Raw genomic sequence first — 57,671 nt, forward strand, 5'->3', positions numbered from 1 at the left:
ACGCCGCGAAACGTCTGAAACCAAGTAGAATCAATGCCATGCACCCTGTCTACAAAATTAGACCGGACAGTAGTGGGCTTGACCCGGCAATCCATAGGGCATTTGATTTCAAACGGTTAGGTCAGTTTGTGTTCGAAGTGCAGGCGGACCGCGACAGGACGTGCTGGACCATCCCCTGCCGCACCGCCGGACTGGATTGCTTCGCTGCGCTCGCAATGACGCGTTACATTTTCGTCGTCATTGCGAGGGTCCGAAGGACGGGGAGCGGCGCGTGACGCGAGCCTGGGGAGGCCGACGCGGCAATCCAGCCTTTCGGCAGCCCTGCGAAAGAAGGCCGAGAGACGGGCGCGAAAAAAAATGGAATGGAGCGACGAGGGAACGGTCATCGGCGTGCGCCGCCACGGCGAGACCAGCGTCATTCTGGAAATGATGACCGTAGCCCATGGCCGGCATCTGGGCCTCGTCCGCGGCGGCCGCTCGCGCCGGCACCAGGCCACCCTGCAACCCGGCAACGACCTTTCAATCACCTGGCGCGCGCGGCTCGACAGCCATCTCGGCCTCTATGCCGTCGAACCCCTGAAGCTGCGTGCCGCAAACGTCATGGAGACCGCGTTCGGTGTCCATGTGGTGCAGACCGTCTCGTCCCTCTTACGCCTGCTGCCCGAACGCGACCCGCACCAGCGCCTGCACCTGATGGCCGTCGCCATCCTCGATCACCTTTCCGACGCCCCGCTCACCGGCGAACTGCTGGTCCGCTTCGAGACCCGGCTCCTGGAAGAACTCGGCTTCGGCCTCGACCTCACCTCCTGCGCGGCGACGGGCACGCGCGAGGACCTCGCCTACGTTTCGCCGAAATCGGCCCGCGCCGTCTCGCGACAGGCCGGGCAGCCCTATAAGGACAAGCTCCTGCCCCTGCCGCCCTTCCTCCTCGCCGATCCCGGCGAGCGCCCGCCCGCCGAGGATATCTCAGCCGGCCTCGCACTCACCGGCTTCTTCCTCACCCGCCACATCTTCGAGCCCCGCGGCCTGCCCCCCTTGCGCGAGCGCGACCGGATCGTGGAGGAACTGAAGGGGTAAGGCCATGCGCGCTCGTGTCCCGCGCTCTAACCCGGTTCATCTGCTAACCCTTGGCGGCGATCGTCCCAAGCCGGAGTTCTTTTCGATGCTGAGACGTCTGTGGCAGTCGGCAATGATCGGCCTTGCGCGTTCCGCCTCGCTAAAGGGCTTGATGCAGAACAACCGCACGGCCGCCGCCATGATGCAGCGCTATGTGGCCGGGGGAACGGCCGGGGAGGCGGTCGCCACCGCCCGCGACCTCGCCGCCAAGGGCATCTCCGTCTCCCTGTTCTATCTCGGCGAATATGTCGAGACCCGCGAGGGCATCGACGAGGCGGTCCGGGAGAAGTTGGCCGCGATCAAGGCGCTGTCGGACGCCGGCCTCGACATCCACGTCTCCGTCGACCCGACCCAGATCGGCCTCGGCGTCTCCTCCGACCTGATGGCGGAGAACGCGCGCACGATCGGCCACGCACTGGCGGATGCCGCCCGCGGCCCCGGCCGCCATTGCCTGATGCTCGACATGGAAGACCACACGACCATCGATGCAACGCTCGCGCTGCACGATGACCTCGCCGCGGGCGGCATCCCCGTGGCGGTCACCCTGCAGGCCTACCTGAAGCGCACCGAAGCCGATCTTCAAGCCCGCATCCAGCCGGGCGGCATGGTCCGCCTCGTCAAGGGCGCCTTCGTCGCCGGCCCCGAGATCGCCCATGTCGGCAACGCGGCCATCAAGGAGAATTCGCGAAAACTCATCGACCTGATGCTCTCGCAAAAGGCCCGCGACTGCGGCTTCTATCCCGTTATCGCGACCCATGACGACCGCCTGCAGGACTACGCCATCGAGCGCGCCAAAGCGATCGGCTGGGCGCCCGACGCTTACGAGTTCGAAATGCTCTTCGGCGTCCGCACGAAGCTCGCGGAAACCCTGGCTGCAAGCGGCCACCGTATCCGCCTCTACACCCCCTTCGGCCGCGACTGGTGGCCCTACGGCATCCGCCGCATCGGCGAGAACCCGGCAAGCCTGCCACTGCTGGTGAGGTCGCTTGTGAGCAGGTAGGTGTTCGCTACGCGCCCAACTCCCTTGCCAGCCGCCGCCCCCGCCGGTACTGAAATCCCATGGGAAACGAGGTGATTCCCCCGTCCGGCGGGGTCGAGAGCGTCAATCTGCGCGAGGCGCTGGAAGAGCGGTATCTTGCCTATGCGCTCTCCACGATCATGCACCGCGCCCTGCCGGATGTGCGCGACGGGCTGAAGCCCGTCCACCGGCGGCTGCTCTATGCCATGCGGCTGTTGAAGCTCGACCCCGGCCAGGGCTTCAAGAAATGCGCCCGCGTCGTCGGCGACGTCATGGGTAAGTTCCACCCCCATGGCGACCAGGCGATCTACGACGCCATGGTGCGGCTGGCGCAGGACTTCTCCGTCCGCTATCCGCTGGTCGAGGGCCAGGGCAATTTCGGCAATATCGACGGCGATAACGCCGCCGCCATGCGCTACACAGAGGCGCGGCTGACCGACATCGCAAAGCGCCTGCTCGACGGCATCGACGAGGACGCGGTCGACTTCCGCGAAACCTATGACGGCGAGGACGAGGAGCCGATTGTCCTGCCGGGCGGCTTTCCGAACTTGCTTGCCAACGGCTCGTCGGGCATCGCCGTCGGCATGGCGACCTCCATCCCGCCGCACAATGCGGCCGAGCTGTGCATCGCCGCGCGTCACCTCATCAAGCATCCGAACGCCACCATCGACAAGCTGGTTGACTATGTGCCGGGCCCGGATTTCCCGACCGGCGGCATCATCGTCGACAGCCGCGACAGCATCGTCGAGGCCTACACCACCGGCCGCGGCGGGTTCCGCGTGCGCTCCCGCTGGCACCAGGAGGACCACAAGCGCGGCACCTGGGTCATCGTCGTCACCGAGATCCCCTATCAGGTGCAAAAGGCGCGGCTGATCGAAAAGATCGCCGAACTCCTGCAGGCCCGCCGCCTGCCGCTCCTCGCCGATATCCGCGACGAGTCGGCCGAGGACGTGCGCATCGTGCTGGAGCCGCGCGCGCGCACGGTCGATCCCGCGCTGATGATGGAATCCCTCTTCAAGCTGACGGACCTTGAGAGCCGCATTCCGCTCAACATGAACGTGCTGTCGCGCGGCCAGGTGCCGAACGTGCTCGGCCTGCGCGATGTGTTGCTGCAATGGCTGGAGCATCGCCGGGAGGTGCTGGTCCGCCGCGCCCGGCACCGGCTCGGCAAGATCGAGCACCGGCTGGAGGTCCTCGGCGGCTACCTCATCGCCTATCTCAACCTCGACGAGGTGATCCGCATCATCCGCGAGGAGGACGAGCCGAAGAAGGAGCTGATGCGGGTCTTCGAGCTGACGGACGTCCAGGCCGAGGCGATTCTCAACATGCGCCTGCGCGCGCTGAGGAAGCTCGAAGAGCTGGAAATCCGGAAAGAGCATGAGGCGCTGACGGCGGAAAAGGCCGAGATCGAGGCGCTGCTCGGCTCCGAAGAGGCCCAGTGGAAGAAGATTTCCGACGAACTGACCGAGATCGCCAAGGCCTATGGCCCGACGACGGAGCTGGGCAAGCGCCGCACGGATTTCGGCGAGGCGCCGGAGCACCAGGACGCCGACATCAAGGAGGCGATGATCGAGCGCGAGCCGATCACCGTCGTCGTCTCCGAAAAGGGCTGGATCCGCGCCCTGAAGGGCCACGGCCAGGACCTCACCAGCCTTGCCTTCAAGCAGGGCGACAAGCTGGGACATGCCTTTCCGGCCGAGACCACCGACAAGATCCTCGTTTTTTCGACGGGCGGGCGCTTCTACACCCTGTCGGCGGACAGGCTGCCCGGCGGGCGCGGCCATGGCGAGCCGGTCCGCATCATGGTCGACATGGACCAGGATCAGGATGTGGTCGCCGTCTTCGTCCACAGGCCCGGCCGCAAGCTCTTGGTCGCGGCGACCGACGGGCGCGGCTTCGTCGTCGCCGAGGACGAGGTGATCGCGAGCACCCGAAAGGGCAAGCAGGTGCTGACCGTCACAGGGACCGACGAAGCAAAAATCTGCCGCCCGGTCGTGCGCGACGGCGTTTCAGGCGACACGGTCGCCGTCGTCGGCCAGAACCGGAAGCTGTTGATTTTCCCGCTGGAACAGGTGCCGGAAATGGGCCGCGGCCGCGGCGTCCGCCTGCAGCGCTACAAGGACGGCGGCATATCGGATGTGCGCGTGTTCTCCGGCGAGGCGGGCCTCACCTGGTCGGATTCGGCCGGCCGCACCCACACAAGAAGCCTCGACGAACTGACCGAATGGCGCGGCGAACGCGCCCAGGCCGGCCGCATCGCCCCGACAGGCTTCCCCCGTGGCAACCGGTTTGGGGACGAGGGGCTCTGAGCCTGTATCAGGTCCCGCAGAAAGTCTGACGGATTTCCTCGCCCGGCTCGGGCGGCAGGGCGTAGCGGCCAAGACCCGCCCGTTCGGTGAAGGGATCGGCGAGCACGTCCAGCAACGTCTCGAACGGCCCGGTGTCGTCATTCTCGACGGCGGCCTGAAGTGCTTCCTCGACCATGTGGTTGCGCGGGATGTAGATCGGGTTGGCGGCGTTGAGCCGCGCGGCGATCTCGGAAAGGGAAACGCCTTCTTCGCCGAGCCGCGCCCGCCATTTCGCCGCCCAGCGGTCGAATTCCGTCGGGTCGACGAAGAGCGACCTCGATCCGCGATCCGTATCCTCTTCAAGGCTTTCCGCAAGCCGGCGGAAGGTGAGGGTGAAGTCGGCCTCGCTGCGTGACATCGCCTCGAGCAGCTCCTGCAGAAGCTCCCCATCGCCCTCGCGCGGCTCTGACAGGCCGAGCTTTGCGGAAAAGAGCGCCAGCTTTTCCCGCTCGAACAGCGCCGGGAAAGCATCGATGGCCGCCTGCGCGGGCGCAACGGCCGCCTCCATGTCCTCATCGATCAGCGGTAAGAGGCACTGGGCGAACTGCGCCAGGTTCCATTGCGCCATGGCCGGCTGGTTGCCGAAGGCGTAGCGCCCGTAATGGTCGATAGAACTGTAGACCCGGCCCGGATGATAGAAATCCATGAAGGCGCAGGGGCCGAAATCGATGGTCTCGCCGGAGACCGCCATGTTGTCGGTGTTCATGACGCCGTGGATGAAGCCGACCGACATCCACTGGGCCACCAGCCGCGCTTGGCGTTCGACGACGGTTTCCAAGAGAGCAAGGGCCGGGCGGTCCGCTTGGCCAAGCTCCGGATAGAGACGGTCGATGACGTGCCGGCCGAGCCGGGCGATGGCGTCGACGTCCTCGCGTGCGGCGAAATACTGGAAGGTGCCGACACGCACATGGCTGCGGGCAACGCGGGCAAGCACCGCACCGGGCAGCCGCGCCTCGCGATAGACCGGCTCGCCGGTTTTCACCGCGGCAAGCGCCCGCGTCGTCGGGATGCCGAGGGCATGCATCGCTTCGGCAACAATATATTCCCTGAGAACCGGGCCGACGGCGGCCCGCCCGTCGCCGCCGCGCGAGAACGGCGTGCGCCCCGAGCCCTTCAGGTGCAGATCGAAGCGAACGCCGTGAGGGTCCACCACCTCGCCGACGAGCACGGCCCGCCCGTCGCCGAGCTGCGGCACGAAATTGCCGAACTGGTGGCCGGCATAGGCCATGGCGATGGGCTCGGCCGTCTCCGGAAAGCGGTTGCCGGACAGCATGTCGAGGCCCTCGGGCGAGGAAAGAAAGTCTGCATTGAGCCCGAGCGCCTCCGCCAGTCCGACGTTCACCTTGATGAGCTCAGGCGCCCGGACGGGTGAGGGCTCCATCCGCGCAAAGAAGCGGTCGGGAAGTTCGGAATAGGTGTTCTGGAAGGAAAGCAAGGCAAAGACCCCGGAAGAAAACGCAATACGCGACCGACGCGCGCGGCTCCCGGGGTTTTAGGGTTTTGTCACGGGAATGACAGGTGCGATTGGAGCGGGCGACGAGAAGAATTTCAGCACGCCGGGTCTCACGCCACGCGCTTGAGCCTCACCGCCGCTTCCTTCCAGACCCGGCGCTTCAGCCGCCGGGCGGTGCGCCGGAGGCGCCATTTGAGGGCAGTGTCCTTGGCCGTCCGCCGCATGCGCATGGTGAGCGCGGCCGTTTCCGCATCGACCTTCCGTTTGCGTTCGTCGCCATAGAATTGGGCGATGTCTTCCGCCGAGATCGCGCCGGCCTCCAGCCATTTCGCCGCATATGTTCCGGCCAGAATCTCCACGTCGTTGAGCACCTTGGTAAGGCCGGTGCCGGTGGTCGGGCAGACGGCGGAGTAGGCGTCGCCGGTCAGCACGATCCCGGGCAGCGCCGGCCCTTCCGTGCGATAGAGGTTGAGGGCGAAGCGGTCGATCCGGCCGGTAACGCGGAAATCGCCGGTGACCTGTTTGAGGCCGGGCATCAGGCGGAAGAGGGCCTCCGCCGGGGCGTCCGCAATCTCCGCGATGCGCGGGTCGTCGCCGGTCCAGTAGGCAAAGACGTTGAGGCGCATGCCTTCGGCGACCGGAAAGAAGGTGGCAAGGGCGATGTCGGAATCCTCCCGGTCGCCCCAATAGGTCATGTCCTGGAACGAAAAGCCGGCGGCCTCCGTCGCCTCGATGGTCATGCCGAGCGAGACGCTATGCGACGGGCTGACGATGTTGCGGGTGAGCCCTAGGCGGGTGAGGAGTTTTGGCGCATGGCCGGTGGTCAGGACCACGAGCTTTGGCCGAAGTGTCTCGCCCTGATCCAGTTCGACCGTGGGTCCGTCATCACCGGTCGAGATCGACGTCACCCGTGCGGTGCGGAAATCGATCGCCTCGGGCAGGGCGCCGCGCAGGAGGTTGACGAGGTCGTGGTAGAGGATGCCGTAGTGCTCGGTCGGGCCGGTGCTGACGGCCGTGCCCATCCAGGCGTCGGTGACGCGCGTGATCGGCGTTGAATGTGCGGCAACGAGGTCGAGGAACCCCATCCGGCGCAGGCGCTCGGCCTGGTCCTTGCCGACGAACTCGCATTTGAAGGTCGGCGGGCAGGGGTGCCGCGCATCGATCAGGGTGACGTCCAGGCCCTGGCGGTGCAGCAGCGCCGCCGTCAGCGTGCCGCCAACCCCGGCACCGACAATGACAACGTCAGCCATCGTTTCGCGCATCCTTTTGAAACGGTTTTCTTTTCAAGGATGCGGGTCAGCAAGTTCCGTGCCGGCGAGGCAGGGATACGGCCGCTGTCTATTCCCAGCCGTGCGGCCCGAGCTTTTCCTGGGGCTGGAAGCGGGTCTTGTAGTCCATCTTCGGCGAGCCATCGACCCAGTAGCCGAGATAGACGTAAGGCAGGCCGCGCGCCCGCGCCCGGGCGATATGATCGAGGATCATGAGCGTGCCGAGGCTGCGGTCCGGCATCTCCGTGTCGAAGAAGGAATAGACCATGGACAGGCCATCGGAGAGGATGTCGGTCAGCGCGGTCGCCACCAGCGCGCCGTCGCCGGCCTCCGTGATGCCGCTGTCGGGGCCGCGCAGGCGATACTCGATGACCATGGTGTCGACATGGGTGTCCTCGACCATCATGGCGTAGTCGAGCACGGTCATGTCGGCCATGCCGCCGTCGGCGTGGCGCGCATCCAGATAGCTGCGGAACAGGGAATACTGCTCGGAAGACGGCTTTGCCGCGCCCTCGCGGCCGATCAGGTCGGCGTTGCGGTTGCGGATGCGCCGGAACGAGCGGCTGTCCTCGAAATGCTCGGTATCGACGCGGACCGAGACGCAGGCCCGGCAGCCCTCGCAGGCCGGCCGGTAGGCGATGTTCTGGGAGCGCCGGAACCCGCCCTGGGTCAGGATGTCGTTGAGCGTCGAGGCCCGGGCGCCGACCAGATGCGTGAACACCTTGCGCTCCTGGCGCCCGCGCAGGTACGGGCAGGGAGACGGCGCCGTCAGGTAGAATTGCGGATTATCGATATATTGCCGTGTCATTCGCCGTCGTCCGGGCGCCCCCCGAGCGCCCCTTCACGCTGGCCACAAACCATCCCCGTGTCCAGCCCGATCCAATACGGATCACAGACCATAAACCATTGGCGCGACCACTGTGAAGACAATCCACATCAACAGCACGAGCGGAATGCCGGCGCGCAGGAAATCGGCGAAGCGGTAGTGCCCCGGTCCCATGACGAGAAGGTTGGTCTGGTAGCCGATCGGCGTCGCGAAGGAGCAGTTGGCGCCGAGGATGACGGCAACGACGAAGGGCTCGGCGGGAAGGCCGGCGCGGGCAGCGATGCCGATGGCGATCGGCGTGAAGAGCACGGCCGTCGCGTTGTTGGAAAGGACGTTGGTGAGAAGGGCGATCATCAGGAACAGGCCGGAGAGCAGCACGGTCGCCGACTGGCCCTCCATCGCCGCGACCATCGCCGAAGCGACGGCCGACGCCCCGCCGGTCGCCTCCAGGGCGGTGGCGTTGGCAAGTGCCGCGCCGACCAGCATGACGATGCGCCCGTCGATGGCGCGCACCGCCTGGCGCACATTGAGGCAGCGGAACGCCAGCATGGCGAGCGCGCCGGACAGCGCCGAGGTGACGATCGGCACGACGCCGGTGGCGGCAAGGAGGACGACAGCGGCGAAGATGATCAGCGCCCGCCCGGCGAACTGGCGCTGCGGCACCTCGCTTGCCGACCATTCCATCAGGATGACGTCGTGGTTGGCGCGAAGGCCTTCCACATCGTCGCGCCGGCCGGCGAACAAAAGCACGTCGCCGGCCTCCAGCCGGATGTCGCGCATCGGCATGCGCGGCATGCGCGAGCGCCGCTGGATGCCGAGGACGACGCAGTCGGTGTCGGAGGAAAGGCCGGAATTGGTGATGGTCCGGCCGGTGAGGCGCGAGCCGGGGGCGACGATCGCCTCGGCGAGCGTCAGTTCGTCCGGCTGGCCCTTGCGCTCGCCCGGGTCCATCGGCGGATGCCGGCCGGAGATCAGCGTTGCTTTGCCGGTGAGGGCGGACGACAGGGTCGAGCGGGTGGCGGCGACGATGACGGTGTCGCCGATGGCCAGCGTGACGTTCTCGAAGGGCGGCAGGATCGGGTTGTCGCCGCGCTGGACGAGCCGCACCGTCATATCCTTCAGCGCCGGAAAGAAGCCGGCAACGGCACTCTGGCCGACCAGCGGGTGACCGGGGCGGATCTCGATCTGGGCGATGAACTGCTTGCCGGAGGCCGAGCGCAGCTCCTCGGCCATGTTCTGGCGCGGCTTCAACAGCCGCGGCATGACGGCGAGCACATAGACCGCACCGGCAATGGCCATGATCGAGGCGATCGGCGTGAAGGAGAAGAAGGAAAGGGTGACAGCGCCGGAATGGGCGGCGACGTCGGCGACCAAGAGGTTGGTCGACGAGCCGATCAGCGTCGTCATGCCGCCGAGGATGGTGATGAAGGACAGCGGCATCAGGATGCGCGACGCCGACACGTTCTGGATCGCGGCAATCGCCGTCATCACCGGCAGCAGCATGACGACGACGGGGGTGTTGTTGAGGAAGGCGCTGATCAGTCCCGCAACGCCGAGCGCGACCAGCGTCGCCAGCATCTTCCGGCTGCGCGCGAATCGCGCCATCGCCCGGACCGGCTGCTCCAGGGCATCAGTATGGAACAGCGCCTGGCCGACGATCAGCAGCGACATCACGGTGATCAGGGCCGGATTGGCGAAGCCGGCAAGCAGATCCGCCGGCGTCACTTGGGCCGGTCCCGGCAGCGGAAACAGCGTGAAGACGAGGATCAGCGCGACGATCGAGCCGAGCGACACCACCTCGATGGAGAGCTTTTCCAGCGCATAGAGGACGACCGTGACGCCGATAACGGCGAAAGTCAGCCACATCTGAATGTCGGGCGCGAACGCCATCCACCACTCCACCGGGACGCAATCCGTCCAGTGGTAACCGAGAATGGCGCGGCTGTCTTCACGTCAGCAAGCCGCATCCCGAGGAAATTCGATGTCAGATCACAGAAACCGGAACAATGTGCTGGAAGTGTTCCAAAAAGGGCGTGTTTTTCCGGCTCTCCGGGCCGTCCGTTTCGCGGCGACGACCCGGCCGGCGTTTATCGTTCGTAGCGGCCGAAGCGCCCGTATTCCGCATCGCCCGGCGAATTGATGACGACGGTGCCGAGCAGCATGTCGTGCAGCAGGCGCTTGCGGTCCGAAATCAGCGACACCAGGAGCACGAACGGCGTCAGGAACACGACCGACAGCCAGTAGCCGAGGGCGTGGACGGCGGCGAGCAGCGGGTACATCGGCGCCCCGTCCCACAGCCGCATCTCCAGCCCCATCGCCCGCATGCCGGGGGTCGCCGAGTTCGGCCCGCCGAGGGTGAAGGCGGTGTAGAGGAGGGCGACGGCCTGCCACAGGAAGGCGAAGATCAGCCAGCCGAGGCCGAAGGTGAGCAACCCCAGCACGAAGACGGCAACGCCAGTGACGAACGTCAGCGCCGCGATGGCGACGACGTCGAGCAGGAAGGCGAAGATGCGCCGCCGGCGCACGTCGTCGAACAATTCCGGCTGGCGCACGGGATCGAAGACGAAGTCGCGGGTCTCGGGCCTCGAACGGTCGGTCGTATAGGTCATCGTGCGTTGCTTCCGGTTGCTGGAGCGCGTCTGGTTCACGCCAATAGCTGGGGATTCAACGCCTTCTTTTCAAATGGGTTCCGTTCCGGTCCGCTCAAGCGGCGGTGCCGCCCGGTCTCAGCCCTTCAGCTTTTCCGCCACCATCGGGGCGAAATAGCTGAGGATGCCGTCCGCGCCGGCGCGCTTGAAGGCCATCAGGCTTTCCAGCATCGCCCGGTCGTGGTCGATCCAGCCGTTCTGGCCGGCCGCCGCGATCATCGCGAATTCGCCGGACACCTGATAGGCGAAGGTCGGCATCGCGAAGGTGTCCTTGAGCCGGCGGATGATGTCGAGATAGGGCATGCCGGGCTTGACCATGATCATGTCGGCGCCCTCGGCAATGTCGAGTTCGGCCTCGCGGACCGCCTCGTCGGTGTTGGCCGGATCCATCTGGTAGGTGCGCTTGTCGCCGATCAGCGTCGCGTTGGTGCCGACGGCGTCGCGGAACGGCCCATAGAACGCCGAGGCGTATTTCGCCGCATAGGACATGATCTGGACGTTCCGGAACCCGCCCTTGTCGAGGCCCTCGCGGATGGCGCCGATGCGCCCGTCCATCATGTCGGACGGGCCAATGATGTCGGTGCCGGCCTCGGCCTGCACCAGCGCCTGGGTGACGAGCTGGTCGACGGTCTCGTCGTTGAGGATTTCCTCGCCCGACATCAGCCCGTCATGGCCGTGGCTGGTATAGGGGTCGAGGGCGACGTCGGTCATGATGCCGATATCGCCGGTCTCCTCGCGGATCGCCCGGCAGGCCTGGCAGACCAGGTTGTTGGCGTTGAGGGCTTCGGACCCGGTGGCATCGCGCAGGGCCGGGTCGGTATAGGGAAAGACGGCAACGGCCGGAATGCCGAGTTCCGCGGCCCTTGCCACATCGCGGCGGATCTCGTCGACCGACAGCCGCTCCACCCCCGGCATGGAGGCGACCGGCTGGCGCACATTCGACCCGGCAATGACGAACAGCGGCCAGATCAGGTCGTCGACGGTGAGGGTGTTCTCGCGGACCATGCGCCGCGCCCAGTCGCTCTTGCGGTTGCGGCGCATGCGGCGCCCGCCGACGATCTCGTCGACGCTGGTGCGGTCGGGGTTCGAAGAGGGGCGCGATTGAAAGGTCATCGAATTTATCCGTTGCGGCGGCGTTTTTCAGAGACGGTCCCTGTCTAGCACGCGCCACGGAGCGGATAAATCGGGATTGGTCGGGATACACCGACGCAGGGCCGGGCGCCGACGCGGCGTCCGAGGCGGAGGCCTAGAGTTCGATGATGTTCACTTCCACGTCGAGGGCGCGCACCATGTCGTCCGTGATGATGCTGTTCATCGCCACGATCAGCTCATAGGCCTCGCGCGGGCCGGAGGAGTGCCGCAGGATCTCCTTCTGGAAAGCGTTGAGAAGATACATGTAGGAGGAGATGTAGAAGCTGTGCTTCATGCCGATGTTGAGGTGCAGCACATGCATGGTGCGCAGCCGGGTCTCGTAGTCCGCATCGACCGGATAAAGCACCAGCTGGCGCCAGTGGTTGATCTGCTTGTGCTTGATCAGGCTGCGGTCGAGCTTTTCGATCATCCAGCGGTTGGAGGAGTTCTCGATGCGGTCGTAGAACCGGTCGAGGATCTGCTCGAACTCCAGGGAAATGATCGACCAGAGCTTCTCGCGCAGGTCCGGGCCGATCTCGTCGTTCTGGAACCAGATGCTGGTATCGCCGGGCTCGTCGTCGACGTCCGGCATGGCGGGATTTCGAATGTCCATCAATCGCAGGTCCGTGGATGGTGCGGTTTCGTCCGGGGTCCTTGGAAAATTTTATGGATGTGGTGCCCGCGAGTCGATGCGAGCAAACCACTACATGCAATGAATACGGCCTGGCGTCCGGCCAGAACTGTCAAACGGCCGGAAGAATTACCGATACTGGTTGAATCACCTTTCTAGCGGTAACCCATAACCACTTGAGAACATTTCCAGATTGAGCATTCTCCCGGCGGAGGCCGAATGGGCGCGGCCTGTTGAGGTTGCCGGTATGATAATACCATTGCGACAACATATCATCATGTCCGGCGAGGCCCCGGCGCCGTTTTTCGCGCGGTCCGGGCGAATCACCGGGACCTTGCCCGCAAGCGCTGTCCCGGCAGAGCAGGACGATGCGTTCGGTATTAGTACTTGTATCGAATAGTTTCTATTTTAACGTGTAGTTTTGGCGAAAGTTGCTATGACCACGGGAACAACCGCGAGCTTGTTCCTCCGTTTCGTCCGGAAACGGCGTGGCCTGAACATTCTACTCCGTAAAAAACACCACCGTATAGTTGCATAGGTGCGTCGATTAACTTCGCAGGAAGGAGATTTTTAACCTAAAAAGAGTTTCCTGTGGTTGGCCCGGCAGCATGCACCGCAACCGCCAGCAAGGCGTTTCGCCGCAGGGCCGACCCAGTGCCGGACGGGGGAGATGATCCGGCCTGTACGTCGGAGATTTCAATAATGAAGACAATTCGCGCCCGCATGATGTTGGCGATCGGCGCTCTGGCCGTGCTCGGAGCGGTTTCCACTATCGCCATCGCGCAATGGGTTTCCAGCGACCTGATTTCGACCGCACTTCGCAACGAGGTGGAAAGCACCAAGCAGCAGCTCCGCGCCCGCATCGAGGCCGACAGCCGCCAGGCCCTGGTGCTGGCCGAGGTGATCGCCGGCCAGACCCGCATCCAGCAGCTTTTTGCCGCCGGCGACCGGGAGGCGCTGGCGACCGAGTTCCTCGCCGCCTTCCCGCAGCTGAAGAAGCAGTACGGCATCCGCCAGTTCCAGTTCCATCTGCCGCCGGCAACCTCTTTCCTGCGCGTCCACAAGGCCGAAAAGTTCGGTGACGACCTGTCCGGCTTCCGCAAGACCGTGGTCGAGACCAACGACAAGAAGATGCCGATCTCGGGCCTCGAAAAGGGCGTTGCCGGCATCGGCATCCGCGGTGTCGTGCCGGTCTCCTTCGAGGGCCGGCATGTCGGCTCGGTCGAGTTCGGCCTCGGCTTCCACGATCTCTTCGTCAGGGAATTTGCCGAGGAAACCGGCCACCCGTCCGCCATCTTCCGCTTCGCCGACGCCGGCCCGGAAATCATCGGCAACCAGCTTCCGGAAGAAATGGATGCGACGGCACTGCTGGAAGAGACCGCCGACGGCGGCATCTCTGCGGCGTCGGGCGACTATTTCGTAGAGCAGATGCCGATCCCCGATTTTTCCGGCAATCCGGTCGCTGTCGCCCTCATCGCCGTCGACCAGACCGGCTATCAGGCGACGGCCGCGGCCGCCCGCAATGTGGGCATCGGCGTTGCCGTCCTGCTGCTGCTGATCGCCGGCGGCACGCTCTATTTCTCCAGCCGCTCGATCTTTGCACCGCTGCGCACCGTCACCGACCACGTCGTGGAACTGGCCGACGGGCGCACCGGCTTCAAGGTCGAGGGCGAGGCGCGCCACGACGAGATCGGCGAAATCGCCCGTGCGGTGTCGATCTGCCGGGCCAACCGGGTCGAGCAGGACCGCCTCGAGCAGGCGCAGGAGAGCGAGCACCACGAGCAGGACGTTCGCCAGAAGCGCATCGAGGCGCTGATCGCCGGCTTCCAGTCGACCTCGCAGCAGCTCCTGTCCGGCGTCGAGAACGCCAATTCCAGCCTCAAGGCGACGGCGAGCACGCTGGAACAGGTGGCGCGATCGAGCGCCAAACAGGCCAATTCGGCGACCGATGCGTCCAAGGACGCCTCCGACAACGTCCAGTCGGTGGCCGTTGCGGCCGAGGAACTGGCCTCGTCGATCGAGGAGATCTCCAACCAGGTCGAACGCACCACGGGCATCGTTGAAAAGGCGACCAGCGGTGCCAAGGCGACCAACGAAAAGGTGGCGGGGCTCGCCCAGGCAGCCTCCAAGATCGGCGAGATCATCACCCTGATCCAGGCGATCGCCGAACAGACCAACCTTCTCGCCCTCAACGCCACCATCGAGGCAGCAAGGGCCGGCGAGGCCGGCAAGGGCTTTGCGGTCGTCGCGGCCGAGGTCAAGGAACTGGCCAGCCAGACCGCCAAGGCGACCGAGGAGATCAGCGCCCAGATCGGCGCCATCCAGTCCTCGACCGACGAGGCGGTGGAGTCCATCGGCGGCATCACCGCGACCATGGGCGAGGTCAACGAATACACCAACGCCATCGCCGCGGCCGTCGTCGAACAGGGCTCGGCCACCAACGAGATAAGCAACAATATCGGCAACGCCGCCAGCCGCACCCAGTCCGCGGTGGCCGGCATCGGCGAACTCGACGAGGCGATCACCGAGACCAACCGCTCGGCGAGTTCGGTGCTGGCCGCGACAGAGGAAGCGACCCGCAACACGGAAGCCTTCCGCGCCGAGATCGAGAAATTCCTCGCCGACGTGGCCGCCGCGTAGGCGCGGGGCGAATACCAGGCAACGACTTGCGAACGGCGGTCCCATCGGGGCCGCCGTTTGCTGTTGTGGGGCTCCCGCACCTCCCAACCGCCGATTGACGCGCCCGTTGCCGTCACCTATCCCAGATGAAAACGACAATGAGGAAACGCCGATGGATTTTTCCCTCAGCGAGGAGCAGCGCGCCTTCAGGGAGATGGCGGGTCAGTTCGCCCGCGAGGAGATGGAGCCCCACGCCCGCCGCTGGGACGAGGAGGCGATCTTTCCGGTCGAGACGCTGCAGAAGGCGGCCGCGCTCGGCTTCGGCGGCATCTATGTGCGCGACGACGTCGGCGGCTCCGGCCTCGGCCGGCTCGATGCGGCGATCATCTTCGAGGAGCTGTCGAAGGGTTGCACGTCGACGGCCGCCTACATCTCCATCCACAACATGGCCGCCTGGATGATCGACAGCTACGGCAATGACGACCAGCGCCAGCGCTTCCTGCCGAAACTCTGCACGATGGAGCATTTCGCCAGCTACTGCCTGACGGAACCGGGCTCCGGCTCCGACGCAGCGGCGCTGCGGACGCGGGCGGAGCGCGACGGCGACGACTACGTCCTTAACGGCACTAAGGCCTTCATCTCCGGCGGCGGCGTTTCCGACGTCTATGTCGTCATGGTCCGCACCGGCGGCGACGGCCCCAAGGGCATTTCCTGCCTGGTGGTGGAAAAGGGAACGCCCGGGCTCTCCTTCGGCGCCGAGGAGGTGAAGCTCGGCTGGAAGAGCCAGCCGACGGCCATGGTCCAGTTCGACAATTGCCGGGTGCCGGTGGCGAACCGTCTTGGCGAAGAGGGGGAGGGGTTCCGGATCGCCATGGCCGGGCTCGACGGCGGCCGCATCAATATCGGCGCCTGCTCGCTCGGCGCCGGACAGATCTGCCTGGAGCGCGCCATCGCCTATATGAAAGAGCGCAAGCAGTTCGGCCGCGCCATCGCCGAGTTCCAGGCCCTTCAGTTCCGCGTCGCCGACATGGCCGCGGACCTGGAAGCCGCCCGGCTGATGCTGCACAAGGCGGCGATGATGGTCGACGCCAAGGTCCCCGGCGCCACACGCCAGGCGGCAATGGCCAAGAAGATCGCCACCGACGTCGGCTTCGACGTCGTCAACGGCGCCCTGCAGATGCATGGCGGCTACGGCTATCTGCGCGACTATCCGATCGAACGGCACCTGCGCGACGTGCGCGTCCACCAGATCCTGGAAGGCACCAACGAGATTATGCGCCTGATCATCGCCCGCGACCTTTTCAGGGAGTAGGGCGCCATGTGGCGGCCGGAGCGGGCCTTGTGCGACGCCATCTTCGAGATGTCGCGCGGCCTGCGCGTCCCCCGGGCCGAGGAATTTGCCGGCTTGATGTTGCGGGGCGATGGGCTGATCGTTACGGCAATCGGTATGTTCGGTGAAGGGGTGTGAGTCGGCGATGTCGAGTGTGGAAATCTTCTTTGAAAAGCGTGGCCATGCCGGCGTCGTGACGCTGGCCCGCCCGCAGGCGCTCAATGCCCTGACCCACGAGATGACCAACGAGCTGCAGGCCCAGCTCGATGCCTGGCGCGACGACCAGAGCGTGCGCCACGTCGTCGTCGAGGCGCTCGGCGACAAGGCGTTCTGCGCCGGCGGCGACATCCGCCACATCTACGACATGGGCAAGGCCGGCGATCCGCGCCAGATCGACTTCTTCCGCGACGAATACCGGCTGAATGCCACCATCAAGCACTACCCCAAGCCCTATATCGCGCTCATCAACGGCATCGTCATGGGCGGCGGCGTCGGCATTTCCGTGCACGGCTCGCACCGGGTCGCCACCGAGCGCATCGGCTTTGCCATGCCGGAGGTCGGCATCGGCTTCTTCCCCGATGTCGGGGGCACATATTTCCTGCCGCGGCTGCCGGGCGAGACCGGCATGTATTGCGCACTGACCGGCGCCCGGCTGAAAGAGGCCGATGCCAGCTGGGCCGGCATCGCCACCCACACCGTTGCCTCCGACGACCTTGGTGCCATTATCGAGGCGCTCGCCGGGGCCGACGACGTCGACGCGGCGCTCCACCGGTTCTCACGCGATCCGGGTCCCGCGCCGCTTGCCGAAACGGCGCCGGTGATCGACAGGCTGTTTTCCGCCGACTCGCTCGGCGGCATCCTCGGCGCCCTTGACCGGGAGACGGGCGACGACGCCGACTTCGCCGCAAAGACCGCGGCGACGATCCGCGCCAAGTCGCCGACCAGCCTCCAGATCGCCTTCCAGCAGATGCGCCGCGGCGCCAAGCTTTCCTTTGACGATTGCATGCGGCTGGAATACCGCATTGTCAGCCGGGTCTTGCATGGCCACGATTTCTATGAGGGAATCCGCGCCGCGATCATCGACAAGGATTCCGTGGCGCGCTGGGACCCGCCGGAATTCTCCCATGTCGACAGCATCGACATCGACGCCCATTTCCAGGTGCCGCCCGGCGGCGATCTGGACCTTCCCGACGCATGAGGCCGTTTTCCCCCGTGTCCATGACCCCCGAGGAAACCGAGACGGAAAGGTCGCGCCCGCCCTGGCGCGATATCCTCGTCTGGTACATGCGCCTGCTCGCCATCCACCTGATCGGCGCCGGCATCATCCACTGGGGCCGCATCGTCGGCTACTCCCAGTGGCGCGGCCTGTGGATCTGGGAGATGCCGGTGGAATGGCAGACGGTGACGGCGTTCTTCGCCGTCATCGACCTCGTCGCCGCCGTCGGCCTGTGGCTGACCGTTTCCTGGGGCGTCGTCATCTGGCTGGTGCGGGTGCTGACCCAGGTCGTCATGCACGCGATCTTCTGGGACACCTTCGGAAAGCGCCCCTGGGAGATCACCTTCCTGTTGACGACCGTCGTCATCTATTTCGTACTGACCTGGCTCGCCGAGCGCGAGCGCCAGCGGGAGTGACCCCCGCTTCAACCGGAAAAAAGCCGCCGCAAGCGCGGCATTCAACAAAGACAGAGCTTCGAGGGAGGCAACGACAATGGCATCGATCGGGTTTATCGGGCTCGGCAACATGGGCGGGCCGATGGCCGCCAATCTGGTCAAGGCCGGACACGAGGTTTCCGGCATCGACCTTTCCGAGGCGGCGCGCCAACGCTTTTCCGAGGCCGGCGGCAGCATTGCCGGCAGCGTCCCGGAACTGGTCTCCGGCGCCGACGTCGTCGTCACCATGCTGCCGGCCGGCCGGCACGTGGAGGACGTCTATTGCAGCCCGGACGGCGTCCTTGCCCATGCCCGCCCGGAAAGCCTCCTCATCGACTCCTCGACCATCGACGTTGCCACGGCAAGGCGCGTAGCCGAGGCCGCCGCTGCGGCCGGCATGATGATGGTCGACGCGCCGGTCTCCGGCGGCGTCGGCGGTGCGGAGGCGGGAACGCTCACCTTCATGGTCGGCGGACCGGACACCGCCTTTGCGGCGGCCAAGCCCTTCCTCGACATCATGGGCAAGTCGATCGTCCATGCCGGCGGCGCCGGCAACGGACAGGCCGCCAAGATCTGCAACAACATGATCCTCGGCATCTCCATGATCGGCGTCTCGGAGGCCTTCGTGCTCGCCGAAAAGCTCGGCCTCGACAAGCAGAAGCTGTTTGAGGTGTCGTCCACGGCCTCGGGCCAGTGCTGGTCCCTGACCACCTATTGCCCGGTGCCGGGGCCGGTGCCGACCTCGCCGGCCAACCGCGACTACCAGGCCGGTTTCACCGCGGCGATGATGCTGAAGGACCTGAAGCTCGCCCAGGACGCGGCGATGACCAGTTCGGCCTCGACCCCGCTCGGCGCCGAGGCGGCCGCGCTCTATTCCCTGTTCTGCAATTCCGGCGACGAAGGCACGGATTTTTCAGGGATTATCAACTTCCTGCGCGGTAATATGGGGTGACTGACTAAAATGCGGCGCTTCGTCGATACCAAGAATTAACGCTGCCTCCAAGAGCTCTGATTTTAATAAAATTTTCAGCCTGCCGTTTAAGCCGATGTTCAACGGCTACGGTTACTGTCGATCGCGAGTGGGAAAAAAGCCACCGCAATGACAGTGAGGCGTAACACTATGATCAGTGCCAAAAGGGCAGTCGATGTGCTCGACGAAACCGTCGACGAGACAGACATCAAGCCCCTTTACATGGAAGCCCTGACGCTCGTCGAACGGCTGCACCGCCGTCTGCTTGACGTCATCAAGGACGAATTCGACCGCATGGGCTGGTCGGACATCAACAGCGTCCAGGCTTTGCTTCTGTTTAATATCGGCGACGCGGAACTGACGGCGGGCGAGCTGCGCACGCGCGGCTACTACCTCGGCTCCAACGTCTCCTACAATCTCAAGAAGCTGGTCGACATGGGCTATGTCCACCACCAGCGCTCGCGCGTCGACCGCCGGTCGGTTCGCATCAGCCTGACGGACAAGGGCCACAAGGTCGCTCACGTGATCAACGATCTCTACGAGCGCCACATGGCCTCGATCGAGCCGGTGGGCGGCATCAATGCCGAGGACTTCCGCCAGCTCAACAAGTCGCTGCAGCGGCTCGAGCGCTTCTGGACCGACCAGATCCTCTACAGGCTCTGATCGTCGGCATCTCCAGACGAAAAAAACGCTCCGGCTTTCAGGGTCGGGGCGTTTTTCGTTGCCGGTCCGCCGGCGTGAAAAAGCGACGACATCTTTCCGCGTGACATGAAGACGCCATATTGGTTTGACTTTAGAGGGATGTTGCGTGTGCGGCGGAACCGTTTCGCCGACCAAGTGTTCGTTCCAGTGAAAAGGTCAGTTGCCGGGGCCGGAGAATGGCGTCACGGCGCCCGCCTCACCGAAATGTGTGAGTGCACGACCTGACCGGTCGGCTTCTGTTAACCATATCCATGGTATCAGGGCCGGGCATGCGATGGCGGGAATCCGCCAGTGGTAGAAAAGACCGATACGACAAACCGGAAAACCGAAGGACCGCGGATTGATGATCTCCAGGCGTGACTTTTCGTTGAAGGCAGTGGGTGCCGGCCTTGGCGCCGTTCTTGCCGCCAGCCCGTTCGGCGCGGCATTTGCCGGCGACGAGAGCCCCATCAAGGTGTTGATGGAGTACAAACGCCAGAGCGAGTGGTCCGACCGTTTCGATGCCACCATCCGCGACCAGACGGCGGTCAAGTCCGACCAGCCGACCCTGTCGCCGGAGACGGCGGCCTATATCGAGCAGGCGATCCAGAAATACGCCCAGATTTCCGCGCGCGGCGGCTGGCCCCGCGTTCCGGGCGGCAGCAAGCTGCGCATCGGCGCCCGCGACCGCCGCGTCGTCACCTTGCGCAAGCGCCTGATGGCGACCGGCGACCTGGAACAGAGCGCCGGTCTGTCCGACACCTATGATTCCTACGTCGCCTTTGCCGTGCGCCGCTTCCAGCTTCGCCATGGCTTCCAGCCGGACGGCGTCGTGGGCAACTACACGCTGGCGGCCCTCAACGTGCCCGTTGCCGTGCGCCTGCACCAGCTTGAGACCAATCTGATTCGCGTGCGCTCGATGTCCGGCTTCCTCGGCGACCGCTATGTGATGGTCAACATCCCGGCTGCCGAGATCGAGGCGGTGGAGGGCGGCCGCGTCCATTCGCGCCACACTGCGGTCGTCGGCAAGATCGACCGCCAGACGCCGCTGCTGGCCTCCAAGATCCACGAGCTGAATTTCAATCCCTACTGGCACGTGCCGGAGAGCATCATCCGCAAGGACCTGATTCCGAAGATGAACCAGGATCCGACCTATCTCGCGGACAACAAGATCCGGATCTACGACCAGTCGGGCAATGAACTGACCGCCGAGCAGATCAACTGGCACACCGACGAGGCGGTCAACTACCGCTTCCGCCAGGACCCGGGTGCCATCAACTCCATGGGCTCGGTGAAGATCAACTTCTACAACAAGCACTCGGTCTATCTGCACGACACGCCGGCCAAGACCCTGTTCGGCACCGACCGGCGCTTCCATTCCTCCGGCTGCGTGCGCGTCCAGAACGTGCGCGAGCTGATCGGCTGGCTCTTGGAGACGACGCCGGAATGGGACCGTGCCCGCGTCGACGAGGTAATCCGCTCCGGCGAGCGCATCGACGTGCGCATCAAGCACCCGGTGCCGATCTACACCACCTACATCACCGCCTGGGCGACCGCCGACGGCGTGGTCAACTTCCGCGACGATGTCTACGACCGTGATGGCGCCGGAAACCTCGCCCAGAACCAGAACTGACGGACCGAGCCGCGCGCCGACGCGGCGGGCGGCGACATGACAGGTCGCCGCCGCGGTGGCGGCCGCACGGTCTATTTCGAGTTCGTCCCCATGGGCCGGCAGGTCCGGGTCGCCGCCATCGACGAGGTGACCGGCACAGAGGTCGTCATCTTCGGCCCGGCCTCCACCTCCCAGGCCGAACTGGAGCGCGTCGCCATGGCCAAGCTCCGGCGGCGCCTGGACGCCGAACGCGACGCCGGGGACGAAGATGCCCCGGGCGCGTCCCCTGGCATCCCGCCCAAGACATACATCTAGAGTCTCGTCCCCGCCCGCTGCCATATCCCTTGGTCCCGCTCCGCACTTTGTGCTATTCGCGAGGCGAGGCTTCGCGCGCGTGCCGTTTCGGGATCGCGGCGCGGGGACAGCCGATTGTTTCAAGGCTCAACAGGCGAGATCAGGACCACGATGCTGAAATCAGAGACCCCGGCCGCCGCGCCGGCCAATGAGGACATGTTTGCCACGCCCCTGGCCGAGGCCGACCCGGCGATTGCCGCCGCGATCGCCGACGAGCTGGGCCGCCAGCAACACGAAATCGAGCTCATCGCCTCGGAAAACATCGTCTCGCGCGCCGTCCTTGAGGCGCAGGGTTCGGTGATGACCAACAAATACGCCGAGGGTTATCCGGGCCGGCGCTATTACGGCGGCTGCGAGTACGTCGACGTGGCGGAAAACCTCGCCATCGAGCGGCTGACCAAGCTGTTTTCCTGCGAGTTTGCCAACGTCCAGCCGAATTCCGGCAGCCAGGCCAACCAGGCCGCCTTCATGGCGCTGGCCAAGCCCGGCGACACCATCCTCGGCATGAGTCTCGATGCCGGCGGCCACCTGACCCACGGCGCCAAGCCGAATCAGTCCGGCAAATGGTTCAACGCCATCCAGTACGGCGTTCGCCGCCAGGACCACCTGATCGATTTCGACCAGGTCGCTGAGCTTGCCCGCGAGCATTCGCCGAAGATCATCATCGCCGGCGGCTCGGCCTATCCGCGCCAGATCGATTTCGCCCGCTTCCGCCAGATCGCCGACGAGGTCGGCGCCTATTTCATGGTCGACATGGCCCATTTCGCCGGTCTCGTCGCCGGCGGCGCGCATCCGAGCCCGATCCCGCACGCCCATATCGTGACGACGACCACCCACAAGACCCTGCGCGGGCCGCGCGGCGGCGCCGTTATGACCAACGATGCGGACATCGCCAAGAAGGTGAATTCCGCTGTCTTCCCGGGCCTGCAAGGCGGCCCCTTGATGCACGTGATCGCGGCAAAGGCCGTGGCCTTCGGCGAGGCGCTCGGCGACGGCTTCAAGGCCTATGCCCGCGCCGTCGTCGACAACGCGGCGATGCTGGCCGACACCCTTTCGGCCAACGGCCTCGACATCGTCTCCGGCGGCACCGACACCCACGTCGTGCTGGTCGACCTTCGCCCGATGGGCCTGACCGGCAAGGCCGCGGAAGCCGCCATGGGCCGGGCCTATATCACCTGCAACAAGAACGGCGTGCCGTTCGATCCGGAAAAGCCGACGATCACCTCGGGCGTGCGCCTCGGCTCGCCGGCCGCCACCACTCGCGGCTTCGGCACCGAAGAGTTCAAGCAGGTCGGCGAGATGATCATCGAGGTGCTGAAGGGCCTGAAGGAGAACGGTGAGGATGGCAACGGTGCCGTGGAGGCGGCCGTGCGCGAGCGGGTCAAGGAACTGACCGGCCGCTTCCCGATCTACCAGGGCTGACGGGATGCGCTGCCCGTTCTGCGCCGGCGACGACACCCAGGTAAAGGATTCCCGGCCGACGGAGGACAACACCGCGATCCGCCGCCGCCGGGTCTGCACCACCTGCGGCGGCCGCTTCACCACCTTCGAGCGGGTCCAGCTCCGCGAGCTGACGGTGGTCAAGAGTTCCGGCCGCAAGGTCCCGTTCGAGCGCGAGAAGCTGCTGCGCTCGGTCCAGGTCGCACTGAGAAAACGTCCGGTCGATCCGGACCATATCGAGCGCATGGTCTCCGGCATCGTCCGCCAGCTCGAAAGCTCCGGCGAGAGCGAGGTCGCGGCCAAGGACATCGGCCTCCTGGTGATGGATGCGCTGAAGAGCATCGACGACGTCGGCTATGTGCGCTTTGCCTCGGTCTACCGGGACTTCCGCGAGGCCAGGGACTTCGAGGCCTTCCTCGGAGAACTCTCCGGTGAGGGACATGACGACGCTGACAAGGTCGACGACTGACGCGGCAGCGCATGCGCCCCGGGCCCCGGGGTCCGCGATCCGCTGCGATGCGGACCGCGACCGCCGCTTCATGGCGGCGGCGCTCGGCCTTGCCCGCCGCGGCCTAGGCCGTACCTGGCCGAATCCGTCTGTGGCCGCGATTATCGTCGCGGAAACCGATGCCGGCCCGGTCGTCGTCGGCAGCGGCGTCACCGCGGCCGGCGGCCGCCCCCATGCCGAGGTCGTCGCCCTTGCCGAGGCAGGCATCGCGGCCCGCGGCGCCACCTGCTACGTGACGCTTGAGCCCTGTTCCCACCACGGCAAGTCGCCGCCCTGTTCCGACGCTCTGATCGCCGCCGGCATCGCCCGCCTCGTCAGCGCCATGGAGGATCCGAACCCCCAGGTCGCCGGCGCCGGCCACCGCGCGCTGGAAGCCTCGGGGGCCGCCGTCACCGTCGGTGTCGGCGCGGCGAAGGCCCGCGACATCGCCCTCGGGCATATCCTGCGGGTGACCGAAGGCCGGCCCATGGTGACGCTGAAGCTCGCCGTCTCCGCCGACGGCATGATCGGCCGGCAAGGGCAGGGGCAGGTCGCCATCACCGGGCGGCAGGCCCGCGCACGCGTCCATCTGATGCGGGCCGAGCACGACGCCATTGCCGTCGGCATCGGCACCGTGCTTGCCGACGACCCGGACCTGACCTGCCGGCTGCCCGGCATGGCGGATCGCTCGCCGGTGCGCGTCGTCTTCGACACCAACGCCCGCCTGCCGCTCGGCTCCCGGATGGTGCAGGGGATCGCGAACGCCCCCGTCTGGGCCGTCGTCGGCGAGGCCGCGCCTGAGGACCGCATGGAAGCGCTTCAGGCAGCCGGCGTCGTCGTGATCGCGGCGCCGTCCGGGGAGGGCGGCCATATCGACCTCCATGCAGCGCTCACCCTTCTCGCCGTGCGCGGTCTCACCAGCGTCATGGTCGAAGGCGGTGCCGCGCTCGCCTCGTCTCTTCTTTCCGCCGGCCTCGTCGACCGGGCGGCCATTTTCAACGGCCCGGACGAGATCGGCGCCGACGGCATCGCCGCGCCGGACATGGTGCGGGTCGGCCTTGCCTTTTCCCGCTTCACTGAAACCGAAACCCGGGGCTTCGGCCCCGATCTTCTGCGCGGATTTGCGCGCGAAGGAGACTGACATGTTCACAGGCATCGTTTCCGACGTCGGCACCGTCATCGCCGTCGACAAGCGCGCCACCGGCGTGCGCATCCGCATGGCCAGCACGTACGATCCGGACACCATCGCGATCGGCGCCTCGATCGCCCATGCCGGCATCTGCCTGACCGTGGTCGAGGCCGGCCGGCTCGACGACAGCGTCTCCTACTTTGACGTGGAGGCCTCCGACGAGACGCTTTCCTGCACCACGCTCAAGGATTGGCAGATCGGCACCAGGGTCAACCTTGAACGGGCGCTCGCCCTCGGCGAGGAGCTGGGCGGCCATCTGGTGACCGGCCACGTCGACGGTGTCGCCGAGATCATCGGCCGCGACAACGACGCCGACATGGCGCGGCTGACCTTCCGCGTGCCAGACAAATTGAAGAAGTTCGTCGCCGAAAAGGGTTCCGTCGCCCTCGACGGCACCTCGCTGACGGTCAACGGCGTCGACGATGCCACCTTCGACGTCATGCTGATCCCGCACACCCTGGAAATCACCACATGGGGCTGGAAGAAGGCCGGGGACAAGGTCAATTTCGAGGTCGACCTGATGGCCCGCTACGCCGCCCGCCTGGCCGAGGCGGGGTGAACGACCGGCGGGTCCGGCATGCGCATTTAGTGGTGGACAAATGCGGTCCCGCATGTTTCCACTCCGCGCCGGACAACGGACAAGCCAGGATCCCCAAAGCATGCGCAAGGACACCCCGCACATTCTCATCATCGATGCGCGGTTCTACGAGGATATCTCGGACGAACTGGTGAAGGGTGCGACCGAGGCCCTGGAGGCCGCCGGATCCACCTATGAGCGCATCTCGGTTCCAGGCGTGCTGGAAATCCCGCCGGCGCTCTCCATCGCCATGGAGGCGATGGACGAGGGCACCATCGATTTCGACGGCGTCGTCGTGCTCGGCTGCGTCATCCGCGGCGAGACCTCGCACTATGACATCGCGGCCGGCGAGTCCGCCCGCGGCGTCATGCAGATCGCCATCGACGAGGGTCTCGCCGTCGGCAACGGCATCCTGACCGTGGAGACCCGCGAACAGGCCTGGGTCCGCGCCGGCACAATCGATCGCAACAAGGGCGCCGTTGCCGTCAATGCGGCGCTGGCGCTGTGCAAGCTGCGCAAAGATCTCGAGCTTTGAGCGGACCGGATACGGCCCAGATGGCAGACCCCGGAAAACCCGAGCGACCTGCATCCCGTCCCCGCACCGGCAGGGCCAACCGGCGCGGCGTCGCAAGGCTGGCCGCCGTCCAGGCGCTCTACCAGATGGAGATCGCCGGCACCTCGCTCAACCAGGTGATCGCCGAGTTCGAGACCTACCGCCTCGGCGGCCAGGAGGTCGACGGCGACCGCTTCCAGGCGGCCGACGCCGGCTGGTTCCGCGACCTCGTTTCCGGCGTCGTCGCCGAGCAGCGCGCCATCGACCCGGAGATCGACCGGGCGCTTGCCGTCGCCGAATGGCCGCTGAAGCGGGTCGACGCGACGCTGCGGGCCATCCTGCGCGCCGGCGTCTACGAGCTGAAAGCGCGCCGCGACGTGCCGGTGCGCGCCGTGCTGTCGGAATATATCGACGTCGCCAAGGCGTTCTACGATGGCGACGAGCCGCGCATCGTCAACGGCGTCCTCGACCGCATCGCCCATATCCTGCGCGGCGACGAATTCGGCGAGCCGTCGCCGTGAGTGATGACGGCGACAGTTCGAGCGCGAAGCGTTCGCAAGCTCGAACGGGCGCCGGCCGGTCAGGCCGCCCCGCCGATGGCGATGAGCGAAGCGAATTCGTCGTGAGGCAAAAGATGGCACGGCCCGGCGAGTTCGAGCTCATCGCCCGCTACCTGGCGCCGCTCGCCAGCGACCCCGCCGCCCGCGGCCTTATCGACGATGCCGCCGTGCTCTCGCCGTCCGCCGACAAGGATCTCGTCCTGACCAAGGACGCGCTCGCTGCCGGCATCCACTTCTTCGCCGACGACGACCCCGGCCTGATCGCCCGCAAGGCGCTCCGCGTCAACATCTCCGACCTTGCCGCAAAGGGCGCCGCGCCCACCGGCTACCTCCTGGCGCTCGCCTTGCCGTCGGATTGGACCGAGGACTGGATTGCCGCCTTCACCACCGGCCTCAAGGCCGACCAGGAGCGCTACGGCTGCTCGCTGCTGGGCGGCGACACCATCCGCTCAGCCGACGGGCTGATGATCTCCATCACCGCCATCGGCGAGGTGCCGCGGGAGGCGATGGTGCCGCGCGCGGGGGCCTCTGCCGGCGACATCATCTTCGTTTCCGGCACCATCGGCGATGCCGGCCTCGGCCTCGTCCTGCGCGGCGATCCGGCACGGGCAGGCGACTTCGATCTTTCCCGCAGCGATGCGGAACGCCTTGTCGGGCGCTACCTGCTGCCGGAGCCGCGCGTCGCGCTGGCGCCGGTGCTGCGCGACCATGTCCGCGCGGCGATGGACGTCTCCGACGGCCTTGCCGGCGACATCGGCCACATGTGCCGGGCAGGGGGCGTTGCCGCGCAAATCCGCATCGACGACGTGCCGCTGTCCGACCCGTTCCGCCGGGCGCTCGCCGCCGATCCGTCCCTGCGCACCCGCGCGGTCTGCGGCGGCGACGACTACGAGATCGTCTGCGCCGTTGCCCCGGAAAACGAGGCCGCGTTCCGCAAGGCGGCGGAAAAAACCGGCATTCCCGTTGCCGCAATCGGTCGCTTCCTCGACGGGGCCGCCTCGGGCAACGCCCCCGTCTTCGTCGATGGCGACGGCCGGCCGGTCGATCTCGGCGGCACCTCCTTCGCCCATTTTTGAGTTCCCGGCGGCCGGTCCCGTGTTAAACGCCTCCCGGGTGCGACAATTGTGATTGCACCGGAGGCCGCCATGACGACGCTCGCCGACCACACCCATATCGACGACGGACTTGCCCGGCACAATGCCCGGGTTCTGGCGACGGCGCAGGCTTTCGGCGGCGCCAATTCCACCATCGTCATCGCCGCCAGCAGCCTTGCCGCGCACTACCTTCTGGGCTCCGACAAGTCGCTGGCGACCGTGCCGGTCACGACCTTCGTCTTCGGCGTTGCGCTGGCGACAATTCCCGTCCAGCTCCTGTCGCGCCGCATCGGCCGCAAGCCGACCTTCCTCATCGGGGCCCTGTTCGGCATCTGCGCCGGGCTCATCAGCGCCCGGGCCGTCTTCGTCGGCTCCTTCGAACTCTTGTGCCTCGGGACAGCGTTCTCCGGCGTCTATAACGGTTTTGCCCAGGCCTATCGCTTCGCCGCGGCCGACAGCGCCAGCGACGCATTCCGCCCCAAGGCGATCTCCTGGGTGCTGGTGGGTGGTGTCGTTGCCGCCGTTCTCGGGCCGCAGGTGGTGATCTACACCCGCGATCTCTTTGCCCCGATCGCCTTTGCCGGCGCGTTCGTCGGCCAGTCGGTGATCGGCGCCGTCGCGCTTCTGATTCTCACCTTTTTCCGCGAGCCGCCGCGCCCGGTGACGACCTCGAAAACCGGCGGCCGGCCGCTGATACAGATCGTCTCACAGTCGCGTTTCATCGTCGCGGTACTTTGCGGGATCACCTCCTACGCGCTGATGAGTTTCGTCATGACCGCGGCGCCGCTCGCCATGGTCGCCTGCAACCATTCCGCGGACGTTGCCGCCCTTGGCATCCAGTGGCACGTCATCGCCATGTTCGGTCCGAGCTTCTTCACCGGTTCGCTGATCAACCGTTTCGGCGTGGAGCGGGTCATCGGCCTCGGCCTCGTCTTACTCGCCGGCTGTTCGATCGTCGCCCTCAGCGGCGTCGACGTCGCCCACTTCTGGATTGCCCTTGTTCTCCTCGGGGTCGGATGGAATTTCGGTTTCGTCGGCGCCACGACGATGGTCACCGCCACCTACCGTCTGGACGAGCGCAACAAGGTCCAGGCGGCGAACGACTTCCTCGTTTTCGGCTTCCAGGCGGTCGCCTCCTTCACCTCCGGCGCCATGCTCGCGCGCTTCGGCTGGGACACCATCAACTGGTCCGTCTTTCCCTTTGTCGTTGTAGCGCTGGCGACCCTGATCTGGCTCCATTTCGCCCGCTCCGATGCCGCCTGAAGCCGTTGGAAACCTGCGCCTAAGCCGAAAGAGGCCTTGACGCCAACGGCCCGGTGGATAGGGTGTCACCGCGTTCGGTTGGGGGAGCGGGATGCCATCCTCAATGGTAGAATTCTTGGGCTTCCCCGCCGTTTCACACATGTCGGGCCGGGCAACCGACACATACGTTCCGGGACACGTCTGTCCGGCCCCCACTGGCCAATAAAGGAACAGGGATGAATCCGCTTTATCTTGTTGTCTTGTGTGGCCTCCTCTCGCTTGCCTATGGCATCTGGGCCGTCATTTCGGTGATGGGTTCCGACGCCGGCAATAAGCGTATGCAGGAGATCGCCGGCGCCATCCAGGAGGGCGCCCAAGCCTATCTCGCTCGCCAGTACACGACGATCGCGATCGTCGGCGTACTGATCTTCGCCATCGTCTGGTGGCAGCTCTCCATGTTCGCCGCGATCGGCTTCGCCGTCGGCGCGATCCTGTCGGCCGCTGCCGGCTTCATCGGCATGCTGGTATCGGTACGTGCCAACGTCCGCACCGCACAGGCGGCCAGCCAGAGCCTTGCCGCCGGCCTCGGCATCGCCTTCAAGGCGGGCGCGGTCACGGGCCTCCTGGTCGCCGGTCTCGCCCTCCTCGGCGTTGCCGTCTACTACTTGGTCCTGACCGAGTATATGGGTTTCGACCGGGCCGACCGCATGGTCGTCGATTCGCTGGTCGCCCTCGGCTTCGGCGCCTCGCTCATTTCCATCTTCGCCCGTCTCGGCGGCGGCATCTTCACCAAGGGTGCGGACGTCGGCGGCGACCTCGTCGGCAAGGTGGAAGCGGGCATCCCCGAAGACGATCCGCGCAACCCGGCCACCATCGCCGACAATGTCGGCGACAATGTCGGCGACTGCGCCGGCATGGCCGCCGACCTGTTCGAGACCTACGCGGTGACCGTCGTCGCCACCATGGTGCTCGGCGCCATCTTCTTTGCCGGCACCGACACCGCCGCCCAGGCCATGCTCTATCCGCTGGCCATCGGCGCCGCCTGCGTGGTGACCTCCATCATCGGCACGTTCTTCGTCCGCCTCGGCTCGAACAACTCGATCATGGGCGCCCTCTACAAGGGCTTCATCGCCACCGCGGTGCTGTCGCTGATCGTGCTCTATCCGGTCACCTGGTTCGTCTTCGGCGGCATGGACACCGTGCTGACGATCGCCAACGGCACCAGCTTTACCCCGCTCGACCTCTATCTGTGCGGTATCGCCGGCCTTGTCGTCACCGGTCTGATCATCTGGATCACCGAGTACTACACGGGCACGCCCTACCGTCCGGTCCAGTCGATCGCAAACTCCTCGGTCACCGGCCACGGCACCAACGTCATCCAGGGCCTCGCCATCTCGCTGGAAGCGACCGCGCTGCCGGCCCTGGTGATCATCGCCGGCATCATCGTCACCTTCAACCTGGCCGGCCTGTTCGGCATCGCCATCGCCGTCACCACCATGCTGGCGCTGGCCGGCGTGGTCGTCGCGCTCGATGCCTTCGGTCCGGTCACCGACAATGCCGGCGGCATTGCCGAGATGGCCGACCTGCCGGGCGAGGTGCGCAACACCACCGACGCCCTCGACGCCGTCGGCAACACCACCAAGGCGGTGACCAAGGGCTACGCCATCGGCTCGGCCGGCCTTGGCGCCCTGGTGCTGTTCGCGGCCTACACCGAGGACCTGAAGTTCTTCACCGCCAATTCCGACACCTACACCTATTTCAAGGATGTCGGGCCGGTGGAGTTCGCCCTGTCCAACCCCTATGTGGTGGTCGGCCTGTTCTTTGGCGGCCTGTTGCCGTATCTCTTCGGCGGCATCGCCATGACCGCCGTCGGACGCGCCGCCAGCGCAGTCGTCGAGGAAGTGCGGCGCCAGTTCCGCGAGAAGCCGGGCATCATGGCGGGCACGGAGCGGCCCGACTACGGCCGCGCCGTCGACATGCTGACCCGGGCGGCCATCCGCGAGATGATCGTCCCCTCGCTCTTGCCGGTGCTCTCGCCGCTGTTTGTCTATTTCGCGATCTACGCGATTGCCGGCAAGAACGCGGCGTTCTCCGCGCTCGGCGCCATGCTGCTGGGCGTCATCGTCACGGGCCTCTTCGTCGCCATCTCCATGACGGCGGGCGGTGGCGCCTGGGACAACGCCAAGAAGTACATCGAGGACGGCAACCACGGCGGCAAGGGCTCCGAAGCCCACAAGGCCGCGGTGACCGGCGATACCGTCGGCGATCCCTACAAGGACACCGCCGGTCCGGCCGTCAATCCGATGATCAAGATCACCAACATCGTTGCGCTGCTGCTGCTCGCCGTTCTGGCCCACTAGCACCGACGAGCGTTGCGACACGAAAAACCCCCGCGGGACATGCCGTTCTGCGGGGGATTTTTTTGGGCCGCCGCGACATGCCGCGATCCGGCGCCGAAGCGGTGTCTAAATCTGATGTTGCCCTAAAAGCGCGTTCCTTGTATCGAGGCGGCGAGGTGCCGGGCACCTGCCGCCTGCAGACGCAAGTCACGGTGAAGCCCGGAGCATGACGACATCTCACCCTCGAAGCATTTCGCTGGTGGGCAACGCAGGCCCCCTCCCGTCTCGAAATGCATCTCTAGAGGAGTGAGCGATGTCTCTCGGACGCGCTTCCAATTTCGTTGAAAACCGCTTTCCGACCCTTCCGGTCGGCCGGCTATCCCTCCCACACCGCACGCCGAGGGGATAGCATGACACAGCCATCACTCGATGCCGTCAAGGCACAGGCCAAGGCGCTCCGGCAGGCTCTGCAAGCCGACGGCACTCCTGTCAGCCATGCGCACGCCCTTGAACTCGTGGCTCGGCAACTGGGGGCGCGGGATTGGAATACCCTGCATGCCCGGCTCACGCAGCGAAATATGCCATCCGAACTTGCCTTGGGCGATCGGGTCGCGGGCAACTACCTGGGTCAGGCCTATCGGGGTGAGATCGTCGCCCTGTCGGGTCCCGCGGACCATCGTCATGTCGAGATCAAGCTCGACCGGCCGATCGATACCGTTCAGTTCGAGAGCTTTTCTAACTGGCGCCACCGCATCCGCGGAACGCTCGACGTGAACGGTCGCAGCCACCGCAAGACGTCGGATGGGACACCGCATCTGATCGCAGAAAAGGAGCCGTTCTGACGCCGGGCGCCTTCGCCTTGCGAAGGTGGCGTCGGGCGGGATGAATTCCTGCCCGCGCCCGTGCCCCGCGCGGCTACTGCGGCAACTGCCCCTGCGCCGGCGTCAGGTTTCCAGCGCCGCGCAGCACCTGGGTCAGGAAGCCGTAGTCGGCGCCGCCGGTGCGGGTCTTGCGCGAGATGAAGTCGAATACCCTGCCGTCCTTCAGGCCGTAATTGCCGATCTCACGGACCCGGTTCTCGTCGTCGAAATAGACCGCCAGCACCCGCTGGTCGACGACCTCCGGCTGCATGAATTCGAACATCTTCTCGCGCGTCTGCGAGATGTAATAGAAGGTCTCGCCGCCGCTGCGGCCGATCGCCGAGGGTGTGCCGAGCGTCAGAAGCACCTGGTCGCGGCTCGATCCCATGGGCACCTGGTCGAGGGTTTCCTGGGTCACCACATAGCCGTGCGTGTAGGTCCTGCCGAAACAGCCGCCAAGGGCTGCGGTGCTGGCGAGCACCAGGGCAAGCGCGGCCGCGCGACGCAAGGGCGCGCTGCGGCGTCTTGTTTTGTCAGCGAAAGTGGACTTCAACGTCACTGGCCTCCTTCAGGCCGATACTCGACGGCGCCACCGCGACCTGCCGGGGCGTATTGGCTTTCTGACTAGCGTGCGATAGGTCAGGACGCAATATCGTTCATCGAAACGGGTTGATCAATGCGATGATCCTGGGATTGTTCGGCGGCAGGAAAGACACACGGATTGACGGGCTCTATGCGGCAATCATGGCGCAAGCGCGGCAGCCGTCCCTCTATACCGACCACGAGGTACCCGATACTTTGAACGGGCGCTTCGAATTGCTGCTTCTCCACGTCATTCTGGTGCTCTACCGGCTCAAGTCCGAAGACGCAGCAACGCGCGAGAAGGGCCGGCAACTGTCGGAGCGGTTCTTCACCGACATGGACGGAACGCTGCGCGAGATGGGCGTCGGCGATCTGTCGGTGCCGAAAAAGATCAAGAAGATGGCCAAAGCCTATTTCGGACGCCTCGGCGCCTATGACGGTGCCCTCGACCACGATGCCGACCAGCCCGAGGACCTCGTCGCGGTGATCGACCGCAACGTCTTTCCGGACGCCGCCAACCTTGGCGCTGCCGCAACGCTTGCGGCCTATGTCCGGGCCACAGAACGGGCGCTGGCGGCGACCTCCGTGGAAGACGTCCTCGGCGCGCGCATCGCCTGGCCGGACCCTGCCGCCTTTGCCGATGCCGGTGGCGAATCTGGCGCGGGCGAAACGGGCCAGGTCGAGGAAACCCCATGACCGAGAGCGAAAACGATCCCCTGGAAGGGGTCATCCCTGAGACCATCGAGGTCGCGACCCTGCCGCGCGACGGCACCGTGGTCGCCATTGCGCCGGACGCCGATACGCTGGCGCGAATTGCCGCGGCCTTCGGCATCGTCGCCGTCGATGCTTTCGCCGCCGAGCTGACCGTCAGGCCGTTCCGGCGCAACGGTGCCTCGCTAAAGGGACGGCTGGAGGCGGACGTCGTCCAGTCCTGCGTCGTCACGCTGGAGCCGGTCCCCCAGCACCTCGACGAGGACATCGACCTGACCTTCCTGCCGCCAGAGGATGCGGCCCGGCGCAAGCCCGAAGACGAGCTCGATATCGATCCGGATGCGGAGGATCCGCCGGAAATTCTGGAACACGGGCGCATCGACCTCGGCACCGTCCTGCTGGAGCATTTCGCCCTCGGCCTCGATCCCTATCCGCGCAAGGAGGGGGCGTTTCTGCCGGAGGAAGAGGCGGGCGACGCAGCCGGCCGGGACGATCCGCCGCCGTCTCCCTTTGCCGCCCTCAAGCGGTTGAAATCCAACGACGGCTCCTGAGGGAACCCGCACATCCGTTTTTGAGAAAGCGGTTGTCTCTGCGGGCGAAAAGGTTATCTTCGCCCGGCCTGAAACCGGGTCGGCCTTTCACGGAACGGCGCCCGACGGCGCCTCTTCCGGCCTGCCACGCCTGGCCGAAACCCTTAAACCGACCGCCTTTGTGTGACGCATCGATGACAGGATCCATTACGATTGCGCTCGACGCCATGGGAGGGGACGACGGCCCGCGGACCGTGATCGGCGGCGCGGCCATTGCGCTCCACCGGCGGCCCGACATGCGCTTCGTGATGTTCGGCGAGGAAGCGGCGGTCCGCCCGCTGCTCGATGCCCATCCCGAGGTCGACAAGGCCTCGACCTTTCACCATTGCGATATCACCGTGCGCATGGACGACAAGCCGAGCCAGGCGCTGCGCCGCGGCCGTCGCCATTCCTCCATGTGGAAGGCGATCGAGGCGGTCAAGACCGGCGAGGCCGATGTCTGCGTGTCGGCCGGCAACACCGGCGCCCTGATGGCCATGGCCAAGGTCTGCCTGCACACGCTCGCCGACATCGACCGCCCGGCAATCGCCGCGATCTGGCCGACCATGCGCGGTGAGTCGGTGGTCCTCGACGTCGGCGCGACGATCGGTGCCGATTCCAAGCTTCTGGTCGACTTTGCCGTAATGGGCGGGGCCATGGTCCGCGCGCTCTACGGCATCGAGCGGCCGACCGTCGGCCTGCTCAATATCGGTGTCGAAGAGGTCAAGGGCCTGGAAGAGGTCCGCGCCGCCGGCCGCATGATGCGCGAGCACGACATGAAGTCGATCGACTACCGCGGCTTCGTCGAAGGCGACGATGTCGGCCGCGGCACCGTCGACGTGGTCGTCACCGAGGGGTTTTCCGGCAACATCGCCCTGAAGATGGCCGAGGGCACCGCGCGCCAGATCGGCGAATATCTGAGGTCGGCCATGCGGCGGACCTGGATGTCCCGCCTCGGCTATCTGCTCGCCAGATCCGCCTTCGAGCATCTGCGCGAAAAGATGGACCCCAGCAACAGCAATGGCGGCATCTTCCTCGGCCTCAACGGCATCGTCATCAAGAGTCACGGCGGCACGGACGCGGACGGTTTCGCCAGCGCCGTCGAACTCGGATACGACATGGTACGGAGCTCTCTGCTGCAAAAGATCGTCAACGACCTCAATCGTTTCCATACGAGCGACGTCCCGGCGGTCCCGGCCGAGCAATAGGAACAAGGCATGCAAGGTTTGCGTCGCTCGATCGTGAAGGGCTGTGGCAGCTATCTGCCGGAAAAGACCCTGACAAATGACGATCTGGCAAAATTCGTCGACACCTCCGACGAGTGGATCACCCAGCGCACGGGGATCAAGGAACGCCATATCGCCGCCGAAGGCGAGTGGACGTCCGATCTCGGCCATATCGCCGCAAGGCGGGCGCTGGACCATGCCGGCATGGCGCCGGAAGAGATCGATCTGATCGTGCTGGCGACCTCGACGCCGGACAACACCTTTCCGGCCGCCGCCGTTTCCGTGCAGGCCAAGCTCGGCATCACCGAGGGCTGCGCCTTCGACGTCCAGGCGGTCTGCTCCGGCTTCGTCTATGCGCTGGCCACCGCCGACGCCTATCTGCGCACCGGCATGGCCGAGCGCGCCCTCGTCATCGGCGCGGAGACCTTTTCCCGCATTCTCGACTGGGAGGACCGCACCACCTGCGTGCTGTTCGGCGACGGCGCCGGCGCCCTGGTGCTGGAAGCCACCGGGGAGGATGCAGCAGATGGTCGCGGGGTGTTGTCGAGCCAGCTTCGCTCCGACGGGCGCCACAAGGAAAAGCTGTATGTCGATGGCGGCCCGTCCTCGACCCGGACCGTCGGTCATCTGCGCATGGAGGGCCGCGAGGTTTTCCGCCACGCCGTCGGCATGATCGCCGACGTCATCGAGGCCGTTCTGGAGGCGGAAAACGTCACTGCGGACGACCTCGACTGGTTCGTGCCACATCAGGCAAACCGCAGAATTATCGACGCCAGCGCAAAAAAACTGCATATTGCGCCGGAGAAGGTGGTAACCACCGTCGAAGGCCACGGCAACACCTCGGCCGCCTCCATACCGCTCGCCGTCGACGTCGCCGTCCGCGACGGCCGCATCAAGGCGGGCGATCTGGTCCTCCTGGAAGCCATGGGCGGCGGCTTCACCTGGGGTGCGTCGCTGGTCCGCTGGTAACGCTTCCTGCATTTTCGGTAACGAATGACCGAACGCGCCGGTTGACCGTGGCGCGACATAGCAATACCGTATCTAACTCGACTGAAAACGTGCGTTTTCAATAAGATCAACGATTTTCCCGGGGAACCGCAATGGGGGGAAAGACTGTCACGCGTGCCGACCTGTGTGAGGCCGTGTATCAGAAGGTCGGGCTCTCGCGTACAGAGTCGTCCGAGCTCGTCGAACTCGTCCTGAAAGAAATCTCCGACAATCTGGTCGACGGGGAGCCGGTCAAGCTGTCGTCTTTCGGATCGTTCATCGTCCGATCGAAGGGCGAACGTATCGGCCGCAATCCCAAGACCGGCGAGGAGGTGCCGATCTCGCCCCGCCGCGTGATGGTGTTCAAGCCGAGCAACGTCTTGAAACAGAAGATCAACGAGGCGCTGATCGACGGCGAGGACGCGGACAAGGCATAGCCGCCGGCGCGGCCGGTCCTGTCAGGTATCACCAATCCAGCGTTGAGGAATCGTGGAAAAAAGCCCCGACGCTTTCCGCACCATCAGTGAGGTTGCCGGCGATCTCGATCTGCCGCAACACGTGCTGCGCTTCTGGGAAACCCGCTTTACGCAGATCAAGCCGATGAAGCGTGGCGGCGGCCGCCGCTACTATCGGCCGGACGACATCGAGCTTCTGCGCGGCATCCGCCATCTGCTCTACGACAAGGGCTACACCATCAAGGGCGTGCAGCGGATCCTGCGCGAGCAGGGCATCAAGTTCGTCATGCAGTCCTGGCACGACGACGCCGAGCCCTTGCCGGTCGGCGGACATGCGGAGCCGGAACTCGAGCCTCCTGCGGCGCGCAAACCCGAAAAACCCGCTCCGGCGGCGGCAAGAGCCCGGCCACAGCCGGCGGCCGAAGCCCCCAAATCCGAAGCGCCGGCGGTGACGCCGGCCGCCCGCGCCTCCGATCCGCTCGACGACATGGACCTCGGCGACGAGGAACTGCCGCGCGATCTGAGGCCCAACGATGCCGTGCCCCGGCCGGAAGCCAAGGGCGGATTCGGCCTCATGGGCCGGCTGCGCGGCGAGCGCGACGACGACGGCGCCGCCGCCCGGCTGTCGCGCGACGACGTCCGCCGGCTTCAGGCGACGCTTTTCGAGCTGCTGGAGATCAAGCGCCTGCTCGATCAGGCGCGGTGAGCGGCCGGCAGTGGAAACGCGGCCTTGCACCCCGGCTTTGCAGCGGCTAGATACGTCTTGTCGGAGCGTGGCGCAGTCTGGTAGCGCACTCGCCTGGGGGGCGAGTGGTCGGGGGTTCAAATCCCTCCGCTCCGACCATCATTCGATCTTGGCCGTCCAGTGCGCGAAAAGCGGTCCACCGGCGATGTTCGTGCGGCAGTCCGGCAACCGGAGACCGATCTCGTGACCAGCCCGCAAGCGCCAGACCGGATCGCGACGGTGATCCTTTCCGGCGGTGCCGGCAGCCGCCTCTGGCCGCTCTCTCGTGCCGGCTATCCCAAGCAGTTCCTGTCCTTTTCCGGCGGCCCGACGCTGATCCAGCAGACGGCCAGGCGCCTTTCGGGCGAGCGATTCTCGGCCCCGCTCATCATCTGCAACGAAAAGCACCGGTTCCTGGTCGCCGAGCAGATGCGCCAGATCGACTGTGATCCGGCCGGTATTCTGCTGGAGCCGTTCGGCCGCAACACGGCACCGGCCGCGGCCGTTGCCGCGCTCCATCTGCTTGCCGATGCCGGCGACGGCGATCCCCTGATGCTCATCGCTCCGTCCGACCACGTCATTGCCGACGAGGCGGCGTTCCTTGCCGCCGTCGACCGTGCGGCAAGGGCCGCCCGGCGCGGCGCCCTCGTCACCTTCGGCATTGCGCCGGACCGGGCCGAGACCGGCTATGGCTACATCCGCCGCGGCGGTGCGCTGGAAGGCGCGGCCGAGGTCTACGCGGTCGACCGGTTCGTGGAAAAGCCGGACCGGGAGACGGCCGCCGTCTATCTCGCCGAAGGCTCCTATTTCTGGAACAGCGGCATCTTCCTGTTTTCCGCCCGGACCTATCTCGGCGAACTGGAGCGGCACGACCCGGCGATGGTCGCCGCCTGCAGGAACGCGGTCGCGGCCAGCCGCCGGGACCTGACATTCTGCCGCCTCGATCAGGAGGCCTTTGCCGCGGCGCGGTCCGATTCGATCGACTACGCGGTGATGGAAAAGACCGGCCACGCCGCCGTCGTCCCCGTCGACATGGGCTGGAACGATCTCGGGGCCTGGTCGGCGCTGTGGGACATCGGCGACAAGGACGACGACGGCAATGTCGTCCTCGGCGACGTGCTGCAGCACGAGGCGAGCGGCAATTTCGTGCGCACCGACCACCACCTGGTCGCCGTCGTCGGCCTTAGCAACGTCGTCGTCGTCGCCAATGACGACGCCGTCCTCGTCGCCGACAAGGACCGGGTGCAGGAGGTCAAGGCGATCGTGGAGCGGCTGAAGGCCGAAGGCCGCGGCGAGCATGACCTGCACACCACCGTGCATCGGCCCTGGGGCAGCTACCGCGGCATCGACCGCGGCGAGCGCTTCCAGGTCAAGCGTATCGTTGTGCGGCCCGGCGAGAAGCTGTCGCTGCAAAAGCACTATCACCGGGCCGAACACTGGATCGTCGTCACCGGCACGGCCCTCGTCACCCGCGGCGATACCACGTTCCAGTTGGGCGAGAACGAATCGACCTACATCCCGGCGGGCGAGGTGCACCGGCTGGAAAATCCCGGCAAGCTGCCGCTGCACCTGATCGAGGTGCAGTCCGGCTCCTATCTCGGCGAGGACGACATCGTCCGCTTCGACGACGTTTATGCGCGCGAGGCCGACGAGGGCTGCGGCGGCGAATAGGCCGCCGCGTGCGGCTGCCGCTGGCGCGCGGTGTGCAGTGCGTCGGTCGCGATGATTCCCCAGGCCACTCCGAACAAGAGATACATGTGCCGCCAGTGGTCCATATCGATGACGATGCCCATCAGCGCATGGCCGAGAAGGACGACGGAGACGCATTGGGCATAGGCGCGCCACGGCCGCGGCTTGAAATTGATCGGCGCCAGCTTGCCGAGCGTCAGCAGGGTGAGCGCGATATAGGAAAAGCCGCCGAGCCACCCATAGGCGAGAAAGCCCTTCAGGTAGACGTTGTGCGGGTCTTCCGCGAACAGTTTGCCGAATTCCAGCGGGCCGATGCCGAACGGGTGGTGGGTTGCCATCTGGAAGCCGATCCAGTGGCGCGCGAAGCGGCCGAGCCGGGCGCCGTCATAGTCCTGAACCAGCTTCGCCCGGGCCTCGAAGAGCTTGTGGACGGCATCGCTGGATAGGGCGGCCAGCAGGAGCAGCGTGACGACGCCGGCCGCCACCGCCGCCAGCATGATCAGCCTGAGGCGCTTTACCGGATCGGTCTCGTTGATGAAGACGAGGAGGGCGGTCATCACCGCGGCAAAGAAGGCAAGGCCCCAGCTCGCGCGCGAGAACGAGAGGAAGACCGCAAGGACGATGGCCATCAGCGCCGCCATTCGCGGCAGGGTGTTTTCCAGCGGCCTCGACAGGATGTCGTGGATCAGGAAGGTCGCGGCGAGCACCAGGAACGGGCCGTAGACGTTGGGGTCCTGGAACGTGCCCTTGGCCCGGTCATAAAGGGTGAAGATGCCGGCGCCGGGAAACAGGTGGAAATAGCCGGCGATGCCGGCAACGGCGGCAAAGACGGCGGCCGCCAGATAGGCGTTGCGTATGACGTTAAGCCGCGACGGATCGGTGGTGATGATGGAGGCGAAGAAGATGCTGGTGCCGGCAAGAAAGCCGCTGACCGCCATGTACATGACGACCGTGCTGTCGATCACCTCGAGCTGGGTCAGCGACATCACCCCGCCGGCCATGTAGAAGGCCATCAGCACGACGAGCGGCGCATAGCCCCGCTGCACGCGAAAGCCGATGACCAGCCAGACGACGATGGTTGCCGCCAGCATCAGGTCATAGGGCGCCGGCTCGTTGATGACGAAGCCGCCGAGGAAGACCGCGAACCAGAGGATGCCGTTGAACACCCGCCGCGCCGAGACGGCCCCGCGCGGAATGCTCCGGTGCGCGAGGGCTGCTGTCTCGGTCAATAGGCGTGCTCCGTGTTGAGGAGCCGGATCGGCGTCAGGATGAGAATGTAAAGGTCGAACAGGAGCGACCAGTTCTCGATGTAATAGAGGTCATGCTCAACGCGCCGGCGGATCTTGTCCGACGTATCGGTCTCGCCGCGATAGCCGTTGATCTGCGCCCAGCCGGTGATGCCGGGCTTGACCCGGTGGCGGGCGTAGTAGCCGTCGACGACCGCCTCGTAGAGCCGGCCGGCGGCCTTGGCGGATGGCGCGTGCGGTCGCGGGCCGACGAGGGAGAGGTCGCCGCGGATGACGTTGAAGAGCTGCGGCAGCTCGTCGATCGAGGTCTTGCGGATGAAGCGGCCGACCTTGGTCACCCGCGGGTCGTCCTTGGTGACCAGCCTGTCGGCGCGGGCGTCCGTCATGCTCTGGTACATCGAGCGGAACTTGAAGATCTCCACCGGCTCGTTGTTGAAGCCGTAGCGCTTCTGGCGAAAGATCACCGGCCCCTTGGTCTCGGCCCGGATGGCGATCGCCGTCGCCAGCATCACCGGCGACAGGCCGATGATGGCAAGGGTCGCAAAGACCAGGTCGAAGCAGCGCTTCAGGATCGAGTCCCAGTCGGCGATCGGCTTGTTGAAGACGTCGACGAAAGGCACGGCGCCGACATACTGGTAGGAGCGGCGGCGGAAGCGCAGCTTGTCGGTGTGTGCCGACAGGCAGATGTCGACCGGCAGCACCCACAGCTTCTTCAGCATCTCGCCGACCCGGCCTTCCGCCGTCAGCGGAATGGCGACGATCAGAAGGTCGATATTGGCCATGCGGGCGAAGGTGACGAGTTCAGCGATGGTGCCGAGTTTCGGATAGCCGGCGACCACGTCGGGCGAGCGCTCGTCGCTGCGGTCATCGAAGATGCCGCAGATGCGGATGTCGTTGTCCGGCTGGTTTTCCAGGGAGATGATCAGGTCTTCGGCGGTCTTGCCGCCGCCGACGATGACAGCCCGGCGTTCCAGCCGGCCCTCGCTGGTCCAGCCGCGCACGGCAACGGCGAGCGCGGTGCGGAACAGGGTGAAGAAGGTGAGGCCGCCAAGGTACCAGCCCATGAACCAGACGCGGGAAAACTCCTCGCCGACCTTGGCAAAGAACAGGATGGTGGCGAAGAATGCGAACACCATCGTCCAGGCGCCGAAGATGCGGCCGAGCTGGCTGATATAGGTGCGGAAGCTGGCGATGGTGTAGCCGTCGGAGCCCTGGATCAGCAGGATCGTCAACACCGAGCCTGCAAGCAGCGGATAGGCGTAGTGCCAGGCAAGGCCCTCGTCCGGATAGACGTACCAGAAGAAAACGCCGAAGCCGATCAGCGCCAGCATCGCGAATTCGATCAGCCGGGCCGCGCCGGCGATGATGGCGGGCGCGATCGTGCGCTGCTTGAACCGCTCGGCGACCTCGCGGGCGAGCGCGCCCAGTTCCGGTGCGGGCAGCGGCGTCCCGTCGACATCGACGAGGGTGCCGGTGGCGGCGAGTTTCGCGGCATCGCGAAACCTTAGCCTCGGATCGAGTTCTGTCATCGAACACCTCACTCGGACACGGGCGTCCGTACGCAACTTTTGGCCAATACTAGCCGTTACTGCCTAATAAACACTTGATCGTCGGAGCGCGCCGGCCGCCCGGCCGCGCGGCGTCCCGCCGGCTTTGCGGTCGCCAGCGTCTCGCGGTAGAAGGCCTCGATCTCTCCGGCCATGGCGGCGAGCGAGAAGGGCCGGCGCAAACGTTCGGCCCGCGCGTTCGCAGCGGATTGGAATCCGGCGCCGTCCTTCAGGAATGCGGCCATGTGGGCGGCAAGCGCCCGGTCGTCGTCGGGGGTGACCAGCAGCCTGCTTTCGGGCCCGAAGATCTCCGGAATGCCGCCGACGCGGGTGGTGATCAGCGGCCGGTGTGCGGCAATCGCCTCCAGCACGATATAGGGCAGGGACTCCGCCCGCGACGGGATGACGACGCAGCGCGCGAGCCGGAACGCCTCGCGCGCCGGCATCGGATCCTCGAACCTGACGACGGCCTGAAGGCCGAGCTCGGTGACGAGCCGCTGATACGCCGGCTTGTCGTCGCCGGCCCCGACGATGACGCCGGTCGGGCTCGTCGGGCCGTTCTCGCGCAGGCGCGCCAGCGCGCGGATGAAGAGGTCCGGCCCCTTCAGGTCGCGCAGCGTGCCGATGAACAGGAAATCGTCGGCATCTTCGACCGGGACGACCGGCTCGAATTCCTCTGGCCTCAGGCCGTTGTGGACGACCTTCTGCGGCACGATCGGCGCGCCGACCTTTTCGCGGTAGGCGTCGGCCTCGAACCGGCTGACGAAGACGAGCCCGTCGGTGACGTGTTCCATCAGCCGCTCGGCGGTGAAATAGACCCGGCCCTGCAGGCTTCTGGCCTCGTAGTGGAGGCTGCCGCCGTGCGGACAGTAGAAGCGCGCCATGCGGTGGCCGGTCATCCTCAGGATCGCGCCGATGATGCGGGCAAAGGCGCCGCCCTTGGCGCCATGGGCGTGCAGCACGTCCGGCGCCATGCGGCCGATTTCCCTGGCGACCCGCCAGCTCGACAGGATGTCGCGCGGCGAGACATGGCGGCGCATCGGGATGCGGGTGACACCGAGGGAAAGGTGCTCGCCGAGGGCGGCGATGCGCGCGTCCTCAAATGAGCCGCCGGTGGTCGAATCGCAGATCAGTCCGACCGCATGTCCGGCCGCCGCCTGCGCCGTCGCCAGGTCCGAAACGTGGCGAAAGACGCCGCCGACGGGCGCGCGGATGCAATGGACGATCCGGAGCTGTTCCTTGTCTTGCATGGTCTGCCGCCTCCCTCCGGCAAAACCGGACGGCGCCGCAAGGGGCGCCTTAGTTGAGAGGCACTCTAGCAAGAAGGGATGAGCGGCCGGTTAACCGGCCGCAAAAGCTACGGTGAAATGGGCGCTGGCGGCGTATTTGTCAGTCGGCTCGCTCAGAACAGCCGCTCGCGGATATAGATGGTGTCGCCCGGCCGGATCGGGTCGGTGATCGGCACCCGGCCGGTCAGCACCTTGCCGTTGATCTGGCGGGTGATATCGACGCTCTTCTGGTAGCCGCGGGCGGAAAAGCCGCCGGCGATCGCCACCGCCGTCTGCGCCGTCAGGCCAGCCACATAGGGGTACTGACCGGGCGTGCGCACCTCGCCCATGATGAAGAACGGGCGGTACTGCTCGATCTCCACCGAGACGTCCGGATTGCGGATATACCCGGCCCGAAGCTTGGTGGCGATGGCCCTTTCGACGTCCGACGTCGTCTTGCCGCGGGCCGCCACCGCGCCGATCAGCGGCACGGAGATGTGGCCGGCCTGGTCGACCGTGTAGGTCGACGAGATGTCCGACTGCCCGAACACGACGAGGCGCAGCTTGTCGCCGCTGTCGAGCTGGTAGGGCTCGGTCAGCACCTGGTGAAAGGCGGTGGGCGGGCGGCGATAGCCGGTGCAGGACACCACCAGCGCCGCAAGACCTGCGATCAGAATGAGACGAAGTACACGCGTCATGGGAGACCCCTGTTCCTCGTTCCTTTATTGGCTTTCATGGTTAACGGAGCGTGAAGAGCGGCGGCCTTTATACGGCGCAGTTGGCAAGACCTGGGAATACCGGCATTCGTGTGGGAAGAAAATGGATACAACCGGGCGCCGATTAACCGGTTGCTTACCTTAACAAGAGAATACTGGCCCCAGTTTCCTCGGAGTCAGTAGCCATGAAGAACGTCGAGAATCCCTACGGTGACGACGTCGCCATCGATATCAGGGGGCTTGCCGCCGCCGTCTGGCGCGCAAAGCGCTGGATCCTGCCGGCGACCGTTGCTGTCGCCGTCGTCACGGCTGTCGTGCTGTCTCTGATTACGCCGCGCTATCTCGGCCAGTCGAAGATCCTGATCGAGGCCACCAAGTCCGTTCTCGCCGACGCCGACGAAAAGCCGCAGGAAGCCGAACGCGCGCTGCTCGACCCGGAAGGGGTGACGAGCCAGGTGCAGCTCCTGATCTCGCGCGATCTCGCCCGCCGCGTCGCCAAGAAGCTGGAGCTGGCCGAACGCGCCGAGTTCAACCCCGCCGGCAAGGGCGGCGGCACGCTCGTCGGCGATCTCATGGTGCTGTTCGGGCTTGCCCGCGATCCGCTGCGGGTGTCGCCCGAGGAGCGCGTGCTGGAGGCCTATTACGAACGCCTCAAGGTCTACAACATCGAGAATTCCCGCGTCATCGCGGTGGAGTTCTCCTCTATCGACCCGGCGCTCGCCGCAAGGGGCGCCAACACCATCGTCGACGAGTACATGGCCCTGCAGTCGGCCGCCAAGCGCTCCAAGACGGTCGACATGGCGGAAATCCTGGAGCCGGAGATCGCCAAGCTGCGCGACGAGGTCAGCGCGGCGGAACGCCGGGTGGAGGATTTCCGCTCCAGCAACGATCTCCTCATCGGCAACAACAATTTGACGCTGACCCAGCAGCAGCTCGGCGAATTGACGACCCAACTCGCCAGCGCCCGCAGCGCCCAGAGCGAGGCCGAGACGAAGGCCCGGCTGGTCCGCAACCTGATTTCCAGCGATTCCCTCGACAGCTCCACCGACGTCCTGAATTCGCGGCTGATCCAGCGCCTGCGCGAGCGCCAGGTGACGCTGAAGGCCCAGCTCGCCGAGCTGTCGACGACGCTCCTGCCGAACCATCCGCGCATCAAGGCGCTGAAGTCGCAGATTGCCGACTTCAACAGCCAGGTCCGCGGCGAGGCCCGCAAGGTGCTGCGCGGGCTTGAGAACGACGCCGAGATCGCCGCGGAACGCGTGCGCTCGCTGCAGAGCAGTATCAACGAATTGAAGGCCAAGACCGCCAACACCAATAACGAGCAGGTGCGGCTGCGCGAACTGCAGCGCGATGCCGAGGCCAAGAGCCGGCGACTGACGACCCTGCTCGGGCGTTACCGCGAGGCCGATGCCGGCCGCAACGCCCGCACCCTGCCGGTCGATGCCAGGGTGATCTCGCGCGCCACGGTGCCGCCCAAGCCCTACTGGCCGAAGATCGTGCCGATCACGGTCATCGTCACCATCGCCGCCCTGCTGGTCTTCATCGGCATCGTCGTCATCACCGAATTCCTCTCCGGCAAGGCCCTGCGCCCGGTGCCGGTTGCCGCGGAGGACGAACCCGAGGCGCCGGAAGCCCCCGAGGCGGTCGGCCGGATCCCGGAAGAGGACCTGATCCGCTGGGACGATTCCGGAAATCTGCATCGGGTCATGCCGAGCGAGCCGGCACACGCGGCCGAGCGCTCGCGCATCGAATCGGCCCGCGAGGTCTGGCGTCGCATCGCCCCCGGCAGCGACGGCAAGCGCCACCTGGTGGTCGCCGGCGCAGAGCCGGGCACGGCCACCCGCATCGCCGCCATGGCGCTTGCCCGCACCGCCTCGGCCGACGACAACGTCCGCGTCGTCATGCTCGACCTTTCCAATGAAATCCACGCGGGCGACGGCATCACGGAAATGCCGCTCGCCGGCCTCACCGACCTTCTCGACCGCGGCGTCTCCTTTGCGCAGGTTCTGTTCCGCGACCGCCGCTCCCGCGCCCATGTGGTGCCGCGCGGCCGCCGTCCGCTGACCGAGGCCGATCTGGCGGGCGAGCGGTTCCAGACCGTGATGGAGGCGTTAGAGTTCACCTATGACGCCGTCATCATCGACGTCGGCCCGCTGACGTTCGGGCGCCACATCGCTGAGTTCCTCCTGCGCGCCGACCATGTCGTGCTGGCGACGTCCGGCAAGACCGGCGATCCTACGGCGGCCTATGCCTACGAAATCCTGTCGCGCAACGGCATCGAGGAGATCTCCGTCGTCTCGACCGCCGAGATGGGCGATCCGATCGTCGCCGCCGACCTCACCGGCGCTGCCGCCTAGAGCGCTTTCCCAAAAAGTTGACAGACTTTTTGGATAAGAAATCGCGTGAAAATAATGGCCTAAAGCACGTTGCGTTTTTCAGGTAAAACGCAACGTGCTTTAGGCATCCGGACAATTCTGGCAGGCGACTTGCATTCCGGGCCTTGCGACATGTTCGAAGGCCCGGAATGACCCTGATCACCCGCAGACACCTCTTGAGAAGCGCCGCGGCCGCAGCCGTGCTGCCGTCGGCGGTGCCCGCTCGGGCAGCAAGGAAGGCCGTCTGCGGCATCGATCTTTCGCGCGCCGCCTTCAACAGTGTGTCCGACTGGGACAGCGTCTTTGAGGCGCGCTGGGGTCCGCTCGGGACCATCGGGAAGAGTCGCATCCTGGAATGGATCGGCGCCAGAGACGGCGTCTATGACGACAGGGACGGCGTCCTGGCCTGGATTCTCGGCTACTGGGTCCGTGCCTTTGTGACCATGGCGGACCTTACCGGCGCGCCGCGCCACATGGACGCCGCCGCCTCGCTCATCGCCTTCATCCTCGATCATACCGATGCACGGCGCGTTGCCCGCGGCGAGATCGTCGAGAATTATGCCCGCGACCCGCTCTATTTTCGCGGCACGGGTGAGGGCGGGCCGTTCTGGAAGCGCGGCGACGATGCCATTGTGCTGAACACCGGTCACATCGCCAACCCCATCCTGCGCTTTGCCGACCTTGTTTTCCGCGACGCGGATCGCTTCGGCGCATACATGCCGGAGGCGGTGCGGACCTTCACCGAGGCCCGCATCGCCGTCGATGCCTTCGACAATGACTGGCAGGTGGTCGGCGACAAGGGCAGCTACCACTACCGGGATAGCCAGGGATCGGGCCAGCTCGGCACGACGCGGACGGCCTTCAACCAGTCGGCCACCATGATGACGGCTGAGATCCTCCTAGACCGCTGGCGTCCGAACGCAGGTCGCGTCGACAAGATCGGGCGCCTCGTCCGCTACTGGCTGGAGGACTTCGCGGATTTCCGGCCGGACGGCACGGTGTCCTGGCCATACATGATCCATCCGACGCTCGGTGTGACGGAAGACGTCGGCCACGCCTCCATTGACGTTGATTTTCTGGTTGCGGCCTTTGATACCGGCCGCACGGACCTCACCGAAGAGCACATGGCCACGCTCGCCAGAACCTTTCTGGAAAAAATCTATGACGGGCGAGGCGGGCTCAACCGCTTCGTCGACGGCACCACGGAGCCGGGCTTCGGGGAACACTGGAACGCGGCCATCGGGTTTCTGGAACTCGCCCGGTTCGCGCCGCGCGTTGCCGACGTCGCGCTCAACGTTTTCAATGCGAAATATCCACCCGACGCGCCGGACGGCATCCTCTGGGCGCGGCCGATGCTCGGCTGGGCAACATTGCTGAAGGCCGCGGCGACGCCGTGCTGAGGCGCACATTCGTGCATTTCTGGCACAGTACTTGCTGTCTTCGCGCGATAATCATTGTTGGAAGCCGGACGGCGGGAGACGCTTCAAATGGAGACATCGATCGGAGCACAGGGCGGTCGATCGCTGGCAAAAACTGTCCCAGGCCTGGTCATCGGACTTCTCAAGCGCACGGGGCTGCCGCGACTGGCGACGCGGTCCTTCGACGTTCTGGTCAGTCCCGCCCTGACGCGCTGGCGGCTGGCGCGGCTGCCCGCGCATCGGCCGCTGAAGATCGTCATCGGCGCCGGCGGCCTTCGCCTGCCGGGGTGGATTTCGACGTCCGAGACCGTCCTCAATCTTCTGAAGGCCGAGGACTGGGGTCGCCGTTTCAGCGCCCGCAAAATCGATGCGATCCTCGCCGAACACGTCTGGGAGCACCTGACACCGGATGAAGGACGTCGGGCCGCGCGGATCTGTTTTGAGCACATGGCCCCCGGCGGCCATCTCCGCATTGCCGTACCGGACGGATGTCATCCCGATCCGGCCTATATCGACAAGGTGAAGGTCGGCGGCACAGGTCCGGCGGCCGACGACCACAAGGTGCTCTTCACCCACCGCTCGCTGACGGCACTCCTGGAAGAGGCCGGCTTCGAGGTGCGGCTCCTGGAATATCACGACGCCGCCGGCACCTTCCACGCGGCCGACTGGTCGCCGGAGGACGGCATGGTGTTCCGCTCGGCCCGGTTCGATGCCCGCAACAGGTGCGGCCGGCTCGTCTATACCTCGATCATCGTCGATGCGGTGAAGCCGGTAACTGCGAGCTGAGCTTCGGCTCTTACCAGATCGCGGCCGGCGGCTGAACGCCGGCGATCTCGTCAAGGCGCCTGCGTGTCGCCGGCGAGGTCTCGGCCGGCAGGGCGTCGACCGGGAACCAGCCGTGCTCGGCGATTTCCGCATTGGGCACCGGCGCCTCCGGCTGCTCCCACTGACGGGCGACGAACAGCACCACATGGTCGCGGCGGTAGATGCGCTTGTTGTGGTAGACGGCGAAGAGCTGCGGTTCGCCGAGGAGCCGGATATTGCCTTCCTCGCGCAGTTCCTTGTCGAGCGCCTGGCGCACCGTCTCGCCGAGATCGACGCCGCCGCCGGGCAGGTGCCAGCCCGGCACATAGGTATGGCGGACGAGGAACACCCGGCCGTCGCCATCGAAGACGGCGCCGCGCACGCCGAGCGTCATCCCCCGCGAAACGAGCCAGTATCGCTTGAGGAACGGCCGGATCCACGGCCCGAGCCGGGGCAGAATATCGTCTTGAAAGCGCACCGGTAGCGTCCGCGTCCGGGGGAGGGAAGACGAAACCTAGCGCCCATAAGGTTAACGGCTTGCTTCTAAAATCGGCACGGCGGGGCGTCAAAACAAAACACTTGTTAACACTTTCGGTCCGTTTCGCACACAACGCCCTGGCACGTGGCCTGCATTGAGGACGCCGAGCGGATTGCGGTCTCGCAATTCGGGAACTTCTTCAAACCCCGCGCGGGAGGCGATCCACGGTGACTCATATTTCAACGCACAGCCCCTATCCGGAGAACCGCCGTATTCTGGTGACCGGCGCTGCCGGCTTCCTCGGCTCCCATCTCTGCGAGCGGCTGCTCGCCGACGGCAACGGCATCGACGTCCTCGGCGTCGACAACCTCTATTCCGGCACCAAGTACAACATCGCGCATCTGGAAGCCGACCCGCGGTTCGAGTTCATGCGCCACGACGTGACCTTCCCGCTCCATGTGGAGGTCGACGAGATCTACAATCTCGCCTGTCCGGCAAGCCCGATCCACTACCAGTTCGATCCGGTGCAGACGGTCAAGACCTCGGTGCACGGCGCCATCAACATGCTAGGCCTGGCCAAGCGCACCCGCTCGCGCATCCTGCAGGCCTCGACCAGCGAGGTCTATGGCGACCCGAGCGTCTCGCCGCAGCAGGAGGCCTATTGGGGCAACGTCAACCCGATCGGCCCGCGCGCCTGCTACGACGAGGGCAAGCGCTGCGCGGAGACCCTGTTCTTCGACTACCACCGTCAGCACGGCCTCGACACGCGCGTCATCCGCATCTTCAACACCTACGGCCCGCGCATGCATCCGAACGACGGCCGGGTGGTCTCCAACTTCATCATCCAGGCGCTGCGCGGCGAGCCGATCAGCGTCTATGGCGACGGCAGCCAGACCCGCTCCTTCTGCTATGTCGACGACCTGATCGACGGCATGGTCGCCTATATGCGCCACGAGGCCGGCGGTCCGGGCCCGATCAATCTCGGCAATCCGGCCGAGATCACCATCCTGGAGCTTGCCACCACCATCATCGAGATGACCGGCTCGCGCTCCGAGCTGGAATTCAAGCCGCTGCCCCAGGACGATCCACTGCAGCGCCGGCCGGATATCACCAAGGCTCGCGAGACGCTCGATTGGGAGCCGAAGGTGCCGCTGGTGGCGGGCCTCACCCGCACCATCGACTATTTCGACCAGTTGCTGAGCCGCATGGACAACGTCGCGGTGGCCGCCGAATAGGCGGCCGCGGCCGGCCCCTCCCGCTTCAACTGTTTTTTCGGAGATCGCACCCATGCGCAACGTCGTCCTCATCACCGGCTCGGCCGGCCTCATCGGTTCCGAGGCGGCCCGGTTCTTCGCCGACCGCGGCCACCGCATCGTCGGCATCGACAACGACATGCGGAAATATCTGTTCGGTACTGAGGCCTCGACCGAATGGAACCGCAACCGGCTGTCGGCGGACTTGCCGGCCTACCGCCACGTCAATGCGGACATCCGCGACGAGGCGGCGATGGGCGCGCTGTTTGAGGAGCTGGCGAGCGATCTCTGCCTGATCATCCACACCGCCGCCCAGCCGTCCCACGACTGGGCCGCCAAGGAGCCGTTGACGGACTTTACCATCAACGCCAACGGTACCCTGGTTCTGCTGGAACTGACCCGCAAGCACTGCCCGGAGGTGCCGTTCATCTTCACCTCCACCAACAAGGTCTATGGCGACACGCCGAACGGCCTGCCGCTCGTCGAAAAGGCCGAGCGCTGGGAGATCGACGAGAGCCATCCGTTCTTTGCCCACGGCATCGACGAGACCATGACGATCGACCAGTCCATGCACAGCCTGTTCGGTGCCTCCAAGGTGGCGGCCGACATGCTGGTGCAGGAATACGGCCGCTATTTCGGCATGAAGACCGCCTGCTTCCGCGGCGGCTGCCTGACCGGCCCGGCCCATAGCGGCACCCAGCTCCACGGCTTCCTCGCCTATCTGATGAAATGCGCCGCCACCGGCGCGCCCTACACCGTGTTCGGCTATGGCGGCAAACAGGTCCGCGACAACATCCATTCCAACGACCTGGTGAACGCCTTCTGGCACTTCTTCCAGAAGCCGCGCTCCGGCGAGGTCTACAACATGGGCGGCGGGCGCCATTCCAACTGCTCCATGCTGGAAGCGATCCGCCTGTGCGAAGACATCACCGGTCTGAAGCTCAACCACAGCTATTCGGAAGCCAACCGGATGGGCGACCACATCTGGTGGATCTCCGACACCCGCCGCTTCGAGGCGCACTATCCGGACTGGAAGCGCGACTACGACGTCGCCGCCATCCTTGAGGAAATCTACGTCGTCAATCGCGACCGCTGGCGCGAGGCCTCCTGAGCGGGGCCTTCCCAGCCGGGCGAATGCCCGTCCTCCAACAGGCAAAAGAACCATGATCGATAACGGCAAGAAGAACGTTCTTGGCGTCGGCGTCAGCGTTGTCGACTATGACGGCGCCGTCGAGGCCATCATCCGGGCGGCGCGGGCGCGTCGCGGCTTCAAGGTTGCGGCGCTCGCCGTCCACGGCGTCATGACGGGCGTGCTCGACCGGCGCCACCGCTACCGCCTCAACAGCTTCGACGTCATCACGCCGGACGGCCAGCCCGTGCGCTGGGCCCTCAATCTCCTGCACCGCACGAAGCTCAAGAACCGCGTCTATGGACCGGAACTGACGCTGCGCCTCTGCGAACGGGCCGCACGCGAGAACCTTCCCATTTACCTCTATGGCAGCAAGCCGGAGGTGCTGGAGCGCCTTCAGGAACGCCTGGCCGAGCGCTTCCCCGGCCTCGTCATCGCCGGTGCCCGGCCGTCGCTGTTCCGAAAGAGCACGGCGGAGGAAAAGGAGGCGATTGCCGAGGAGATCCGCGAGAGCGGCGCCCGGCTCGTCTTCGTCGGCCTCGGCTGCCCGCGCCAGGAGGTCTGGGCCTACGAATATGCCCGGCTCCTCGACATGCCGGCGATCGCCGTCGGCGCCGCCTTCGATTTCCATGCCGGGCTCTTGTCCCAGGCGCCGCGTTGGTTCCAGGACCGGGGCCTTGAATGGGCCTACCGGCTGAGCCGCGAGCCGAAGCGCCTGTGGCGCCGCTATCTCCTACTCAATCCCGCCTATCTGACGATGCTCGCCGCCCAGGCCCTCGGCCTTGCCCGCTATGCCGACCGCGGCACCGAGCCGGGCGACGCGGAGAACTTTGCCTGAAGCAGGTGCCAGCGCTGCGGCGCGCTTCTTGCAAAACCAACGGCAATCCGGCCGAACGGCGGCCGGTTGCTTCAAAACGGGACAGATATCGGCCGCGGTCCAGGCCTCGTTCGAACACTCTGTCCCCCGATCCGACGGTGATAGCGCCATGAACAGTTTTCCGCCGAACAGCCAGATGGCCCTTCCGGTCGCCCATATGCCCCAGGTTTATGCCGAGCCGCGCACGCCGGCCTTCGGCATCGGCGACGTCATCTCCATCCTGATGCGGCATAGGCGCACCGTCGTCGTCACGGCGTTGATCTTTGCCACCATCGCCGCCGTCTACGCCTTCGGCCGCGAGCGCAACTACGTCGCCATGTCGCGGATCCTGATCAATCCGCGCGGCCTGCAGGTCGTCGACCGCGAGATCACGCCGACGTCGGAGACCAATGACGGCGGCATCGCCATGGTGGAAAGCCAGATGCGGGTGATGACGTCGAACGACGTCCTGGCCAAGGTCGTGGCGCGCGAACATCTCGGCGAGGACCGCGAATTCGTCGGCGGCGGCGGGGCGCTCTCTGCCATTACCGGCTTCCTCGGCAGCCTTGCCGGCGGCGGACGCTCGATCCAGCCGGACATCAAGGCACTCTACAATCTACAGGAGGCCGTGCGCGCCCAGCGCCCGAAGCGCTCCTATATCGTCGAGCTGAACGTCAAGACCAAGGACGGCGCTAAGTCGGCCCGGCTCGCCAACGCCATCGCCGACGTCTACATCAACTCCGAAGCCGATGCCCAGTCGGGCCTTGCCGGCCGCGCTTCCGAAATGCTCACCGGCCGGCTCGACGAGCTGCGCCGGCAGCTCAGCGCCGCCGAAGAGGCGGTCGAGACGTACAAGTTCGAGAACAACATCGTCACCTCGACGGGCTCGCTGATCAACGAGCAGGAACTCTCCCAGGCCAACCAGCTCCTGACCCAGGCGTCCAACCAGACGGCGACGGCGCTGTCCAAGCTGGAACAGGTGCGCCGCATCAAGAACACCGGCGACATGTCGCAGCCGCTGCCGGAGGCGATCACCTCGCAGACGATCACCCGCCTGCGCGACCGCTACGGCGCGGCCGTTCAGCGCCGCGAGGCGCTGTCCGCCCAGCTTCTGCCGAGCCATCCGCGGATGCAGGCGGCCAAGGCCGAGATCGATTCCGCGCGCCGCCAGATCGTCGGCGAACTGAACCGCATCGCCGCGGCCACCGAGGCCGACTACGAGCGCGCCAGGGCCCATGAGGATAAGGTCCGCGCCCGCATCGAGACGCTGAAGTCCGGCACCCACCGCACCAATGACGCGATGGTGCGCCTGCGCGAATTGCAGCGCGATGCCGACGCCAAGCGCGCCGTCTACGAGGCCTTCCTGGTCCGCGCCCGCGAGCTGTCGGAACAGCGCCAGGTCGACACCACGGCGGCACGTATCGTCTCGCGCGCCATCGTGCCGATGCGGCCCGACGGTCCGGGCTCGATCCTGATCGTCCTTCTCGGCCTCTTCGCCGGCGCCGGCGTCGGCACCATGCTCGCCTTCGGCCGCGAGGCACTGTCGACCCGCATCTCCTCGCCGGAACAGATCAGCCAGATCTCCAACCTGCCTCTGCTGGCCTCGATCCCGATCTATCCGACCCATTCCTCCGACGAGGGGTTGCCGGAATTCGTCGCCGACGATCCGCTGTCGCCGACCGCACTCGCCATCGGCGACCTGCTGGAGAATTTGCGCCCCTACGGCCCCGGCGGCGACGTCAAGACCGTGCTGGTGACCTCGCCCGGCCTCAACCACGGCAAGACGACCGTCGCCTTCAACCTGGCGCTGGCGGCCGCCCGTCGCGGCGAGAAGGTTCTGCTGGTCGACGGCGACGCGACGCGGCGCACGCTCAGCGCCCTGCGCGTCGACGATCCCGAGATCGGCTTCTTCGACGTCGTCAACGGCAGGGCCCGGCTGCAGGACGCGCTGGTGCTCGATCCGGGCGGCCTCGTCATGATCCTGCCGGCCGGCCGCACCTCCGGCTTCGACTGGTCGTCGTCGCTGACCGCCGACAAGATCAAGAACGCCGTCATGCGCCGGCTTCCCGACGTCAGCCTGATCGTCATCGACGGGCCGATCGGCGGCCGTAGCGACGCGCTCGCCCCGTTCAGCGAAAGCGCCGATGCCTCCTGCCTCGTCATCCGCTCCGGCGAGGTCGACGAGGCGACCCTGAAGCGCTCCGCCGAAAACCTGCGCGCCCGCCCGGGCAAGCGGAACGGGAGCGTGTTCGTCGTCGATGCGGCCGAATGATCTTCGGGTCCTGACCGCCACGCTTTGCCGCAAGGGCAGGAGAGACGGATGATGACCGCCTACGCAACGGCCGACCACGCAAGCGCCAACCCGGCCGCCTCGCACGCCTGGGAGCGCACGCTCGCCGCGGTCCTTGCCGTGCTGCTCATCATCTTTGCCACCCAGTCCTTCCAGTTCCTGTTCGCCGACAAGGTCAACGAGGGCATGACCACCCGCGATTCCGCGGCCAGCAACCCGGTCTATCTGGCCATCTTCGCCGCCCAGTACGGCATCGCGCTCCTCTTGCTGCTCTATTCCGCGCTCCATCGCGGCCTCGGCTGGCAGTTCCTTGCCGGCATGGTCATTCCGGGCGTTGCCGCACTGTCGGCGCTGTGGTCCGTCGGCACCAAGATGACCGTGACGAACACCGTCGTGCTCACCTATCTGGTCATCGCCTCCTATGTGCTTTCGGTGCATTTCCGTCCGGCCGAGGTGCTCAGGATCTATTTCCGCGTCACCGTCTTCTGCCTCGTCGCCTCGCTGGTCCTCTACGTCGTCGCGCCCGACCAGGTGCTGCAGGCGCGCTATGGCGGCGGTTGGGTCGATGGCTGGGAATTCCGCGGCGTCATGTCGTCGAAGAATTTTGCCGGCTTCGTCTTCGCCAGCACCTTCCTGTTGGCCTTGAACGGCAAGCTCATCGGCATCGGGGCGTTCTGGCGCTATTCGGTCGGCCTGATGGCGCTCGGCGCCCTGGTGTTGACCAGTTCGGCGACCGCCGTCCTCGTCGTCGTGCTCCTCACGCCGGCCTCGGTCCTGCTCCGCCTCTCCGGGCCCTACCGGGCGCTGCTCGCGTTTGCCATGGTCGTTCTGTTCTTTTGTGCCATCATGGCCCTGCCGGTCATCGGCTCGGGCGCGGCGATCGACGTCCTCGGCCGCGACGCCACCTTCACCGGCCGCACCGACCTCTGGCGGCTGGCCTTCGAGAACATCGCCGAACGCCCCGTCCTCGGTTTCGGCTATACCGGCTTCTTCGATGCAGACCCGTTCTCGCCGGCCTGGCAGTTCTGGCAGCATTTCCGCTACTTCCTGACCGCCACCTTCCACAACGCCGCCATCGAGGCGCTGGTCTCGCTCGGCCTCGTCGGCCTCGTGCTGCTGGCCGCCCTCTGCCTCATCGCCGGTGCCGTCATCTTCAACCGCACGGTCGAGGAGGGACCCCGCCTCGTGCTGGTCATCCTGCTGTCGGTGTTCCTGATCGGCGGGACGATGGAGTTCACCATCCTCCACCACAACTACATCGGCACGGTCGTCGCCTTCTACGCCGCCTTCGTCGCGCTGACCCGCTACGGCCCGGACCAGGACACCCTGCCGCCGAGCTGGCAGCCGGTCCGCCAGCGCCCGCCGCGCCGCCCGCTCTTTGCGGCAAGCGCGCCGGTGCGGACGCAGCGTCCGGCGCTCGTCTGACGGGGGCACGGCCGGGGGCATCACGGTTCGCAATCGTCAGCGACAAAAGAAAGCCGCGGGAGCAATGACCTCGCGGCTTTCTTTTGCTTGTGATGCCAGATGCAGCTATGGCGGACCTTGATCCCACCCATCCAATGTCATTGCGAGCGAGCGAAGCGAGCGCGGCAATCCAGGGGCCGCACGCTCGGAGCATGCCGGCCTGGATCGCCGCGTCGGCCTGTCGGCCTCCTCGCGATGACGGAGTAGCGTTCGTCCTCAGCTGATGGCCGCCAGCACGCCTTCCGCGAAATTCCGTGCCATGCGCTCGATCGTGTAGTCCTCGACCGAGGCTCTCGCCCCGTCCGCCAGGCGCGCCTGCAGGGCGTCGTCGGTGAGGAGGGCGGCGACGGCGTCGGCATAGTCGGCAACGTTCTCCGGATCGGACGTGATCAGGCCGTTCTCGCCGTCGCTCAGATATTCGATCTCCGGCGAATGGTAGGGAACGTTCGTCGTCACCATCGGGCAGCCGGCGGCGAAGGAGTCGATGATGGCAAGGCCGACGAGGCCCGGCATGACGAAGGCCTTCGCCATCTTCAGGAGCGTCGCCTTTTCCCGTCCGAAGCGCGGGCCGAGGAAGTGGATGTAGTCGCAGCTCGCCGCGGCGATCTGGGCGATCTCGGAGTGCGAGCCGGAGCCGACCATGACGAGATGGAAGTCCGGCACGGTCTCGCGGATCCTTTCCGCCGCTTCGATCAGGAACGGCAGCCGCTTTTCCTGGTACATGCCGCCGATATAGATGGCGATATTGTCCGAGGCGATGCCGAGCGCCGCCTTCTGGGCCGCGATGTCCTCGGCCGTCACGGCTTCAAGCTGGCCTTTCAGCGCACCGGTATCGATGCTGTTGTAGTTGACGGTGATGCGCTCGCCGGGAAAGCCGTAGTCCTCGACGATCTTCTTGACGCCCGGCGTATAGGCGAACCACCAGTGGACGCGGGTCGCAAGCTGCGCCTTCAGCTTTTCGCGCCAGCCGTCCGGCCGGTTCGCCTGATAATTCTTGCCGTGCCCGAAAAAGGCGAGACGGCTGCCGGAAAGGAGATATCGCGCCTGCAGCAGATAGTTCACGAGCAGCTTGTTTTCCTGCGAGATCACGGTGAGTGCCGAGCCCCGGGTCGCTGCGAGTGCGTTCTGCCAGTAGAGCTCGCCGCCCGGGATCGGGATGCGCTTGACCGGGATCTTGACCGCCCAGGGCAGTTCCAGTGTGTCGCCCTTCTTGGCATCGGAGCCGACCGGATCGCTGTAGATCAGGCGATAGTTGACGCCGTGCTCGGCGAGGATGTCCCGCACGATGGTGTGGAACGGGATCCGGTAGTGGCTGAGGACGAGCGTCAGGAAGCTGACGGTCGGCGCCCGATCGGTCCCGGCAACGCCCGCTTCGCCGGCAATGGTCGCCGATGCCGTGCCCGTCCGTGCCGCGCCGGAGGCGCGCTCGCGAAGGGCGAGGCGTCCGAACGCGCGGCGCCGGGCCTCGGCCTTCGGCGCCGGCCGGTCGTGAGGGGCGTCGTCGGGCGTCGTGCTGGATGAGAGGGTCACGACAGGGCTCCATCTGAATGGGGGCTTATGGGAGGATAGGCGGTGTTGGCCGGCGTGCCGCGCCTGGCGGCGGCGGCCTTGCGCTGGTCGCGGATGATGACGGAAAGCACCAGGCTGACGCAGACCGCATGGGCGATGCCGAGGCAGATGGCGACGCCCTCCAGCCCGAAGCCGCGCATCAGGGGGTAGATCAGGATCACGGCGGCGGCCGAGGAGACGGTGTAGGACAGGAACACGCTCCTGGTGTCCTCGATGGCGCGCAGATAGTGCGTCCAGATGCTGTTGATGACGATCAGGGAGTAGGTGATGCCGAGGATATGCGTGAGATGCGCATATTCGGCATATTGCGGCCCGAAG

51 protein-coding genes, 1 tRNA gene and 1 pseudogene (1 of these 53 running past the window's edge) are annotated in these 57,671 nt (G+C 66.0%); 38 read left to right on the forward strand and 15 right to left on the reverse strand.

The window, feature by feature from the left end; all coding sequences use genetic code 11:
* The first annotated feature begins 357 nt into the window (after window positions 1–357).
* From recO to parC, 3 genes are all read left to right on the forward strand, one after another.
* Window positions 358–1,077, forward strand: a complete 720-nt coding sequence (recO, locus tag CH339_RS10085; RefSeq protein WP_111434232.1) for a DNA repair protein RecO — start codon at window positions 358–360, stop codon at window positions 1,075–1,077.
* 85 nt (window positions 1,078–1,162) lie between these two features.
* Window positions 1,163–2,116: a proline dehydrogenase family protein gene (locus tag CH339_RS10090; RefSeq protein ID WP_170138478.1), complete on the forward strand. Its 954-nt coding sequence runs from the start codon at window positions 1,163–1,165 to the stop codon at window positions 2,114–2,116.
* A gap of 59 nt (window positions 2,117–2,175) precedes the next feature.
* The gene (parC, locus tag CH339_RS10095) at window positions 2,176–4,443 is read left to right on the forward strand and encodes a DNA topoisomerase IV subunit A (protein ID WP_111434234.1); all 2,268 of its coding nucleotides are present in this window, start codon (window positions 2,176–2,178) and stop codon (window positions 4,441–4,443) included.
* A gap of 7 nt (window positions 4,444–4,450) precedes the next feature.
* On the opposite strand, the gene CH339_RS10100 is transcribed toward parC, so the two are convergent.
* From CH339_RS10100 to CH339_RS10130, 7 genes are all read right to left on the reverse strand, one after another.
* Window positions 4,451–5,917: a protein adenylyltransferase SelO gene (locus CH339_RS10100; RefSeq protein WP_111434235.1), complete on the reverse strand. Its 1,467-nt coding sequence runs from the start codon at window positions 5,915–5,917 to the stop codon at window positions 4,451–4,453.
* Window positions 5,918–6,045: 128 nt separating this feature from the next.
* Window positions 6,046–7,185, reverse strand: a complete 1,140-nt coding sequence (locus tag CH339_RS10105) for an FAD-dependent oxidoreductase (RefSeq protein WP_170138479.1) — start codon at window positions 7,183–7,185, stop codon at window positions 6,046–6,048.
* A gap of 88 nt (window positions 7,186–7,273) precedes the next feature.
* Window positions 7,274–8,011, reverse strand: a complete 738-nt coding sequence (locus CH339_RS10110) for an arginyltransferase (RefSeq protein ID WP_111434237.1) — start codon at window positions 8,009–8,011, stop codon at window positions 7,274–7,276.
* A gap of 81 nt (window positions 8,012–8,092) precedes the next feature.
* Complete coding sequence (locus CH339_RS10115) at window positions 8,093–9,919, reverse strand: SLC13 family permease (RefSeq protein ID WP_111434238.1); 1,827 nt, start codon at window positions 9,917–9,919, stop codon at window positions 8,093–8,095.
* 197 nt (window positions 9,920–10,116) lie between these two features.
* Complete coding sequence (locus CH339_RS10120) at window positions 10,117–10,638, reverse strand: RDD family protein (protein ID WP_111434295.1); 522 nt, start codon at window positions 10,636–10,638, stop codon at window positions 10,117–10,119.
* 117 nt (window positions 10,639–10,755) lie between these two features.
* Window positions 10,756–11,718, reverse strand: a complete 963-nt coding sequence (gene hemB, locus CH339_RS10125; RefSeq protein ID WP_244668902.1) for a porphobilinogen synthase — start codon at window positions 11,716–11,718, stop codon at window positions 10,756–10,758.
* A 205-nt stretch (window positions 11,719–11,923) separates the two neighbouring features.
* A complete protein-coding gene (locus CH339_RS10130) occupies window positions 11,924–12,421 on the reverse strand; it encodes a protoglobin domain-containing protein (protein ID WP_111434240.1) in 498 nt (165 codons plus the stop codon).
* A 720-nt stretch (window positions 12,422–13,141) separates the two neighbouring features.
* On the opposite strand from CH339_RS10130, the gene CH339_RS10135 reads away from it, so the two are divergent.
* The 19 genes and pseudogenes from CH339_RS10135 to CH339_RS10220 all read left to right on the forward strand — a co-directional run bounded on the left by CH339_RS10135 (window position 13,142) and on the right by CH339_RS10220 (window position 31,978).
* Entirely contained in the window at window positions 13,142–15,079 is a 1,938-nt protein-coding gene (locus CH339_RS10135) for a methyl-accepting chemotaxis protein (protein ID WP_111434241.1), read from the forward strand.
* 151 nt (window positions 15,080–15,230) lie between these two features.
* Window positions 15,231–16,370: an acyl-CoA dehydrogenase family protein gene (locus tag CH339_RS10140; protein WP_111434242.1), complete on the forward strand. Its 1,140-nt coding sequence runs from the start codon at window positions 15,231–15,233 to the stop codon at window positions 16,368–16,370.
* A 6-nt stretch (window positions 16,371–16,376) separates the two neighbouring features.
* Window positions 16,377–16,526 carry a hypothetical protein gene (locus CH339_RS24655; RefSeq protein ID WP_170138480.1) on the forward strand — a complete coding sequence of 50 codons (150 nt, stop codon included), beginning with the start codon at window positions 16,377–16,379 and terminating at the stop codon, window positions 16,524–16,526.
* A gap of 7 nt (window positions 16,527–16,533) precedes the next feature.
* Window positions 16,534–17,586 (forward strand): enoyl-CoA hydratase/isomerase family protein, encoded by a 1,053-nt coding sequence (locus CH339_RS10145; protein ID WP_111434243.1) that lies wholly within the window; start codon window positions 16,534–16,536, stop codon window positions 17,584–17,586.
* 20 nt (window positions 17,587–17,606) lie between these two features.
* A complete protein-coding gene (locus CH339_RS10150; RefSeq protein ID WP_111434244.1) occupies window positions 17,607–18,020 on the forward strand; it encodes a DUF6163 family protein in 414 nt (137 codons plus the stop codon).
* Between the two features lie 55 nt (window positions 18,021–18,075).
* A pseudogene (gene mmsB / locus CH339_RS10155) lies at window positions 18,076–18,990 on the forward strand (3-hydroxyisobutyrate dehydrogenase); the annotation flags it as partial.
* A gap of 168 nt (window positions 18,991–19,158) precedes the next feature.
* The gene (gene ldtR / locus CH339_RS10160) at window positions 19,159–19,671 is read left to right on the forward strand and encodes a transcriptional regulator LdtR (protein WP_111434246.1); all 513 of its coding nucleotides are present in this window, start codon (window positions 19,159–19,161) and stop codon (window positions 19,669–19,671) included.
* Window positions 19,672–20,053: 382 nt separating this feature from the next.
* Window positions 20,054–21,322: a L,D-transpeptidase family protein gene (locus CH339_RS10165; protein WP_111434247.1), complete on the forward strand. Its 1,269-nt coding sequence runs from the start codon at window positions 20,054–20,056 to the stop codon at window positions 21,320–21,322.
* Window positions 21,323–21,358: 36 nt separating this feature from the next.
* Entirely contained in the window at window positions 21,359–21,616 is a 258-nt protein-coding gene (locus CH339_RS10170; RefSeq protein WP_184443414.1) for a DUF6898 family protein, read from the forward strand.
* Window positions 21,617–21,766: 150 nt separating this feature from the next.
* Window positions 21,767–23,077 (forward strand): serine hydroxymethyltransferase, encoded by a 1,311-nt coding sequence (glyA, locus tag CH339_RS10175; RefSeq protein ID WP_111434248.1) that lies wholly within the window; start codon window positions 21,767–21,769, stop codon window positions 23,075–23,077.
* 4 nt (window positions 23,078–23,081) lie between these two features.
* Window positions 23,082–23,564: a transcriptional regulator NrdR gene (gene nrdR, locus CH339_RS10180; RefSeq protein WP_111434249.1), complete on the forward strand. Its 483-nt coding sequence runs from the start codon at window positions 23,082–23,084 to the stop codon at window positions 23,562–23,564.
* Entirely contained in the window at window positions 23,536–24,723 is a 1,188-nt protein-coding gene (ribD, locus tag CH339_RS10185; protein WP_111434250.1) for a bifunctional diaminohydroxyphosphoribosylaminopyrimidine deaminase/5-amino-6-(5-phosphoribosylamino)uracil reductase RibD, read from the forward strand. The genes nrdR and ribD overlap by 29 nt, the downstream gene beginning before the upstream one ends.
* Before the next feature lies 1 nt (window position 24,724).
* Window positions 24,725–25,330 carry a riboflavin synthase gene (locus CH339_RS10190; RefSeq protein ID WP_111434251.1) on the forward strand — a complete coding sequence of 202 codons (606 nt, stop codon included), beginning with the start codon at window positions 24,725–24,727 and terminating at the stop codon, window positions 25,328–25,330.
* A 100-nt stretch (window positions 25,331–25,430) separates the two neighbouring features.
* Window positions 25,431–25,883, forward strand: a complete 453-nt coding sequence (ribH, locus tag CH339_RS10195) for a 6,7-dimethyl-8-ribityllumazine synthase (protein WP_111434252.1) — start codon at window positions 25,431–25,433, stop codon at window positions 25,881–25,883.
* Window positions 25,884–25,903: 20 nt separating this feature from the next.
* Window positions 25,904–26,422, forward strand: coding sequence for a transcription antitermination factor NusB (nusB, locus tag CH339_RS10200; RefSeq protein WP_111434253.1), 519 nt, complete (start codon window positions 25,904–25,906; stop codon window positions 26,420–26,422).
* Between the two features lie 113 nt (window positions 26,423–26,535).
* Window positions 26,536–27,537, forward strand: a complete 1,002-nt coding sequence (gene thiL, locus CH339_RS10205; protein ID WP_111434254.1) for a thiamine-phosphate kinase — start codon at window positions 26,536–26,538, stop codon at window positions 27,535–27,537.
* 69 nt (window positions 27,538–27,606) lie between these two features.
* On the forward strand, window positions 27,607–28,818 hold the full coding sequence (locus CH339_RS10210; RefSeq protein WP_111434255.1) for an MFS transporter: 1,212 nt from the start codon (window positions 27,607–27,609) through the stop codon (window positions 28,816–28,818).
* Window positions 28,819–29,033: 215 nt separating this feature from the next.
* Complete coding sequence (locus tag CH339_RS10215) at window positions 29,034–31,157, forward strand: sodium-translocating pyrophosphatase (RefSeq protein ID WP_111434256.1); 2,124 nt, start codon at window positions 29,034–29,036, stop codon at window positions 31,155–31,157.
* Window positions 31,158–31,546: 389 nt separating this feature from the next.
* On the forward strand, window positions 31,547–31,978 hold the full coding sequence (locus CH339_RS10220; protein ID WP_111434257.1) for a glyoxalase superfamily protein: 432 nt from the start codon (window positions 31,547–31,549) through the stop codon (window positions 31,976–31,978).
* 73 nt (window positions 31,979–32,051) lie between these two features.
* On the opposite strand, the gene CH339_RS10225 is transcribed toward CH339_RS10220, so the two are convergent.
* Window positions 32,052–32,504: an outer membrane protein assembly factor BamE gene (locus tag CH339_RS10225; RefSeq protein ID WP_111434258.1), complete on the reverse strand. Its 453-nt coding sequence runs from the start codon at window positions 32,502–32,504 to the stop codon at window positions 32,052–32,054.
* A 173-nt stretch (window positions 32,505–32,677) separates the two neighbouring features.
* Here CH339_RS10225 and CH339_RS10230 point away from each other — a divergent pair, with 173 nt between their 5' ends.
* The 8 genes from CH339_RS10230 to CH339_RS10265 all read left to right on the forward strand — a co-directional run bounded on the left by CH339_RS10230 (window position 32,678) and on the right by CH339_RS10265 (window position 38,921).
* Window positions 32,678–33,274, forward strand: coding sequence for a ubiquinol-cytochrome C chaperone family protein (locus CH339_RS10230; RefSeq protein WP_146610149.1), 597 nt, complete (start codon window positions 32,678–32,680; stop codon window positions 33,272–33,274).
* Window positions 33,271–33,840 carry a YceD family protein gene (locus CH339_RS10235; protein ID WP_111434260.1) on the forward strand — a complete coding sequence of 190 codons (570 nt, stop codon included), beginning with the start codon at window positions 33,271–33,273 and terminating at the stop codon, window positions 33,838–33,840. Before CH339_RS10230 ends, CH339_RS10235 begins: the two co-directional genes overlap by 4 nt.
* A 173-nt stretch (window positions 33,841–34,013) precedes the next feature.
* Window positions 34,014–35,066 (forward strand): phosphate acyltransferase PlsX, encoded by a 1,053-nt coding sequence (plsX, locus tag CH339_RS10240; RefSeq protein ID WP_111434261.1) that lies wholly within the window; start codon window positions 34,014–34,016, stop codon window positions 35,064–35,066.
* A gap of 18 nt (window positions 35,067–35,084) precedes the next feature.
* Window positions 35,085–36,053, forward strand: coding sequence for a beta-ketoacyl-ACP synthase III (locus CH339_RS10245; protein ID WP_184443416.1), 969 nt, complete (start codon window positions 35,085–35,087; stop codon window positions 36,051–36,053).
* Between the two features lie 131 nt (window positions 36,054–36,184).
* Window positions 36,185–36,508 (forward strand): integration host factor subunit alpha, encoded by a 324-nt coding sequence (locus tag CH339_RS10250; RefSeq protein ID WP_111434263.1) that lies wholly within the window; start codon window positions 36,185–36,187, stop codon window positions 36,506–36,508.
* A 52-nt stretch (window positions 36,509–36,560) separates the two neighbouring features.
* Entirely contained in the window at window positions 36,561–37,232 is a 672-nt protein-coding gene (locus tag CH339_RS10255) for a MerR family transcriptional regulator (protein WP_111434264.1), read from the forward strand.
* 61 nt (window positions 37,233–37,293) lie between these two features.
* Window positions 37,294–37,370 (forward strand) — tRNA-Pro (locus CH339_RS10260).
* 84 nt (window positions 37,371–37,454) lie between these two features.
* Window positions 37,455–38,921: a mannose-1-phosphate guanylyltransferase/mannose-6-phosphate isomerase gene (locus CH339_RS10265; RefSeq protein WP_111434296.1), complete on the forward strand. Its 1,467-nt coding sequence runs from the start codon at window positions 37,455–37,457 to the stop codon at window positions 38,919–38,921.
* Here the strand turns inward: CH339_RS10265 and CH339_RS10270 are convergent.
* From CH339_RS10270 to CH339_RS10285, 4 genes are all read right to left on the reverse strand, one after another.
* A complete protein-coding gene (locus CH339_RS10270) occupies window positions 38,882–40,168 on the reverse strand; it encodes an O-antigen ligase family protein (RefSeq protein WP_111434265.1) in 1,287 nt (428 codons plus the stop codon). The genes CH339_RS10265 and CH339_RS10270 overlap by 40 nt on opposite strands.
* Window positions 40,165–41,715: an undecaprenyl-phosphate glucose phosphotransferase gene (locus tag CH339_RS10275; protein WP_111434266.1), complete on the reverse strand. Its 1,551-nt coding sequence runs from the start codon at window positions 41,713–41,715 to the stop codon at window positions 40,165–40,167. The genes CH339_RS10270 and CH339_RS10275 overlap by 4 nt, the downstream gene beginning before the upstream one ends.
* Window positions 41,716–41,771: 56 nt before the next feature.
* The gene (locus tag CH339_RS10280) at window positions 41,772–42,983 is read right to left on the reverse strand and encodes a glycosyltransferase family 4 protein (RefSeq protein WP_111434267.1); all 1,212 of its coding nucleotides are present in this window, start codon (window positions 42,981–42,983) and stop codon (window positions 41,772–41,774) included.
* A 152-nt stretch (window positions 42,984–43,135) separates the two neighbouring features.
* Entirely contained in the window at window positions 43,136–43,699 is a 564-nt protein-coding gene (locus tag CH339_RS10285) for a polysaccharide biosynthesis/export family protein (protein WP_111434268.1), read from the reverse strand.
* A gap of 203 nt (window positions 43,700–43,902) precedes the next feature.
* Here CH339_RS10285 and CH339_RS10290 point away from each other — a divergent pair, with 203 nt between their 5' ends.
* The 3 genes from CH339_RS10290 (at window position 43,903) to CH339_RS10300 (ending at window position 48,296) form a co-directional block, all read left to right on the forward strand.
* Window positions 43,903–46,074, forward strand: a complete 2,172-nt coding sequence (locus CH339_RS10290) for a GumC family protein (protein WP_111434269.1) — start codon at window positions 43,903–43,905, stop codon at window positions 46,072–46,074.
* A 167-nt stretch (window positions 46,075–46,241) separates the two neighbouring features.
* Entirely contained in the window at window positions 46,242–47,492 is a 1,251-nt protein-coding gene (locus tag CH339_RS10295; RefSeq protein WP_111434270.1) for a hypothetical protein, read from the forward strand.
* Window positions 47,493–47,579: 87 nt separating this feature from the next.
* Entirely contained in the window at window positions 47,580–48,296 is a 717-nt protein-coding gene (locus CH339_RS10300; protein WP_111434271.1) for a class I SAM-dependent methyltransferase, read from the forward strand.
* A 10-nt stretch (window positions 48,297–48,306) separates the two neighbouring features.
* Here the strand turns inward: CH339_RS10300 and CH339_RS10305 are convergent, their stop codons facing one another.
* Window positions 48,307–48,792: an NUDIX domain-containing protein gene (locus tag CH339_RS10305; protein ID WP_245408131.1), complete on the reverse strand. Its 486-nt coding sequence runs from the start codon at window positions 48,790–48,792 to the stop codon at window positions 48,307–48,309.
* 227 nt (window positions 48,793–49,019) lie between these two features.
* On the opposite strand from CH339_RS10305, the gene CH339_RS10310 reads away from it, so the two are divergent.
* The 5 genes from CH339_RS10310 (at window position 49,020) to CH339_RS10330 (ending at window position 55,745) form a co-directional block, all read left to right on the forward strand.
* Window positions 49,020–50,027, forward strand: a complete 1,008-nt coding sequence (locus tag CH339_RS10310) for a UDP-glucuronic acid decarboxylase family protein (RefSeq protein ID WP_245408132.1) — start codon at window positions 49,020–49,022, stop codon at window positions 50,025–50,027.
* Window positions 50,028–50,079: 52 nt separating this feature from the next.
* A complete protein-coding gene (locus CH339_RS10315) occupies window positions 50,080–51,156 on the forward strand; it encodes an NAD-dependent epimerase/dehydratase family protein (protein WP_111434273.1) in 1,077 nt (358 codons plus the stop codon).
* Window positions 51,157–51,208: 52 nt separating this feature from the next.
* Window positions 51,209–52,012 carry a WecB/TagA/CpsF family glycosyltransferase gene (locus tag CH339_RS10320; RefSeq protein ID WP_111434274.1) on the forward strand — a complete coding sequence of 268 codons (804 nt, stop codon included), beginning with the start codon at window positions 51,209–51,211 and terminating at the stop codon, window positions 52,010–52,012.
* Window positions 52,013–52,160: 148 nt separating this feature from the next.
* Window positions 52,161–54,302, forward strand: coding sequence for a GumC family protein (locus tag CH339_RS10325; RefSeq protein WP_170138481.1), 2,142 nt, complete (start codon window positions 52,161–52,163; stop codon window positions 54,300–54,302).
* 48 nt (window positions 54,303–54,350) lie between these two features.
* Complete coding sequence (locus CH339_RS10330) at window positions 54,351–55,745, forward strand: O-antigen ligase family protein (RefSeq protein ID WP_111434276.1); 1,395 nt, start codon at window positions 54,351–54,353, stop codon at window positions 55,743–55,745.
* Window positions 55,746–56,000: 255 nt separating this feature from the next.
* Here the strand turns inward: CH339_RS10330 and CH339_RS10335 are convergent, their stop codons facing one another.
* The gene (locus CH339_RS10335) at window positions 56,001–57,314 is read right to left on the reverse strand and encodes a glycosyltransferase family 4 protein (RefSeq protein WP_170138482.1); all 1,314 of its coding nucleotides are present in this window, start codon (window positions 57,312–57,314) and stop codon (window positions 56,001–56,003) included.
* On the reverse strand, window positions 57,311–57,671 hold the 3' portion of the coding sequence (locus CH339_RS24660; protein WP_170138483.1) for a lipopolysaccharide biosynthesis protein. It continues 974 nt past the right edge of the window; only the last 361 of its 1,335 coding nucleotides appear in the window; the start codon falls outside the window, past its right edge; it ends in the stop codon at window positions 57,311–57,313. The genes CH339_RS10335 and CH339_RS24660 overlap by 4 nt, the downstream gene beginning before the upstream one ends.

The organism is Rhodobium orientis, assembly GCF_003258835.1.
In the GTDB taxonomy this organism is placed as follows: domain Bacteria; phylum Pseudomonadota; class Alphaproteobacteria; order Rhizobiales; family Rhodobiaceae; genus Rhodobium; species Rhodobium orientis.

Coding starts and splice junctions, on each gene's coding strand:
- recO (WP_111434232.1), top strand. CDS start 358: ATGGAATGGAGCGACGAGGGAACGGTCATCGGCGTGCGCCGCCACGGC.
- CH339_RS10090 (WP_170138478.1), top strand. CDS start 1,163: ATGCTGAGACGTCTGTGGCAGTCGGCAATGATCGGCCTTGCGCGTTCC.
- parC (WP_111434234.1), top strand. CDS start 2,176: ATGGGAAACGAGGTGATTCCCCCGTCCGGCGGGGTCGAGAGCGTCAAT.
- CH339_RS10105 (WP_170138479.1), bottom strand. CDS start 7,185: ATGGCTGACGTTGTCATTGTCGGTGCCGGGGTTGGCGGCACGCTGACG.
- CH339_RS10110 (WP_111434237.1), bottom strand. CDS start 8,011: ATGACACGGCAATATATCGATAATCCGCAATTCTACCTGACGGCGCCG.
- CH339_RS10115 (WP_111434238.1), bottom strand. CDS start 9,919: ATGGCGTTCGCGCCCGACATTCAGATGTGGCTGACTTTCGCCGTTATC.
- CH339_RS10120 (WP_111434295.1), bottom strand. CDS start 10,638: ATGACCTATACGACCGACCGTTCGAGGCCCGAGACCCGCGACTTCGTC.
- hemB (WP_244668902.1), bottom strand. CDS start 11,718: ATGCGCCGCAACCGCAAGAGCGACTGGGCGCGGCGCATGGTCCGCGAG.
- CH339_RS10130 (WP_111434240.1), bottom strand. CDS start 12,421: ATGGACATTCGAAATCCCGCCATGCCGGACGTCGACGACGAGCCCGGC.
- CH339_RS10135 (WP_111434241.1), top strand. CDS start 13,142: ATGAAGACAATTCGCGCCCGCATGATGTTGGCGATCGGCGCTCTGGCC.
- CH339_RS10140 (WP_111434242.1), top strand. CDS start 15,231: ATGGATTTTTCCCTCAGCGAGGAGCAGCGCGCCTTCAGGGAGATGGCG.
- CH339_RS24655 (WP_170138480.1), top strand. CDS start 16,377: ATGTGGCGGCCGGAGCGGGCCTTGTGCGACGCCATCTTCGAGATGTCG.
- CH339_RS10145 (WP_111434243.1), top strand. CDS start 16,534: ATGTCGAGTGTGGAAATCTTCTTTGAAAAGCGTGGCCATGCCGGCGTC.
- CH339_RS10150 (WP_111434244.1), top strand. CDS start 17,607: ATGACCCCCGAGGAAACCGAGACGGAAAGGTCGCGCCCGCCCTGGCGC.
- ldtR (WP_111434246.1), top strand. CDS start 19,159: ATGATCAGTGCCAAAAGGGCAGTCGATGTGCTCGACGAAACCGTCGAC.
- CH339_RS10165 (WP_111434247.1), top strand. CDS start 20,054: ATGATCTCCAGGCGTGACTTTTCGTTGAAGGCAGTGGGTGCCGGCCTT.
- CH339_RS10170 (WP_184443414.1), top strand. CDS start 21,359: ATGACAGGTCGCCGCCGCGGTGGCGGCCGCACGGTCTATTTCGAGTTC.
- glyA (WP_111434248.1), top strand. CDS start 21,767: ATGCTGAAATCAGAGACCCCGGCCGCCGCGCCGGCCAATGAGGACATG.
- nrdR (WP_111434249.1), top strand. CDS start 23,082: ATGCGCTGCCCGTTCTGCGCCGGCGACGACACCCAGGTAAAGGATTCC.
- ribD (WP_111434250.1), top strand. CDS start 23,536: ATGACGACGCTGACAAGGTCGACGACTGACGCGGCAGCGCATGCGCCC.
- CH339_RS10190 (WP_111434251.1), top strand. CDS start 24,725: ATGTTCACAGGCATCGTTTCCGACGTCGGCACCGTCATCGCCGTCGAC.
- ribH (WP_111434252.1), top strand. CDS start 25,431: ATGCGCAAGGACACCCCGCACATTCTCATCATCGATGCGCGGTTCTAC.
- nusB (WP_111434253.1), top strand. CDS start 25,904: ATGGCAGACCCCGGAAAACCCGAGCGACCTGCATCCCGTCCCCGCACC.
- thiL (WP_111434254.1), top strand. CDS start 26,536: ATGGCACGGCCCGGCGAGTTCGAGCTCATCGCCCGCTACCTGGCGCCG.
- CH339_RS10210 (WP_111434255.1), top strand. CDS start 27,607: ATGACGACGCTCGCCGACCACACCCATATCGACGACGGACTTGCCCGG.
- CH339_RS10215 (WP_111434256.1), top strand. CDS start 29,034: ATGAATCCGCTTTATCTTGTTGTCTTGTGTGGCCTCCTCTCGCTTGCC.
- CH339_RS10220 (WP_111434257.1), top strand. CDS start 31,547: ATGACACAGCCATCACTCGATGCCGTCAAGGCACAGGCCAAGGCGCTC.
- CH339_RS10230 (WP_146610149.1), top strand. CDS start 32,678: ATGATCCTGGGATTGTTCGGCGGCAGGAAAGACACACGGATTGACGGG.
- CH339_RS10235 (WP_111434260.1), top strand. CDS start 33,271: ATGACCGAGAGCGAAAACGATCCCCTGGAAGGGGTCATCCCTGAGACC.
- plsX (WP_111434261.1), top strand. CDS start 34,014: ATGACAGGATCCATTACGATTGCGCTCGACGCCATGGGAGGGGACGAC.
- CH339_RS10250 (WP_111434263.1), top strand. CDS start 36,185: ATGGGGGGAAAGACTGTCACGCGTGCCGACCTGTGTGAGGCCGTGTAT.
- CH339_RS10275 (WP_111434266.1), bottom strand. CDS start 41,715: ATGACAGAACTCGATCCGAGGCTAAGGTTTCGCGATGCCGCGAAACTC.
- CH339_RS10280 (WP_111434267.1), bottom strand. CDS start 42,983: ATGCAAGACAAGGAACAGCTCCGGATCGTCCATTGCATCCGCGCGCCC.
- CH339_RS10285 (WP_111434268.1), bottom strand. CDS start 43,699: ATGACGCGTGTACTTCGTCTCATTCTGATCGCAGGTCTTGCGGCGCTG.
- CH339_RS10290 (WP_111434269.1), top strand. CDS start 43,903: ATGAAGAACGTCGAGAATCCCTACGGTGACGACGTCGCCATCGATATC.
- CH339_RS10295 (WP_111434270.1), top strand. CDS start 46,242: ATGACCCTGATCACCCGCAGACACCTCTTGAGAAGCGCCGCGGCCGCA.
- CH339_RS10300 (WP_111434271.1), top strand. CDS start 47,580: ATGGAGACATCGATCGGAGCACAGGGCGGTCGATCGCTGGCAAAAACT.
- CH339_RS10315 (WP_111434273.1), top strand. CDS start 50,080: ATGCGCAACGTCGTCCTCATCACCGGCTCGGCCGGCCTCATCGGTTCC.
- CH339_RS10320 (WP_111434274.1), top strand. CDS start 51,209: ATGATCGATAACGGCAAGAAGAACGTTCTTGGCGTCGGCGTCAGCGTT.
- CH339_RS10325 (WP_170138481.1), top strand. CDS start 52,161: ATGAACAGTTTTCCGCCGAACAGCCAGATGGCCCTTCCGGTCGCCCAT.
- CH339_RS10330 (WP_111434276.1), top strand. CDS start 54,351: ATGATGACCGCCTACGCAACGGCCGACCACGCAAGCGCCAACCCGGCC.